At 65.2% G+C, this 57671-nt stretch carries 40 protein-coding genes and 1 tRNA gene (2 of these 41 cut by a window edge); 26 read left to right on the top strand and 15 right to left on the bottom strand.

Annotated features, from left to right (window positions below; all coding sequences use genetic code 11):
• Together K7G81_RS10355 and K7G81_RS10350 are read right to left on the bottom strand one after the other, a co-directional pair.
• Positions 1 to 190, bottom strand: the 5' portion of a protein-coding gene (locus K7G81_RS10355) for a conjugal transfer protein TraD (RefSeq protein ID WP_223030656.1). 29 nt of this gene lie to the left of the window's left edge; only the first 190 of its 219 coding nucleotides appear in the window; it begins with the start codon at positions 188 to 190; its stop codon lies off the left edge, out of view.
• A 16-nt stretch (positions 191 to 206) separates the two neighbouring features.
• Positions 207 to 533 carry a conjugal transfer protein TraD gene (locus K7G81_RS10350; RefSeq protein WP_223030655.1) on the bottom strand — a complete coding sequence of 109 codons (327 nt, stop codon included), beginning with the start codon at positions 531 to 533 and terminating at the stop codon, positions 207 to 209.
• 171 nt (positions 534 to 704) lie between these two features.
• On the opposite strand from K7G81_RS10350, the gene traA reads away from it, so the two are divergent.
• The 3 genes from traA (at position 705) to K7G81_RS10335 (ending at position 6029) form a co-directional block, all read left to right on the top strand.
• Positions 705 to 3602 (top strand): Ti-type conjugative transfer relaxase TraA, encoded by a 2898-nt coding sequence (gene traA / locus K7G81_RS10345; RefSeq protein ID WP_223030654.1) that lies wholly within the window; start codon positions 705 to 707, stop codon positions 3600 to 3602.
• Between the two features lie 403 nt (positions 3603 to 4005).
• On the top strand, positions 4006 to 4689 hold the full coding sequence (locus tag K7G81_RS10340) for a response regulator transcription factor (RefSeq protein WP_223030653.1): 684 nt from the start codon (positions 4006 to 4008) through the stop codon (positions 4687 to 4689).
• A 2-nt stretch (positions 4690 to 4691) separates the two neighbouring features.
• Entirely contained in the window at positions 4692 to 6029 is a 1338-nt protein-coding gene (locus K7G81_RS10335) for a sensor histidine kinase (protein ID WP_369412078.1), read from the top strand.
• Between the two features lie 53 nt (positions 6030 to 6082).
• On the opposite strand, the gene K7G81_RS10330 is transcribed toward K7G81_RS10335, so the two are convergent.
• From K7G81_RS10330 to K7G81_RS10320, 3 genes are all read right to left on the bottom strand, one after another.
• On the bottom strand, positions 6083 to 8494 hold the full coding sequence (locus tag K7G81_RS10330; RefSeq protein WP_223030652.1) for a TonB-dependent receptor: 2412 nt from the start codon (positions 8492 to 8494) through the stop codon (positions 6083 to 6085).
• Positions 8495 to 8936: 442 nt separating this feature from the next.
• Positions 8937 to 10154 carry a tyrosine-type recombinase/integrase gene (locus K7G81_RS10325; protein ID WP_223030651.1) on the bottom strand — a complete coding sequence of 406 codons (1218 nt, stop codon included), beginning with the start codon at positions 10152 to 10154 and terminating at the stop codon, positions 8937 to 8939.
• A gap of 151 nt (positions 10155 to 10305) precedes the next feature.
• A tRNA-Thr gene (locus K7G81_RS10320) sits at positions 10306 to 10381 on the bottom strand.
• A 157-nt stretch (positions 10382 to 10538) separates the two neighbouring features.
• On the opposite strand from K7G81_RS10320, the gene K7G81_RS10315 reads away from it, so the two are divergent.
• The 6 genes from K7G81_RS10315 (at position 10539) to miaB (ending at position 20387) form a co-directional block, all read left to right on the top strand.
• A complete protein-coding gene (locus K7G81_RS10315) occupies positions 10539 to 11825 on the top strand; it encodes a PAS domain-containing protein (protein ID WP_223030650.1) in 1287 nt (428 codons plus the stop codon).
• Between the two features lie 131 nt (positions 11826 to 11956).
• Positions 11957 to 16597 carry an NAD-glutamate dehydrogenase gene (locus tag K7G81_RS10310; RefSeq protein WP_223030649.1) on the top strand — a complete coding sequence of 1547 codons (4641 nt, stop codon included), beginning with the start codon at positions 11957 to 11959 and terminating at the stop codon, positions 16595 to 16597.
• Between the two features lie 103 nt (positions 16598 to 16700).
• Positions 16701 to 17123 (top strand): Fur family transcriptional regulator, encoded by a 423-nt coding sequence (locus K7G81_RS10305; protein WP_223030648.1) that lies wholly within the window; start codon positions 16701 to 16703, stop codon positions 17121 to 17123.
• Positions 17095 to 17871, top strand: coding sequence for a lysophospholipid acyltransferase family protein (locus K7G81_RS10300; RefSeq protein ID WP_223030647.1), 777 nt, complete (start codon positions 17095 to 17097; stop codon positions 17869 to 17871). Before K7G81_RS10305 ends, K7G81_RS10300 begins: the two co-directional genes overlap by 29 nt.
• 96 nt (positions 17872 to 17967) lie before the next feature.
• Positions 17968 to 19029: a helix-turn-helix transcriptional regulator gene (locus tag K7G81_RS10295; RefSeq protein WP_223030646.1), complete on the top strand. Its 1062-nt coding sequence runs from the start codon at positions 17968 to 17970 to the stop codon at positions 19027 to 19029.
• Between the two features lie 47 nt (positions 19030 to 19076).
• Positions 19077 to 20387, top strand: coding sequence for a tRNA (N6-isopentenyl adenosine(37)-C2)-methylthiotransferase MiaB (gene miaB / locus K7G81_RS10290; protein WP_255586836.1), 1311 nt, complete (start codon positions 19077 to 19079; stop codon positions 20385 to 20387).
• A 51-nt stretch (positions 20388 to 20438) separates the two neighbouring features.
• On the opposite strand, the gene K7G81_RS10285 is transcribed toward miaB, so the two are convergent.
• Entirely contained in the window at positions 20439 to 21632 is a 1194-nt protein-coding gene (locus K7G81_RS10285) for an Aq_097 family APC-type transporter (RefSeq protein WP_223030645.1), read from the bottom strand.
• A 135-nt stretch (positions 21633 to 21767) separates the two neighbouring features.
• Complete coding sequence (locus tag K7G81_RS10280; protein ID WP_223030730.1) at positions 21768 to 22202, bottom strand: RcnB family protein; 435 nt, start codon at positions 22200 to 22202, stop codon at positions 21768 to 21770.
• A gap of 120 nt (positions 22203 to 22322) precedes the next feature.
• Between K7G81_RS10280 and K7G81_RS10275 the strand changes: the two genes are divergently transcribed.
• The 9 genes from K7G81_RS10275 to K7G81_RS10235 all read left to right on the top strand — a co-directional run bounded on the left by K7G81_RS10275 (position 22323) and on the right by K7G81_RS10235 (position 34552).
• Complete coding sequence (locus K7G81_RS10275) at positions 22323 to 22658, top strand: hypothetical protein (RefSeq protein ID WP_223030644.1); 336 nt, start codon at positions 22323 to 22325, stop codon at positions 22656 to 22658.
• On the top strand, positions 22655 to 23656 hold the full coding sequence (locus K7G81_RS10270; protein WP_223030643.1) for a PhoH family protein: 1002 nt from the start codon (positions 22655 to 22657) through the stop codon (positions 23654 to 23656). The genes K7G81_RS10275 and K7G81_RS10270 overlap by 4 nt, the downstream gene beginning before the upstream one ends.
• A complete protein-coding gene (gene ybeY, locus K7G81_RS10265) occupies positions 23653 to 24165 on the top strand; it encodes an rRNA maturation RNase YbeY (RefSeq protein ID WP_223030642.1) in 513 nt (170 codons plus the stop codon). Before K7G81_RS10270 ends, ybeY begins: the two co-directional genes overlap by 4 nt.
• A gap of 60 nt (positions 24166 to 24225) precedes the next feature.
• Positions 24226 to 25128: a hemolysin family protein gene (locus K7G81_RS10260; RefSeq protein ID WP_223030641.1), complete on the top strand. Its 903-nt coding sequence runs from the start codon at positions 24226 to 24228 to the stop codon at positions 25126 to 25128.
• A gap of 109 nt (positions 25129 to 25237) precedes the next feature.
• Positions 25238 to 27451, top strand: a complete 2214-nt coding sequence (gene katG / locus K7G81_RS10255) for a catalase/peroxidase HPI (RefSeq protein WP_223030640.1) — start codon at positions 25238 to 25240, stop codon at positions 27449 to 27451.
• Between the two features lie 96 nt (positions 27452 to 27547).
• Positions 27548 to 28879, top strand: a complete 1332-nt coding sequence (locus K7G81_RS10250) for a PQQ-dependent sugar dehydrogenase (protein ID WP_223030639.1) — start codon at positions 27548 to 27550, stop codon at positions 28877 to 28879.
• Between the two features lie 345 nt (positions 28880 to 29224).
• Positions 29225 to 31576, top strand: a complete 2352-nt coding sequence (locus K7G81_RS10245; protein WP_223030638.1) for a GH92 family glycosyl hydrolase — start codon at positions 29225 to 29227, stop codon at positions 31574 to 31576.
• Between the two features lie 130 nt (positions 31577 to 31706).
• Positions 31707 to 33635, top strand: a complete 1929-nt coding sequence (locus K7G81_RS10240; protein ID WP_223030637.1) for a glycoside hydrolase family 2 protein — start codon at positions 31707 to 31709, stop codon at positions 33633 to 33635.
• 56 nt (positions 33636 to 33691) lie between these two features.
• A complete protein-coding gene (locus K7G81_RS10235; RefSeq protein ID WP_223030636.1) occupies positions 33692 to 34552 on the top strand; it encodes a DUF2071 domain-containing protein in 861 nt (286 codons plus the stop codon).
• A gap of 12 nt (positions 34553 to 34564) precedes the next feature.
• Here K7G81_RS10235 and K7G81_RS10230 read toward each other — a convergent pair whose 3' ends face one another.
• Positions 34565 to 36946, bottom strand: a complete 2382-nt coding sequence (locus K7G81_RS10230) for a GH92 family glycosyl hydrolase (protein WP_223030635.1) — start codon at positions 36944 to 36946, stop codon at positions 34565 to 34567.
• Between the two features lie 372 nt (positions 36947 to 37318).
• Between K7G81_RS10230 and K7G81_RS10225 the strand changes: the two genes are divergently transcribed.
• From K7G81_RS10225 to K7G81_RS10215, 3 genes are all read left to right on the top strand, one after another.
• Positions 37319 to 40363, top strand: a complete 3045-nt coding sequence (locus K7G81_RS10225) for a TonB-dependent receptor (RefSeq protein WP_255586835.1) — start codon at positions 37319 to 37321, stop codon at positions 40361 to 40363.
• A 193-nt stretch (positions 40364 to 40556) separates the two neighbouring features.
• Positions 40557 to 41609, top strand: coding sequence for a glycoside hydrolase family 43 protein (locus K7G81_RS10220; RefSeq protein WP_223030634.1), 1053 nt, complete (start codon positions 40557 to 40559; stop codon positions 41607 to 41609).
• A complete protein-coding gene (locus K7G81_RS10215) occupies positions 41606 to 43933 on the top strand; it encodes a GH92 family glycosyl hydrolase (protein ID WP_223030633.1) in 2328 nt (775 codons plus the stop codon). Before K7G81_RS10220 ends, K7G81_RS10215 begins: the two co-directional genes overlap by 4 nt.
• A gap of 202 nt (positions 43934 to 44135) precedes the next feature.
• On the opposite strand, the gene K7G81_RS10210 is transcribed toward K7G81_RS10215, so the two are convergent.
• Positions 44136 to 44858, bottom strand: coding sequence for a copper homeostasis protein CutC (locus K7G81_RS10210; RefSeq protein ID WP_223030632.1), 723 nt, complete (start codon positions 44856 to 44858; stop codon positions 44136 to 44138).
• A 146-nt stretch (positions 44859 to 45004) separates the two neighbouring features.
• Here K7G81_RS10210 and K7G81_RS10205 point away from each other — a divergent pair, with 146 nt between their 5' ends.
• Together K7G81_RS10205 and K7G81_RS10200 are read left to right on the top strand one after the other, a co-directional pair.
• Entirely contained in the window at positions 45005 to 46438 is a 1434-nt protein-coding gene (locus K7G81_RS10205; RefSeq protein WP_223030631.1) for a glycoside hydrolase family 125 protein, read from the top strand.
• 16 nt (positions 46439 to 46454) lie between these two features.
• Positions 46455 to 48773, top strand: a complete 2319-nt coding sequence (locus K7G81_RS10200) for a GH92 family glycosyl hydrolase (protein ID WP_223030630.1) — start codon at positions 46455 to 46457, stop codon at positions 48771 to 48773.
• Between the two features lie 7 nt (positions 48774 to 48780).
• Here K7G81_RS10200 and K7G81_RS10195 read toward each other — a convergent pair whose 3' ends face one another.
• A complete protein-coding gene (locus K7G81_RS10195) occupies positions 48781 to 49995 on the bottom strand; it encodes an ROK family transcriptional regulator (protein ID WP_223030629.1) in 1215 nt (404 codons plus the stop codon).
• A 310-nt stretch (positions 49996 to 50305) separates the two neighbouring features.
• On the opposite strand from K7G81_RS10195, the gene K7G81_RS10190 reads away from it, so the two are divergent.
• Positions 50306 to 53716, top strand: a complete 3411-nt coding sequence (locus tag K7G81_RS10190; RefSeq protein WP_255586834.1) for a glycosyl hydrolase 2 galactose-binding domain-containing protein — start codon at positions 50306 to 50308, stop codon at positions 53714 to 53716.
• Positions 53717 to 53765: 49 nt separating this feature from the next.
• The gene (locus K7G81_RS10185; protein ID WP_223030628.1) at positions 53766 to 54701 is read left to right on the top strand and encodes an ROK family protein; all 936 of its coding nucleotides are present in this window, start codon (positions 53766 to 53768) and stop codon (positions 54699 to 54701) included.
• Between the two features lie 43 nt (positions 54702 to 54744).
• On the opposite strand, the gene K7G81_RS10180 is transcribed toward K7G81_RS10185, so the two are convergent.
• Positions 54745 to 54984: a zinc-finger domain-containing protein gene (locus tag K7G81_RS10180; protein WP_223030627.1), complete on the bottom strand. Its 240-nt coding sequence runs from the start codon at positions 54982 to 54984 to the stop codon at positions 54745 to 54747.
• 99 nt (positions 54985 to 55083) lie between these two features.
• Between K7G81_RS10180 and K7G81_RS10175 the strand changes: the two genes are divergently transcribed.
• A complete protein-coding gene (locus K7G81_RS10175) occupies positions 55084 to 56010 on the top strand; it encodes an ABC transporter ATP-binding protein (protein WP_223030626.1) in 927 nt (308 codons plus the stop codon).
• 9 nt (positions 56011 to 56019) lie between these two features.
• Here the strand turns inward: K7G81_RS10175 and K7G81_RS10170 are convergent, their stop codons facing one another.
• From K7G81_RS10170 to K7G81_RS10155, 4 genes are all read right to left on the bottom strand, one after another.
• Entirely contained in the window at positions 56020 to 56391 is a 372-nt protein-coding gene (locus K7G81_RS10170) for a hypothetical protein (protein ID WP_223030625.1), read from the bottom strand.
• Positions 56388 to 57050, bottom strand: a complete 663-nt coding sequence (msrA, locus tag K7G81_RS10165; RefSeq protein WP_223030624.1) for a peptide-methionine (S)-S-oxide reductase MsrA — start codon at positions 57048 to 57050, stop codon at positions 56388 to 56390. Before msrA ends, K7G81_RS10170 begins: the two co-directional genes overlap by 4 nt.
• An 84-nt stretch (positions 57051 to 57134) precedes the next feature.
• Positions 57135 to 57278, bottom strand: coding sequence for a hypothetical protein (locus tag K7G81_RS10160; protein WP_223030623.1), 144 nt, complete (start codon positions 57276 to 57278; stop codon positions 57135 to 57137).
• Positions 57279 to 57417: 139 nt separating this feature from the next.
• Positions 57418 to 57671, bottom strand: the final stretch of a protein-coding gene (locus K7G81_RS10155) for a pyridoxal phosphate-dependent aminotransferase (protein ID WP_223030622.1). It continues 946 nt past the right edge of the window; the window shows 254 of its 1200 coding nt (coding positions 947-1200); the start codon falls outside the window, past its right edge; its stop codon occupies positions 57418 to 57420.

Genomic DNA, 57671 nt, shown 5'->3' with positions numbered 1-57671 from the left:
ACGCGCGTCGACCGCGTCGCCGCCACAGTGTCAGCAACTGATCCCGTTCGGCGCTGCGCAGCTTCGCCGCCGCTTCGTCGAGCAAGCCGAGGATCACCGCGCGGTCATCGTCCGTCAGCTCGACCAGCCCGGCCTTGGCGACGAGGCCGCCAAGCTGGATCAGCTGTCGGGTTCGTTCGCGGCGCTTCACCTGCCAGTCGCGCCTGTCATGACGCGCCAGCTTTAGCGTCAGTCGATGGCGGCGAACCGCCGCCCGGCGCAACGCCTTTGCCGTCGCGCGGATTTCCGTGAGCAGCGGTCTTCGTATTGCCGCGAAAGAACGCGTCGCCCGCGGACCGCCACGCCGCCCTGGTCGCTGTATCGCGTTGCGCCGCGACCCCGAGAAGCGCACCAGCGAGTTCCTCGACCGACAACGCGTCGGCGCCCGTCGCCATCACCAGCTCGCCGAGCTGCTGAACCTTGCGTTGTTTGAGCTGTCTCGACTTGTCGTCGAGCGCCTTTAGTTCGGCGTCATAGTCGCGGGGTTTTCGCACGAGTCGGTCCTCCATTGTGAAGTGGGGACCGACCAGTTATCGTGGGAGCCGATCACAAACAATGCGCTGAAATCTCTTGGGATATCCTCGTCCCGAGATTGATGAAATCTTTCGAGGGCGCGCTTATACGTCGTGCCGACGTCGCTTGTTTGGTGTAGATGGTTTGCCGCCATGGCGATCTACCATTTCTCCGCCAAAGTCATCTCGCGCGCTGCCGGATCGTCGGCGTTGGCGGCTGCCGCCTATCGCTCCGCCTCGCGGCTGCACGACCAGCGGCTCGATCGCCACCACGACTTCTCCAACAAGGCGGGGGTCGTGCATTCCGAAGTGCTGCTGCCCGATGGCGCGCCCGAGCATCTGCGCGACCGCGAGCGGATGTGGAATGACGTCGAAGCGGCCGAGGTCAGGAAGGACGCGCAGCTCGCGCGTGAGATCGAGTTCGCCATCCCGCGCGAGCTCGACCAGGCAGAAGGTATCCGCCTGGCGCGCGAGTTCGTGAAAGCCGAGTTCGTCGACCGCGGGATGATCGCCGATCTCAATGTGCATTGGGATATCGGCACCGACGGCATGCCCAAGCCACACGCGCACGTGATGCTGACGATGCGCTCGGTCGATGCCGACGGGTTCGGGCCGAAGATGCGCGAGTGGAACCGAACCGACCTCCTCGAGCATTGGCGCGAAGCGTGGGAGCAGCACGTCAACACGCGGCTCGCCGAACTGGACATCGACGCGCGGGTCGATCACCGCAGTCTCGAGGCGCAAGGCATCGATCTCGAGCCGCAGCACAAGATCGGTCCTGCGGCGAACCGGATGGTCGCCGAGGGATTGGTCTCCGAACGGCTCGACGAGCATCACGCGATTGCGCGCGCCAATGGCGACAAGCTGCTGGCGAACCCGGCGCTCGCGCTCGATGCGATCACCCGCACCCAGGCGACGTTCACGACGCGCGATCTCGGCATGTTCGTGCACCGCCATAGCGAGGGGAAGGAACAGTTCGACAAAGTGATGGCGGCGGTGCGCGCATCGCCCGACCTCGTCGCGCTCGGCAAGGACGGCCGCGGGCACGACCGGTTCACCAGCCGCGAGATGATCGCCACCGAGCAGCGGCTCGAGCGGGCCACCGTCCGGTTGGTAGCGGCGCGGCGCCACGGCGTCGGTGAGCAACACCGCAAGCTCGCGCTTGCGCGCGCAGAGATGCGCGGACTGGTGCTGTCGAGCGAGCAGCGCAGCGCGTTCGATCACGTCACCAAGGGGCAAGGGCTGGGCGTTGTCATCGGCTATGCCGGCACTGGCAAGTCGGCGATGCTCGGCGTTGCCCGTGAGGCGTGGGAGAGCGCCGGGTACGAGGTCCGCGGCGTCGCGCTGTCGGGCATCGCCGCCGAGAATCTGGAAGGCGGCTCAGGCATCGCATCGCGGACCATCGCGAGCATGGAGCATCAATGGTCCGAGCGTCGCGACCTGCTGACCAATCGCGACGTGCTGGTGATCGACGAGGCGGGAATGATCGGCACGCGTCAAATGGAGCGGGTGTTATCCGAAGCCGAGAAACGCGGCGCCAAGGTCGTACTGGTCGGCGATCCCGAGCAGCTCCAGGCGATCGAGGCGGGGGCGGCGTTCCGGTCGGTGGCCGAGCGGCATGGCGGTGTCGAGATTACCGACATCCGCCGTCAACGCGAGGACTGGCAGCGCGACGCTACGCGGTATCTTGCTACCGAGCGCACCGGCGAGGCGATCAGCCTGTACGATCGCCATGACCGCATCCACAGTGCCGAGACGCGCGATGAGGCACGCGTCGGACTGATCCAGCGTTGGGATCGCGACCGGCACAGTGCGCCGGAAGCGTCACGCATCATCCTGACGCATACAAACGACGAGGTGCGCGCGCTGAACATTGCTGCGCGCAGTCGGCTGCGCGCGGGCGGCGAACTCGGCGTCGACGTGACGGTCACCACCGAGCGCGGCGAACGCGCGTTCGCCAGCGGCGATCGCGTCATGTTCCTGCGCAACGAGCGCAGCCTGGGTGTGAAGAACGGCACGCTCGGCAAAGTGCAATCCGTCACGCCAGCCCGCATGGCGGTGTTGCTCGATGACGGTCGCGCGGTCGCATTCGACGTGAAGGATTATAACGCCGTCGACCATGGCTATGCCGCGACGATCCACAAGGCGCAGGGGGTGACGGTCGACCGCGTGCATGTGCTGGCGACACCGGGGCTCGATCGACACGCTGCCTATGTCGCACTCTCTCGTCATCGCGACAGCGTCGATCTCCACTATGGTCGTGATGACTTCGCTGACCGGCAGGCGCTGACGCGGGTGCTGTCGCGCGAGCGCGGCAAGGACATGGCGTCGGACTATGCGCGCGCATTCGCCGATTGCCGACGGATCGAGCTGCCCAAACCGGCACGTAGTCGGTTCGCGGGGCTCAAGCTCAGGTCGGTATCCCCGCCACAGCGGCAACCAGCGACAGTCGAACGCATCATTGCGCCAACGCGGGATCCGACCCCAACGGCGACCCGCGAACCACAGCCAGACCTTTCGTCAGCGGTGACCCGGCACGGGCGGGTCGTTCGGGCGATGCTGTTCGCGCAGTCTCTTGGCGACAAACCCACCGCGGAGCAACGCGCCGAGCTTGCCAATAGTCGTGCGCAGCTCAATACAATCCAACCCGATGGCGCGCGAAATCTCGAGGCAGCGTTTGCCAACGATCGCGGCCTGATCACCGAAGCGTCCAAGGGGCAGACGCGGAACACCATCCAGGCGATGCAGCTCGAGGCCGAGATGCGGACCGATCCCAACCTTCGCGCCGACGTGTTCGTTCGGCGCTGGCAAACGCTCGAGCGGCAACGCCGGCTGCTCTTGGACAGGCACGAGACCACACGCGCTAACACGCTGGGCGATCGGATGATCGGCATGGCCAAAGGCCTCGAGCGCGATCCGCAGGTAGAATCGCTGCTGCGCAATCGCCGTGTACAGCTGGGGTTGCCGGCGCACTCGGTCGAGAGCGTCGGCCGGGCGCTCGGCGACATGATTGGTCGTGGGCGAAGCAGGGGGCTTGGGATCGGGATGTGAGAGGAAGGGGCGTGGCGTGCGAGACCTGAAGCAAAATGTCTGGTCTTTCGACGATCCGGAATGTCTCCTGTGAGCAGCGCAGATCGGGATAGCGGACGTTCCAGACGTCAAGCCAGCGCGTCAGCTTCGCGCCCTAATTTCGGTCGTTGGGGACCCTTGGCGCCACTCCCGAAAGCTGCCGCTATTCTAGCCAACGTGACGAACGGCACCAGGCTGGGCGCGCCGCGCACGATAGAACGCGGCGTCCCGGTCGCTTTCCGTCGCGACTGCTACGATCGCTCCCCGACGGCGCGGCCCCCTCGAGCTTGAACTCCCGTCGTTGGATCATCACACTCCGGTCGCAACCGAATCCTGCCCATCAATCTCTATTCCGCCATTGCCATCATCGTGATCGGGTCCCGGCATGAATCTCAATATACTTCTCGTCGAGGACGACGCCGCTCTCGCTGACTTGCTGGCGACGCAACTCTCGGAATTTGGGAACACGGTTACGGTCGCAGGCGATGGCCAGGCGGCAATGGCGATGCTGTCAGCCAATCCATTCGACGCGATCATTCTCGATCGTATGTTGCCGCGGCTTGACGGGATGGTCGTGATCGAGGCGCTGCGTAAGCAGGGCATCACGATGCCGACGCTGATGCTCACCGCCCTGGGCCAGACGATGGACAAGGTGGAGGGGCTGACAGCCGGCGCAGACGATTATGTCGTCAAACCCGCCGATCCCGCCGAGATCGAGGCACGCCTGCAGGCGCTGATCCGGGCACGTCGCTTCCCCGCTGGCGCGTCTGACACCGTGCGGGTCGGGGATATCGTGATCAGTCCGACCAAGTTTCGGGCGTGGCGACATGATCGAGATCTCGATCTGCCGCGCACAGAGTTCAAGCTGTTGCTGGTGCTGGCACGAAATGCGGGGGCCGTGATGACCCGGCCGATGCTGATCGAACAGGTTTGGCAATATGATTTCGAACCGACGACCAACATCGTCGACGCGTATGTCCGTCGGTTGCGGGTGAAGATGACGCAGTTCGGCGACGACGATCTGATCGTGACGGCACGCGGCGTCGGCTACATGCTGAAAGCGGATTGAGGGTGTTCACGCGATCGCTGCAATCGCTGACGATCACGTTCATTTTGCTGTTCCTGGCTGTCACCACTTTGGGTGGCGTCATGCTCTTTCTGACGACACAGCACGCCGTCGTGCGGCTAGCGGAGGAGAGAGCCGTAGACGTAAGTGAATCGATTTCACCTGACGGCGCGACCGCAGACCCGAAGACGATTTCAGCGCGGATCGACGATCTATCCAATAATCGCGACACAGGCGATCTCGGCATGGTGCTGATCGATCGGCACGGGCGCGAGATTGCTGGGAACATCAGCTTCGCCAGACTGCTGCCCGCCGGCTTTTCGCGGTTGTCGGCGGCTGACGACATTCTCGGCCTGACGCACGGACGCGCGTTTACGAGAGTGCTCCCGGGTGGCCTGCGACTGATCGTGATCATCGAGACTGAGCCGATCGACAATTATTCGGCCGCTCGTGCGCGCAGCTACGTCGTTGTGTTCGGCACGATCATCGCTGTGGTCATCGCCGGTCTGCTATTGTTTCGAACGCTGGTCGCGAGACGAATTTTTGCGATGCGCCAGACTGTCGATGCGATCATCGATGGCGATCTGAGCCGTCGCGTGCCGACGATCGGATCACACGATGCCTTCGATCACCAGGCCGCAGCCTTCAACCGGATGCTCGATCGGATCGGCGAGTTGATGGCGGAGATTCGCAACGTCACCAATGATCTGTCGCACGAGCTCCGCACGCCGTTGGCACGATTACGCGGACTGTTAGCCGCCATCGTCAAGAAGCCGTCGGCAGCTGATATTCGCGATGAGATCGAGCTGGCGCTGGCCGAGGCCGACGGGTTGCTCGCGATGTCTGCCGCCATGCTGCGCATCGCGGAAATCGATAGCGGGCAGCGACGAGCAGGGTTTGTCGATCTCGACCTCGGGTCGCTGGTTGGCGAAGTCGTCGAGACGTTGACGCCGATTGCCGAGGACAGCGGGCACGGGTTGGCAATGGCGCGATGCGAACCGGCAGCCATGCGTGGCGATCGGCAACTGCTGGTGCAGATGACCCTCAATCTCGTCGAGAATGCGCTGCGCCATACGCCCCGAGGAACTAGCATCTCGGTCGGCGTGACGACCAGCGCACAAGGCGTTCGGCTGGTCGTCGAGGACGATGGCCCTGGGATCAACAGCGCCGTGCGCGATATCGCGATGCGCCGGTTCGGACGGATCGATCCTCATCAGAATGGCGCCGGCCATGGACTTGGACTCGCGCTTGTCGCGTCGATCGCGCGCCTTCATCAGGCGGTGATGATGCTCGAGGATGCCGACCCGGGTTTACGCGTCGTCATCCAGTCTGCCGCCGCATGAAAAGAAGCGAGCGGCGCGGACCGATGGTCTGCGCCGCTCGCAGGGTGTCAGGTTCAGAAGTTCAGCGTGCCCTCGATACCGAAGGTGCGCGGCGGATTGAAGTTGCCATAATCGCCTAGCACCGCATCGTTGGCCGCAGAACGGCGATAAATGTAGGTGGTGTTGAACAGGTTTCGGCTCCACACATCGACGGTGAGCTTGGTGCCTGACTCGTTGAGCGGGATATCAGCGATTGCCAGGCGACCGTTCACTACGAAGCTGCTGTCGGTCCGCGTGGGTTCGTTCTGGAAGCTGTACTGCGGATCAGCATAATTGGCGTCGATGTGAGCGGTGAGACGCACCCGGTTGGCGGTCAACGGCAAGCTGTAGTCGATGTAGCCCGATGCCGCATTCGTCGGCGTATACACGACGTAGACTTGGTAAAGGACGCCGCCGAGGTTGGGGTTCGGCGTAGGCGGGACATGCGTGTAGGTATAGGCGTAGGACGCGCCGAGCGTTAGATTATCGGTCGGCTTCACCGTCAGATCGGCCTCGACACCACGGATTTTCGACACGCCAGGCGCATTAGCGGTATTTTCGGTGTGGAGGTTGAACGTCGGGTTCGGGATGGTCGTGCCCGGCAGGAAGGGATTGGTATCGACATTGTCGAAGTCCGTCTGCGTCCCCGTCCGGTTCATGATATAGCCGGCAAGGTTCAACCGCACGCGACGATCGAGAAATTCGGTCTTGGCGCCGACTTCATAGGCTTTGACAGCTTCGGGCCCGAACGCGAGGAATGTTGCCGATCGATCGTTCGCGCCGCCGGCACGGTAGCCGGTCGAGTATTTGGCATAGAAATTGAGCGTGTCGGTCGGGGTCCAGGCCAGCGTGACCATCGGGTCGAAGCGGCCGTTATTGTAACGGAAGGTCCAAGGGGTCGCGACGCCAGAAACGGTCGTCAACGAGCCACGACGCTTGTCCTTGGTATAACGACCGCCGGCGGTGATGTGGATTTGCGGCAGTGGCGACCACGTTGCCTGACCGAACACGGCGTAGCTGTGGGCGTTTGCCTGGCTGTCGCGCTGGACGAACCAGGAACCGGGATAATCCCAGCCCTGATTTTTCGATGTAATGGGCGCCGTCGCATATTCCGACAGAATCGTGTAGCTGGTGCCGTCCGCGTTCCACTGGTTAGACGCAGGCGTTGCCGCCAGTTCGCGCGCCTCTTCGGTGAAGTAATATAGCCCGACGACATAATCGAGCTTCGGCAGGCTACCGACCAGCTGGAATTCCTGGCTGAACTGCCGCTGGTGAAGGTTCGACAGGCTGTACCTGCTGAACAGCGCGTTCGGCGCAAAGATCGTGCGCGCGGGACCTCCCGAATTGTCCCACTGCGCGGTGTCGACCCCGCGCCAGGCGGTAATCGACCGGAACTGCAGATTGTGGGTCAGGTCATAGTCGATGTGCGCAGACAGACCGTGGGTGCGATCGACGCTCGGCTGCTGTGGAACGCCTACCTGCGCGCTAGCCAGACGGTTGTCGCCGGTTGGCGTGATCAGCGGCGACAGCGGCGCGATGCAGGTCTTGCAGGCGGTTGTCGTGCCGGCAGGGCTGCCAGGCGCAACGAGCAGGTTCGTCACCGGATCGTATTGACCGACCGTCTTGCCAAGCGGATTGTATGTGATCAGTTGGCTGAAGTTTGGAGTGTTTTCGTCCTTCGCCTGATCGTAGGAAACGGTAGCCGATAGACCGTCGAACGGCGACCATTTGGCCGAGACCCGGCCGCCCACGTCATTGTGATAGTTCCAGCCAGTCTGGCCCGACAGCGGATCCTTCACGGTCGGATTCTGGTGCTCGACCAAGCCATCGAATTTAAATGCGATATTCGCAAATTCGGGCAGGTTGAGATGCAGCTGCGAGGTGTAGCTACCGTAATTGCCGATGCCTCCGCTGAGCCGGCCGCCGAACTTGCCGGTCGGGCCCGCCGTGACGATGCTGAGCGCGCCACCCTCCGTATTGCGGCCGAACAGCGTTCCCTGCGGACCTTTGAGAACTTCGATTCGCTCGACGTCGAACAGCGCGGTGTTCAACCCCTGCGACCGGCCGAGATAAACGCCGTCAATGTAAACCCCGACCGGCGTATCGCGCGCGGTCTGGTTCTGGTCGAACGGCACCATGCCACGGATGCCGACGGTCAGCGCCGACTGCCGGGCCTCGAACGTTGCGATGCGCAAGCTGGGCACTGTGCCATCGGCGAGATCGATCAGGTTCTGGATATGATCGTTCTTGATCATCTGCGGATCGATCACGCTAATTGAAATCGGCGTCTTCTGCAGATCGGTCGCGCGCTTGGTCGCGGTGACTATGATGTCCTTGAGCTGGCCGCTGTCCTGTGTCGTGTCAGCAGTCTGTTGCGCGGCCGCCGACTGGACGGTCGCGGACGTCGTAGCGGTCGACTGGGCGTGCGCGGGAAGCGCGCACACCATCAAAAGAGCCGTGCTGCCGAGCAGACCGGCGCGACCCGAAAAACTTGAATGAGCAGACATTTGAGAAAACCCCTCTGTGCTGGCCGATTGCCGAGCGAGGGGCGCGGTAAGTTACATCCGCGTAATGTTGATGACATTTTGGTGACGAAATAAGCATAACATATTTCATGTTCGTTTCATCTGAAGAACTATTCGCACTTGCCTCGCTAAAATCAAATAAAGACCATCAGGAAAAAAATATCAAATCTGATTAATTGGATTACATATGACACTGTCTCGCGTGATATTAATAATAATTGCTCGAATTTATCGATCTATTTGAGCGGGGCACATTCTTCTAGCTATCTTACAGCAGCTTGCCGGCGCAAGCTGGTCGTAACAACGGCAGGTGTCCGTCGTCCCGCATCAAAACCTGCCGGGCAGGATACGGCCCAATTCCTGCCTATCCACGCCTCCTAAACTTCGCTTTGATCACCGTGCCGCCGACGCGCAGCTGATCGAGGTAATCGGACCACCATTGCGCCATGCGAACGCGCTCGTCCCAGTGAGCACCTCGGTGATAGGCAGCGCGTACGCGATCCTTTTCGCCATGCGCCAAGGCTCGTTCGATCGCATCGGGATGCCACAACCCCGATTCGTTGAGCAGCGTACTCGCCATGGCCCGGAAGCCGTGGCTGGTCATCTCGTCATGTTCGAAGCCCAAGCGCCGTAGCGCAACGTTCAAGGTGTTGTCGGAGATCGGGCGTCGCGTGGTATGCAAGGCCGGAAACAGGAAATCGCTCGACCGTGCCAGCGAGCGCAGATCCTGAAGCAGGTACAGCACCTGCCTGGAGAGCGGCACCGCATGAGGCTGCTTCATTTTCATACGCTCCGCAGGCACTCGCCAGACCTTTTCGGCGAAGTCGATCTCGCTCCACTGCGCTTGCCGCAATTCGCCCGGTCGTAGGAACACATGCGGCGCGATCCGGAGAGCATAGAGCGTTTCAGGCCGGCCCTTGTAGTCCTCGATCGCCCGTAGCAGTTCGCCGACCTTCTTCGGCTCAACGATAGCAGCGTGGTGCTTCACGCGGGGAACGGTCAGCGCGCCTCGAAGAATGTCGGCGGGGTTCTTCTCGGTGCGAAGCGTTGCAAAGCCATAGCGGAAGATCCGTCCCGCGAAGGATCGCAGCCGTACGGCTGTTTCATGGTGCCCGCGACGTTCGACGCGCTTGAGGACGTCCAACAGCTCATGCGGTGTGATCGCCGCTATCGGTCGGTGGGCGATGCCCTCGAGCAGCTCCAGGAACCAGCGGGCCTTCTTGATGGTAGCGGGCGCTTTCCCCTCCCGTTCCATTTTCTCGATGTATTCGGTGGCGACCAGCTCGAAGGTGGTCTTGGCCGCTAGTTCTGCTTGAAGACGCTTCTGTCGCTTCTCTTCGACGGGATCGATGCCGTCATCCAGTTCGGCCTTGGCCAAGTCCCGCGCACGGCGGGCGTCCCGCAGGGATACGTCGGGAAAGCTTCCGAGCGATAATTTGCGCTCAATGCCGCAGCATCGATAGCGAAATCGCCAAAGGAGTGCGCCGCTGGGCTGGACGAGCAGATAAAGCCCATCCGAATCGAAAACCTTGAATGGCCGAGCGGCCGGCTGAAGTGCTCGAATCTGGACCACGGTAAGCATGGGGCCACGCCTCCTGAAGCGTTCGTGGCCCCATGTTTTGTGGCCCCTTTTGAGTGGGCCACGGCGGAACATAATGAGAAAATATGGGACCGCGCAAGGTCCAATATACCGCAGAATTCTGCGGTTTTCCAGCCATGTTCTCGTTGTGTGCTGGTGCCGCTTACAGGATTCGAACCTGTGACCCCCGCATTACGAATGCGATGCTCTACCAGCTGAGCTAAAGCGGCGCTCGGGGCGGTATGGCCCCGCTGGAAGGCCGCGCGGTTATCAGGTCGCGGGCGTGCTGACAAGCGGCAAGCATGGCGGCCAGGCTTTACGCAAAGTTTACCACATCGGGCGCACAACCGGGCAGACACGGATGGTGAAGGACCCTGGGGACAGCGTATGGATACCGCGCGCGGCTTCGACGAGGATGTGGATCGCGACGAAATCGATCCGGCCGACGAGGAGCATCATTCCGACGCCGGCCACGATTCGCCCGCGATCGGCACCGATGAGCGGCGCATGCACGTGCGCGCCTATAATCATTGGGTGTCGCTGCTCGGCGGCCGTGCCTATCCGTCGATCGAGGATCTCGATCCCGATCGCATCGCCGATTTCGGCCCCAACAGCGTGCTGCTCGATTTCACTCGCGGGCTCGATAATCCGCGCATCCAGTTCCTCGGCCGCGCGCTGCGCGAGGAATGCGGCCTCGACGCGACGATCGCCTCGATCGCCGACGTGCCGAGCCGTTCGCTGCTGTCGCGGCTGACCGATCACTATCTGCAGATCATCGCCAACCGCGCCCCGATCGGCTTCGAGGCCGAGTTCGTCGGCGCGCGCGGCAACAACACGCTATATCGCGGCATCCTGATGCCCTTCTCGTCGGACGGCGAGGCGATCGACTTCATCTATGGCGTGATCAACTGGAAGGAACAGGTCGACGCCGAGACCCAGGCGAAGCTCGACGCCGAGATCGACGATGCGGTGCGCGACGCGCCGCCGCGTCCGGTGCCCACCGCGCCGGTCTGGGCCGATGGCCCGGGCTCGACGCTCGATGATACCGATATGGTGATCGAGGAAGAAGCGCTGCCGCCGGCCGCTTCGCTTGCTGATCGGCTGATGCTCGCGCGCCAGACCGCGGCTGCGGCCCGCGCCGCGGATACGCGCAGCCGCGCAGCGCTGTATCGCGCACTCGGCCGCGCCCATGATTTCGCGCTTGCCGCCGAAGGCGATGCCGAGGGCTATGCCGCGTTGCTCGTCGAAGCAGGGATTTCCGCGCAGGCGCGCGCGCCGATGACGCCGGTCGTCAAGCTCGTGTTCGGCGCTGATTACGACAAGACGCGGCTCACCGAATTCGCCACCGTGCTGGCCGAGGCGCGCCGCCAAGGCGTCGATCATGGTGGCCTGGTCGCCTTCCTCGAACGCGCCGAGGGCGGCATCAAGGGCATCGTCAAGGCCGCCCGCGAGGCGCGCCGCCCGGCCAGGGCGCCGGGCAAGGCGGCGCGGGCCCGCGCAATGCTCGACGCGCGGCCGGCGCTGGCCAGCGTCGCGATCGAGACGAAGGTTGCGGCGGGCGATTACGTGACGCTGTTGGCCCGCGCCACCGGGGCCGGCACGCTCGATATCGTCGCCAGCATCGATGGCGAGGCCGGCCTCGTCGAGCGAGCGATTCGCGCCGCCGCGGCCTGAGCGCGCGTTCGTTTCGCGGCAACCGTTTTTCCGCGCAACAAAGCGTCGGCCGACGCCCGTGCCCGCGCAGCTTTCGGGCGTAGTGCGCGCGGCTCTTGAGAAGGATTCGGCACAGGCGCATAGCGGCGCTCATGTCGACCAAAACGCTCAAATCCTTGTCGACCGAGCTGGCTGACCGGCTCGTCGACGGCGCGCTTCCCGGTGAATTGCAAGGCTTCGGCAAGGCCGAACGCGCAGCGGCGGCGGCGTTCATCGCCGGCGTCGCCGAAACCCGCAAGCCGGCCTCTCCCAACGTCGCGATCGAAACGCTGCCCGGCGCCGACGAGGGCCGGCGGCGGATGCGGCTGGCGATCATCAACGACGACATGCCGTTCCTGGTCGATTCGATCGCCGCGACGATCGGCGCGCACGGCATCGCGATCGAACGCATCATCCACCCGGTGATGTGCGTGACGCGCGACGAGGCGGGACGGATCGAGACGGTTGGTGGCGGTCGCGACTCGGCCGAATCGATGATCTATATCGAGCTCGATCGCGTCGATGCCAGGGAACGCCGCGATCTGGCCGAGGCGATCGAACGTAACCTCGCCGATGTCCGCGCCGCGGTGGAGGACTGGCGCAAGCTCGAGCGCGCGATGGAAAGCGACGCGATCCAGCTCGGCAAGACCGAGCAGGGGTTCGAGGGCGCCGCGCTGCTGCACTGGTTCCTCGATCGCAACTTCACCCTGCTCGGCCACGAACTGTGGATGCGCGACGGCAGCATCGGCGATTCGCTGGGCATCGCGCGCAACCAGCGGGAGACGCCGATGCTCGCGGCGGCGTCGCGCGAACGTGCGATCGCCTGGTTCGAAAAGGGCGGTGACGCGCCGCTGCTGCTCAAATCGAACCTGATTTCGACCGTGCATCGCAGCGTGCCGCTCGATCTCGTGCTCGCGCCGGTGCTCGATCAGCGCGGCAAGGTCGCCGGCCTTTCCATCCATGCCGGCCTGTGGACCAGCGCCGCGCTGGCCGCGCCGCCGCAGGACGTGCCGGTGCTGCGCGCGCGGCTCGCCCAGCTCGAGGCGAAGTTTGGCTTCGATCCCAAGGGGCATACCGGCAAGGCGCTGACCCACGCGCTCACCGCGCTGCCGCACGATCTCGTCACCGCGTTCCAGCCCGAACAGCTCGAGGCGCTGGCGCTCACCGCGATGAGCCTCGCCGATCGCCCGCGGCCCAAGCTGGTGATCGTCCGCTCGGTGCTCGGGCGCCATCTCTTCGCGTTCGTCTGGTTGCCGCGTGACGACCTCACCACCGCGCGCCGGATCGCGATTGGCAACATGCTGTCGGATGCGTCGAACGCCGACCTGCTGAGCTGGTCGATCGCGATGGAGGACGGCGTCGTCGCGCTGATCCGCTACACGCTCGATCTGCGTGGCGAGACGCGCATGCCCGATGGCGCGGCGCTCGATCAGCGGCTCGAACGCATGCTGCGCGGCTGGCATCCGGCGGTCGAGGCAGCGCTCGGCGAGCATGTCGAGCCGGCGCGCGCCGCGCGCCTGGCGCTGCGCCACGCCGATCTGTTCCCGACCGGATACCGCACCGCCAACGATGCCGAGGAAGCGGCCTGCGACGTCCTGCGCCTCGCCGCGCTGTCGAGCGCTGATGATCGCCAGGTGCGGCTTTATCGCTGCGACCGCGGCACGCCGCGCCTCAAAATCTATCGCAACGGCGGGCCGATCGCGCTCAGCGACGCGGTGCCGGTGCTGGAGAATTTCGGCTTTCGCGTGATCGAGGAAGTGCCGACCGAGCTCGCTGGCGACGATCACGGCTTCATCCACGATTTCCTGATTTCCGCGAATGACGAATCGCTGTGCGATTCGGATCAGCCGGTGCTCGAAGGCGCGATCGCCGCGGTGCTTGAGAACGCGGCTGAAAACGATGCGTTCAACCGCCTGATCGTCGACGTCGGCCTCAGCCCTCGCGCGGTGGTGCTGCTGCGCGCCTGGTTCCGCTATCTGCGCCAGGCCGGGGTGAGCTACGGCCTCGCCACCGTGGTCGATGCGTTGCGCCGCGCGCCGCAGGTCACCAAGGCGTTGATTGCCCGGTTCGATGCCGCGCACGATCCCGCGCAGAAGAACCGAGAGGCGGCGGTCGAGGCCGCGCGCAAGGCGATCGATCGCGGTCTCGATGCGGTTTCGGCGATCGACGACGATCGCATCCTGCGCGCCTATCGCAATGTCATCGCCGCGATCCTGCGCACCAACGCCTTCGCGCCTGCCGCCAGTGAGGCGCTGGCGTTCAAGATCGACAGCCACAAGATTCCCGGCCTCCCCGCGCCGGTGCCGTGGCGCGAGATCTGGGTCTATTCGCCGCGTGTCGAGGGCATCCACCTACGCGCTGGCCCGGTCGCGCGCGGCGGCCTGCGCTGGTCCGATCGGCGCGACGATTTCCGCACCGAAATCCTCGGGCTGATGAAGGCGCAGCGCGTCAAGAACGCGGTGATCGTGCCGACCGGTGCCAAGGGCGGCTTCTATCCCAAGCAGCTTCCCTCGCCGCTCGATGATCGCGACGCCTGGTTCGCCGAGGGCACCGAAAGCTACCGCGTGTTCATCCGCGCTTTGCTGTCGCTCACCGACAATATCGTCCAAGGCAAGGTCGTCCATCCGGCCAAGGTCGTCATCCACGATGGCGATGACCCCTATTTCGTCGTCGCTGCCGACAAGGGCACCGCGACCTTCTCCGACGTCGCTAATGCACTCGCGATCGAACGCGACTATTGGCTGGGCGATGCTTTCGCCAGCGGCGGCAGCCACGGCTATGACCACAAGGCGATGGGCATCACCGCCAAGGGCGCGTGGGTCTCGGTCCAGCGCCATTTCGCCGAGCGCGGGGTGGACGTGCAGACGCAGTCGATCGACGTGGTCGGCTGTGGCGACATGTCGGGGGACGTGTTCGGCAACGGCATGCTGCTATCGAAGGCGATCCGCCTCAAGGCAGCGTTCGATCATCGTCACATCTTCCTCGATCCCGATCCCGATCCGGCCAAAAGCTGGAAAGAACGCAAGCGGATGTTCGGCCTCGCTCGGTCGAGCTGGGAAGATTATGACAAGAAGCTGATCTCGAAGGGCGGCGGCGTCTTCTCGCGCGCCGACAAGACGATCAAGCTTTCGAAGGAAATCCGCGCCGCGCTCGATATCGAGGCGACCGAGCTCGAGCCCGCCGCGCTGATCTCGGCGATTCTCAAGGCGCCGGTCGATCTGATCTGGTTCGGCGGCATCGGCACTTATGTGAAAGCGGCGTCGGAAAACCACATCGACGTTGGCGATCCGGTCAACGATCGCCTGCGCGTCAATGCCGAGCAGCTTCGCGCGGTGGCGATCGGTGAGGGCGCCAATCTCGGCGTGACGCAGGCGGGCCGCATCGCGTTTGCCGCCGGCGGCGGGCGCATCAACACCGATTTCATCGACAATTCGGCGGGCGTCGATTGCTCGGACAACGAGGTCAATATCAAGATCGCCTTGAACCGCGAGGTGATCGAAGGGCGGCTATCGTTCGACGATCGCAACACGCTGCTCGCGGCGATGACCGACGATGTCTCCAAGCTAGTGCTGGAGGACAATCGCCTGCAGACGCTGGCGCTGTCGATCATGGAGAATGAGGGCGCGCGGTCGCTGCCATCCTATGTCCGCGTGATCGAGATTTTCGAAACTGCCGGCCGCCTCGATCGCGCGGTCGAGGGCCTTGCCACCAACGACGATCTGCTGCGCCGCGACCAGGAGGGCCGGGGCCTCACACGTCCCGAGCTCGCGGTGTTGCTGGCGACTGCCAAGCTCGCGCTGCAGGATGCAATCGAAAATCACGGTCTCGGTCGCGCGGCCGAGCTGGTCGGCGATCTCCATGCTGCTTTCCCGGCGGCGATGCGGGCGCAATTTGCCACCGCGATCGACGAGCATCGCCTGCGCAACGAGATCGTCGCGACCAAGCTCGCCAACCGTATCGTCAATCGCATGGGCGTGCTCCATCCGCTCGAGCTCGCCGAGGAGGAAGGCGCGTCGCTCGCCGACATCGCGGCGATGTTCGTCGTCGCCGAGCGGTTGTTCGATCTGCCGGCGCTGTGGGCCGAGATCGAGAGCGCCGACATGCCGGAAGCCGCGCGCCTCGCCTTGTTCGACGAGGTCGCGGTGGCGACGCGCTCGCAGATCGCCGATCTGCTGCGCGTCTGCGCGCCCGGCACCGGCCCCGGCGCGGCGATCGATCTGCTCAAGCCCGGCATCGATCAACTCGGCCAGCAAGCGAAGGATCTGTTGCTCGACGAGGCACGCGCGCATTCGGCGCGCATCGCCGATCAGCTCATCACCGCCGGCGCTCCCAGGAAGCTGGTGGCCAAGGTCGTTCGCTTGTTCGAGCTCGACGGCGCCGTCGGCCTTGCCGATCTCGGCCAGCGGCTGAAGCTCGACGAAGCAGTGCTGACCCGCGCCTTCACGCGGCTCGGCGCCGCGCTCGGGCTCGATTGGGCGCAATCCAACGCCGCGCGGATCGGCTCGAGCGATCCGTGGGAGCGTCTGTTGATCGCCGGGCTGGCGCGCGATTTCCAGCAGCTCCGGCTCGAATTCCTCGCGCGCAGCGAAGGCGACCCGCAGGCGATGGTCGATCGCTGGATCGAGGCCAACGGGCCGCGCGTGGCACAGTTCAACCGCCTCGTCGCCCGCGCCCGCCAGGCGCCCGCGCCGAGTGCCGCGATGCTCGCCCAGATCGCCGGCCAGGCCCGCGTCCTGCTCGGCCGCAGCGGCTAGGGTTGATCGCCATCTCCGCCTTGCGAGTCGGTTGCCCTTTCCTCGCGCGGCCGCTGCGACTACATTCGCGCGCAACGGGGTAATTTCGACGCAAGCGGAGACGATGGCGCGCAAGATTGATCTGGAAGCATTGTGCCACGAAAAGGGCCTGCGCATCACCGAGCAGCGCCGGGTGATCGCGCGCGTCCTGTCCGATGCCGAGGATCATCCCGATGTCGAGAAGGTCTATGAGCGTGCCTCGGCGATCGATCCGGGTATCTCGATCGCCACCGTCTATCGCACCGTGCGCCTGTTCGAGGAGGCCGGCATCCTCGATCGCCACGATTTCGGCGACGGCCGCTCGCGTTACGAGCCCGCGCCCGAATCGCATCACGATCACCTGATCGACGTCGAGACCGGCAAGGTGCTCGAATTCGTCGATCCCGAGCTCGAGCAGCTCCAGAAGCAGATCGCCGAGAAGCTGGGCTTCCGCCTCGTCGATCATCGCATGGAGCTTTATGGCGTCTCGCTCGATCGCAAGAGCTGATCGGCTCGCCACGCCGCGCGCCCTCGTCCGCGTCGCCGGGCTGATCGGCGCGCTGCTCGTCTGTGTACCGCTGCACGGTTTGTGGCGGCTGTTCCGACTTCCTTCGCCCTGGCCGCGTCTGTTCCTCGGCAGCGCCGCACGAATCTGCGGCGCGCGCGTGCGCACCACCGGCACGCCGCTCAAGCGCAACGTCATCTATCTCTCGAATCACCGGAGCTGGCTCGATATTCTGGTCATTGCCGGGGCCACCGGCAGCGCGTTCGTCGCCAAGGCCGAGCTGCGCGCCGCGCCGGTGGTCGGCTGGCTGGCCACGCTCAACCGCACCATCTTCGTCGCGCGCACCGACCGCATGGGTATCGCGGCGCAGATCGCCGAACTCGGCGCAGCAATCCGGCAGGGCTGGGCGGTGACGATCTTTCCCGAAGGCACGACCAGCGGGCATGACGAGCTGCTGCCGTTCAAGGGCTCGCTGCTCGCCGCGCTCGAGCCGCCGCCGCCCGGCGTGATGGTGCAGCCGATCCTGCTCGATTACGGCGCGGCCGGCCCTCTGGTCGCCTGGGTCGGCGACGAGCCGGGGCAGGAAAACGCGCTCAAGATTCTCGGGCATCGCGGCAGTTTCGAGGTGACGGTCGATTTCCTCGCGCCGTTCGATCCCGCCGATCATCCCGGTCGCAAGGGCATCGCCGCGGCCGCGCATCGCGAAATCCGCGCCCGGCTCGATGAGCGGCTGGCTGATCCAAGTTATTGATCGCCCGATCGAAGCATCCTAGCGTCGGCGCGCTCATACCTTTCGGGGGGAAGGGATGTGGTCGAGTCGCACCTATCCACGTTGGCTCAGGCATTCATGGCAGCGCCGCTCGATCCGGGCGGTTGGGACCGGGCATTGCGTCTGATGGCCGCGCATGCCGGCGCGGCGCATGGCCAGCTGATCGCGGTCGGCGGCCAGCAGCCCGTGCCGTTCAATCACATCACCGATTACGATTTCGATCGTCATCGCGAATTCGACGAACGCCAGGAAAGCTATTCGAGCGACAATTGGCGCATCGGCGCGTCGCGCGGTCCGATGGAGATCGTCAGCGAGCGTGATTATGACGCCGCGCGAACGCTCTGCCGCAGCGATTTCTACGACGATTTCGTCGCGGATGCCGATATTCCGTTCGGCTGCCAGACGGTATTGATCGAACAGCCCGGGCGGTTGCTGGGCCTCGCCGCCTTGCGCAATCGCACAGACGGCCGGAGCAGCGAGGCTGATCGCGACGCCTTCGCCGCGGCGGCCCCGCTGGCGCTGGCCGCGGCGCGGATGCAGATCGCGCTCGAACATCAGGGCGCGCTGCTGCTGGTCGGATCGTTCGAGGCGATGGCCTCGGCCAGCTTCCTGCTCGATGCCTCGGGCCGCATCTGCGCGACGACCGGCCCCGCCGAAGCCCTGGCGCTGGCCGGCGACCGTCTCACGATTCGCGACCGCCGCCTGCGCGCGTGCCGGCGCGGCGTCGATGATCGGCTGCAAGCGACGGTTCGCGCGGGGCTGGCCGCGTCCGCCCCCGGCATGGTCGGCCGCCTCTGGCTCGACGATGATCCGCTCGATCGCGATCTTCGGTGCGAGGTCTATGCGTTGCCGGTTACCGAGTTCAGCTTCGGTTTCGCGCCGCGCTTGCTGGTCGCGGTGCGCGCACCCGCCCCTCTCGGCCCCGCCGCCGAGCGCGAGCTCTCCGCCCTGCTCGGCCTCACCCCGGCCGAAGCCGCGGTGGCCGTCTCGCTGGCCGAGGGGATCGATCGCGAGACGATTGCCAGTGCGCGCGGCAGCACGCTCGGCACGGTCAATGCCCAGATCAAGAGCCTGTTCCGCAAGGCCGATGTGAGCCGCGAGGCTGAGCTCGTCGCCTTGCTCAACCGCCTATTGCGCTAGGCAGCGGCTCGACGCCCGCAGACGATCCCGCTATAGCGCGCGCCATCATGAAATCCGCGCCCAAGACCTTCGCCGTCAAGTCGTTCGGCTGCCAGATGAACGTCTATGATGGTGAGCGCATGGCCGAACTGATGGCCGAGCAGGGCCTCGCGCCCGCCGACGCGGCGGAGGCCGATCTCGTCGTGCTCAACACCTGCCATATCCGCGAAAAGGCGACCGAGAAGGTCTATTCGGATATCGGCCGGCTGCGCAAGCGGGAGGACGGCAGCCAGCCGATGATCGCGATCGCCGGCTGCGTCGCCCAGGCCGAGGGCGAGGAGATCGTGCGCCGCGCCAAGGTCGATGTCGTCGTCGGCCCGCAGGCCTATCACAACCTGCCGCAGCTCGTTGCCGATGCCGCCGCAGGCAAGCCCGCGCTCGATACCGATATGCCGGTCGCTTCGAAATTCGGCGTGCTACCCGCGCGCCGCAAGGTCGGCCCGTCGGCATTCCTCACCGTGCAGGAGGGCTGCGACAAGTTCTGTACCTATTGTGTCGTGCCCTATACCCGTGGTGCCGAGGTCAGCCGGCCGTTTGCCGCGATCGTCGACGAGGCGAAGGCGCTGGTCGATGCCGGCGCGCGCGAGATCACGCTGCTCGGCCAGAACGTCAACGCCTGGGCGGATGAAGACGGCGGGCTCGATCACCTGATCCGCGCGCTCGATCGCATCCCCGGCCTCGCGCGGATCCGCTACACGACCAGCCATCCCAACGACATGACGCAAGGCCTGATCGACGCGCACGCGGATGTCGAATCGCTGATGCCGTTCCTCCACCTGCCGGTGCAATCGGGCAATGATCGCGTGCTCAAGGCGATGAACCGCAGCCATAGCCGCTCGTCGTATCTGCGCATCCTCGATCGCGTCCGCGCCGCGCGGCCCGATATCGCGCTATCGGGCGATTTCATCGTCGGATTTCCGGGCGAAACCGATACCGAGTTCGAAGAGACGCTCAGCCTCGTCGACGAGGTCGGCTACGCCCAGGCGTTCAGTTTCAAATACAGCCCGCGCCCCGGCACGCCCGCCGCGACGATGCCCGGCCAGATCGAGCCGCATGTCATGGACGAGCGCCTCCAGCGCCTGCAGGCCGCGCTCAATCGCGATCAGGCGGCGTTCAACGCGGCCAGCGTCGGCAAGACCTGCGCGGTGCTGATCGAGCGCGCCGGCCGCCATCCCGGCCAGATGCTCGGCAAGTCGCCCTGGCTGCAATCGGTCCATCTCGATAGCGATGCCGCGATCGGCGATCTGATCGCGGTAGAAATCGTCCAGGCCGGCCCCAATTCGCTCGGCGGCGTCGCCCGGCTGCGCACCGCGGCCTAGCGTTCCGGTCCCGCCCCAAGTCGATCAGCCAGAACTGAATGGCGATTCGCCCTATCCGGCGCCCGCCGAAACGCCCAGCACCACAGCGGCGATCGCCAGTGCCACGCCGCCGCTGTAGATCACCGCGCGCCACCGCCACCCATGCTGCCAGCTCAGCCGCGCGGCGGTCAGCGACTGCAGGCCATAATAGATCACGAACGCCTTGGAAGCGAGGACGATGATCTCGAAGATGTCGGCCGTCCAGGTGATCGTGATCGCCACCAGCGCAGTGATCAGATAGCCGATGCGCGGGGCGATGCGGCGGCCGGTGCTTTCCGATGTCAGCCCGCCGGCCCCGCTCATGTCCGCGACGCCGGCGGAAAATTGCGAAGCGAGCGCGGCGACGATGATCAGCGGCGCCACGGCCCAGCCGAGCGGCGCCAGCAGGTCGATCACTTCGGTCGCGCTTTCGGGGCGCAGCTCGGTGGCCCCGAGATATGGCGTCGCCAGCCCGACAAAGGCGAGATAGATCAGGGTGGAGAGGATCTGCGCCATGCGCATCGTCTTGATGCGCAACGCCGCATCGTAATCGTCGCCGAGGTAGCGCGAGGTTTCGAAGCCCTGCACCAGCACGATCAGGCCAAACAGCACCCGCCAATTGCCGAATTCGCGCAGCGCCGCGCCGCTGACCAGGGGCAGCGTGCCGCCGGCCAGCGCGGTGCCGTCGGCCAGGATCAGCGCGCCGGTCAGCCCGGCGATCAGCGCGAGCTTGATGCCGACCGCGGGCAGCTCGAGATCCTCCAGCCAGTGCAGGCCGCGGGTGAAGCCGGTCAGCCCGATCCCGGCGATGATCGCGGTCGCCAGCCACCGGCTGGCATCGGGCAGGCCGACATGGCCGGTGCGCAGCGCGAAATCGGCGAGCAGGTTGAGATAATAGCTCACCGAGACGAAATAGGAGAGCAGCAGCGCGAGATCGGATAGCCGGTCGATCTGCGCCAGCCAGCGCGGCGGCTGTGCCGCGAGCAGCGGCTCGGCGAGGCGGATGTTGGTGCGGATCGCCGAGCCGAACAGCCAGCCCGCGGCGCACAGGGCCGCCATTGCGATTACCGCCAGTCCGCCGGCGGCGTGGCCCAGGATCGGTGCGGCGACGAGAAATCCCGAGCCGATGATCGACGCAAGCGGGGTAACCGTCGCCCGCCACCGTGGCGATCGCAGCAGCCGGGGCCGCAGCGTGACCAGCAAGGTCGCCGCCGCTATGCCTACCATCAAGCCACTCGGTCCCATCGCGCGCCCCAAATCGCCGGCCGTTATCCTTCCCTTAGGACAGGCGGCGAGGGAGCACCACGACGGCGATCAAATCTGCCGCCGATCCGGGCGGCGACCCGGATCGGCGGCGGCCCCTTACCAGAAGAAGCCGTTATAGACGGTGACCACGCGCCCGGTGCGCATGTTCACCAGCACGACGTCGTTGCCGTAGCGGATCCAGCGCTGATGGGCGCCGGGGCGCGGCAGACGATAAGTCGCATAATTGTCGACCCAGAAGCGGCGGCCGTAATAAGCCGGCGCGAAGCGATGGCCGACCGCCACGGGTCGATAGACATAGCCGCGCGGGCCGCGATAGGCGGGGCGGTGGTAAACCTGGCGGTGGGCGCGGCGATAATCGCGCCAGTCCTCGCGCAGCTCCCGGCGATCCTCGCGGGCTTCGCGATAATCGCCGCGGCGGATGTCCTTGCGCACCTCGCGCTGGTCGTGGCGCACCTCGCGCGCACTTTGCGCACTCGCCACGCCGGGTAACGCGATCGCACCGGCAACCGCTGCCAACACCATCATACGCATACGCATGTTTCGTCTCCTTCTCCGCCGTCGCGGGCGAATCGCGCCCCGGCGGCATGGCATCGATACCTGCCCCGGACCGCCTGAACGGCCCGGGAATCCGATCGTCAGCAACCAGCAAGCTTGTTCGCTGCCGCGGCCGGCACGCCGATACGCGCGCCGATGCCTTCCGGTTCCCGTTGGAGTTGGATTGAAACCGGGCTGGTACCGCTTCCACGCAGTGGATCAAACTCTAGGTGCGGCATCTCGGCAACGATTTGCGATGAGCTTTCCAACCCCACGCGAAAAGCGCTGTCCTACACGCGCTTCGTCTGCCACAATCGCCGGCGGATGGGTCTCGTCGCTCCTTTCGCCGCCTTTTGCGGAACGTCCTTCCGCCGCTGCCGTTCGACGACCGACATCGACCCCTTCGATACCGTCAATCTGGTCAACTTCGCGCCCTTCGAAAGGATTGCATGAGCCGTAAACCCGTGCCTGCCCAGACCGGTGACCGCTCCCGCGTCGAGGTCACCTTCGATCGCCCGCAGCTGCTCAGCGCCCTGTTCGGTCACTATGACCAGAATCTGGTGGCGCTCGAAAACCGGCTCGGCGTCTATATCACCGCGCGGGGCAACCGCGTCGGGTTGGAGGGCACCGCCGAGCAGGTCGCGCTCGCCCGCGATGTCCTCAACGATCTCTACAAGCGCATCCAGCGCGGGGAGGAGGTCGATACCGGGCTCGTCGATGCCTCGATCGCGATGGCTTCCGAGCCCACGCTCGACGGCATTGTCCGCGCCGAGGCGGGCGATCGCGCACCGGCGATCATGATCCGCACGCGCAAGAAGACGATCGTCCCGCGCACGCCGATGCAGGCGACCTATATGCGCGATCTCATCAACAACGACATGATCTTCGCGCTCGGTCCCGCCGGCACCGGCAAGACCTATCTCGCGGTGGCCCAAGCCGTCGCCCAGTTGATGACCGGCAGCGTCCAGCGCCTGATCCTGTCGCGTCCCGCGGTCGAGGCGGGCGAGCGGCTCGGCTTCCTGCCCGGCGATATGAAGGAGAAGGTCGATCCCTATCTCCGCCCGCTGTATGATGCGCTGTACGATTGCATGCCGCCCGAACAGGTCGAGCGCCGCATCGCGAGTGGCGAGATCGAAATCGCCCCGATCGCCTTCATGCGCGGCCGCACGCTGGCCGATGCGTTCGTTATTCTCGACGAGGCGCAGAACACCACGCCGGCGCAGATGAAGATGTTCTTGACACGGTTCGGCCAGAACAGCCGCATGGTGGTGTGCGGCGATCCCCGTCAGGTCGATCTGCCCGGCGGGGTGACGGGGTCCGGCCTCGCCGACGCCGTCACGCGGCTCGAAGGCGTCGAGGGGATCGCGATGGTCCGCTTCTCCGCGGCAGACGTCGTCCGCCACCCGATCGTCGGCCGCATCGTCGAAGCCTATGAGGGGAGCGACGCATGATCGCCATCGAACTGACTCGCGAAGACCCGTGGCCGGCGGCGACCGACTGGTCGGCGCTCGCCCGCAGCGCCGCGCTTGCCGCGCTCGCGCGCACCCCGCATGGACCGCTGGCCGATGCGGCCGCAGCGATCGAGATTTCGCTGCGCCTGACCAGCGACGACGAGGTGCGGGTTCTCAATCGCGACTATCGCGACAAGGATAAGCCGACCAACGTGCTTTCGTTCCCGATGGTCCAGCCCGATCTGCTCGAGACGGTGAGCGAGAATTCGGACGATGGCGAGGTGCTGCTCGGCGATATCGTGCTGGCCCATGGCGTCTGCGTTCGCGAGGCCGCGGAAAAGGGCATTTCGGTCGAGGATCATGCCGCGCACCTGATCGTCCACGGCACGCTTCATCTGCTGGGATACGACCATGTCGACGATGTCGAGGCCGATCATATGGAAGCGATCGAGCGTGACGCGATGGCCGATCTCGGCCTGCCCGATCCGTATCTCGTCCGGGAGGATTGAGCAGGACGGGGGACCGCCCCTATATGGCGCTCTTGCACAACAGGGAACAACCGCACCGAGATGCCCGACGATTCGAGTACCACCCCCGCTGGCAACGGCGGGATCTGGCGGGGGCTTCGCGCCCTGCTGTTCGGCGAGGAGGGTGACGAAACGCTGCGCGCCCGGCTCGAAGAGGTCATCGACGAGCATGAGGGCGATCCGGCGCCCGATTCGAAGGGCGATCTGTCGCCGCTCGAGCGCCAGATGGTGCGCAACCTGCTCCATTTCGGCGAACGCGATGCCGGCGACGTCGGCGTGCCGCGCGCCGATGTCATCGCGGTCGAGGAAGGCATCTCCTTCGCCGATCTGGTCAAAGCCTTCGCCGAGGCGGGGCACAGCCGCCTGCCGGTCTATCGCGACAATCTCGATGCGATCGTCGGGATGATCCACATCAAGGACGTGTTCAACATCCTGGCGACCGGGGCGCCGCCGCCGCGGACCATCGCCCGGCTGATCCGCGAGCCGCTCTACGTGCCGATGTCGCGCGGCGCGCTCGATCTGCTCGCCGACATGCGCCAGAAGCGTGTCCATCTGGCGGTGGTCCTCGACGAATATTCGGGCACCGAGGGGCTGGTCACGATCGAGGATCTGATCGAGGAGATCGTCGGCGATATCGAGGACGAGCATGACGAGGCGCCGACCGCGCTGATCGTGCCGATCGAAGGCGGTGGCTGGGAAGCCGATGCCCGTGCCGAGCTGAAGGACGTCGGCGCGACGATCGATCCGCGGCTCGCCGAAACCGAGGACGATATCGATACGATCGGCGGGCTCGCCGCGACGCTGGCCGGCCATGTGCCGCAGGTCGGCGAGTGTATCGATCACGATTCGGGCTGGAAGCTCGAAGTGGTCGAGGCCGATCCCCGCCGCGTCGCGCGCGTCCGCCTGCATCCGCCGGCGCAGCACGATAGCGGCGAGGCGGAATAGGGGTTTGCCGCCAAAGTCACTCACTCGATCAGTATCGGCGAACTAATCTATTTCCGCGATCACATCAGGCGCGTTAGCCTCCGGCCGAACCTTTGAGAGGAGCCGAACGATGGACGCACCGACCACTGATCCGCTGAAGGGCGGATGCCCGATGAAGAAGGCGGCGACGCGCTCGCTGCTCGGCCGCACCAATCGCGACTGGTGGCCCAACCAGCTGTCGATCGACATCCTCCATCAGCATGGCCTCACCGGCAATCCGATGGGCGACGATTTCGATTATGCCGCGGAATTCCAGAAGCTCGATCTCGCTGCGGTGAAGCGCGATCTCACCGCGCTGATGACCGACAGCCAGCCGTGGTGGCCCGCCGATTACGGGCATTACGGCCCGTTCTTCATCCGCATGGCCTGGCATTCCGCCGGCACTTATCGCACTGGTGACGGCCGCGGTGGCGCGTCATCGGGCAACCAGCGTTTCGCGCCGCTCAATTCGTGGCCGGACAACGCCAATCTCGATAAGGCGCGGCGCCTGCTGTGGCCGATCAAGCAGAAATATGGCCGCGCGCTGTCCTGGGCGGATCTGATGATCCTTGCCGGCAATGTCGCGATCGAATCGATGGGCGGGCCGATCTTCGGTTTCGGCGGCGGCCGCGAAGACATTTTCGAGCCCGAAAAGGACGTCTATTGGGGCACCGAGGAGGAATGGGTCGGCGCCGAAGGCAGCCAGACGCGCATCGATCCCGATAAGGAAATGGCGCTCGAAAACCCGCTCGCCGCGATCCAGATGGGCCTCATCTACGTCAATCCCGAAGGTCCGGGCGGCAACCCCGATCCCGCGCAATCGGCCCGCGACATCCGCGAGACCTTCGCGCGCATGGCGATGAACGACGAGGAAACGGTGGCGCTCACCGCGGGCGGCCACACCTTCGGCAAATGCCATGGCGCCGGCGACGCCAGCCTGGTCGGCGCCGAGCCCGAAGGCGCGGATATCGCGCAGCAGGGGCTCGGCTGGATGAGCGGCCATGAATCGGGCGTCGGCGATCACACGATCACCAGCGGCCTGGAGGGCTCATGGACGCCGACGCCGATCAAATGGACGATGAACTATTTCCACATGCTGCTCGATTACGATTACGAGCTCGTCCGCAGCCCGGCGGGGGCGCAGCAATGGCAGCCCAAGAACCAGAAGCCGGAAGATATGGCGCCGGCCGCGCACGATCCGTCGAAGCATGTGCCGACGATGATGACCACCGCCGACATGGCGATGAAGGTCGATCCCGAATATCGCAAGATTTCGGAGCGGTTCAGAAACGATCCCGCGGCTTTCGCCGATGCCTTCGCGCGCGCCTGGTTCAAGCTCACGCATCGCGACATGGGGCCGAAGATCCGGTATCTCGGCCCCGACGTGCCGGCCGAGGATCTGATCTGGCAGGATCCGTTGCCAAAGGCCGAGGGCACACCGATCAGCGATGCTGACGTCGCCGCGCTCAAGCAGCGTATCGCCGATTCGGGGCTGTCGGTGGCGCAACTCGTCAAGACCGCCTGGGCCTCGGCGTCGACCTTCCGCGGCTCAGACAAGCGCGGCGGTGCCAATGGTGCGCGCATCCGGCTTGCCCCGCAGAAGGATTGGGAGGTCAACGAGCCGGCAGAACTCGCCAAGGTTCTCCAGGTCTATGAAGGCATCAAGCGCGATTCAGGGAGCGCGGTCTCGATCGCCGATCTGATCGTGCTCGGCGGCTCGGTCGGCATCGAGCAGGCGGCGAAGGCTGCCGGCCACGATGTCACGGTGCCGTTCGCGCCGGGCCGCGTCGACGCCACGGACGAGCTTACCGATGCCGCCAGCTTCGAGCCGCTAGAGCCCAAGGCGGACGGCTTCCGCAATTATCTCTCGGTGCCGTTCAGCGTGCCGACCGAGGAATTGCTGGTCGATCGCGCGCAGCTCCTCGGCCTCAGCGCACCGGAAATGACCGTGCTGGTCGGCGGCCTGCGTATCCTCGGCGCCAATCATGGCGGGTCGAAGCACGGCGTGTTCACCGATCGGCCGGGCCAGCTGACTAATGATTTCTTCGTCAACCTGCTCGATATGCATACCGCCTGGAAGGAACGCGATCCGGCGGGCGACGAGGAATTCGTCGGCACCGATCGCGCCACCGAAAAGGAAAAGTGGACGGCGACGCGCACCGATCTCGTGTTCGGCTCCAACTCGCAGCTCCGCGCGATTTCCGAAGTCTATGCAGCGAGCGACGCGAGCGCGACGTTCGTCGCCGATTTCATCGCCGCCTGGACCAAGGTGATGAACGCAGACCGTTTCGATCTCCATCGCTGAATCGTTTCGGGTCGCCATTCTGCGCTGCCGGGCGTCGCGCCCGGCAGCGCTTCTTTTTTGACTTGTCGAGCGGCGCCGTCCCCCTAGAATCGCGCCATGCTCAAGCACATCGTCCGCGTCGCCCTGATCGTCGTCATCATCGTCGCGGCGGGAATTTTCTATTTCTCGCGGCCGGACAAGGCGCGGCTGCCGCTCGATCAGGTGGTCGGCGCGCGCCCGGACATCACCAAGCCGCGCAATCAGCTGATCCCGACCGTCGTGGTCGCCGATGCCGAGGGATGGCCCGCAGGCAAGCGGCCGGTCGCGGCCAAGGGGCTGGCCGTCGATGCTTTCGCCAAGGGGCTCGATCATCCGCGCTGGCTCACCGTGCTGCCCAATGGCGACGTGCTGGTCGCGGAGACCAATGCGCCGCCGTCGAAGGGCGGGGGCCTCTACGGCTGGTTCGAACGGCGCATCATGAGCAAGGCCGGCGCCGGCGTGCCGTCCGCCAACCGCATCACCCTCTTGCGCGACAGCAATCACGATGGCGTCGCCGATCAGCGCTCGGTGCTTATCTCCGGGCTCAATTCGCCGTTCGGCATGGCGCTGATAGGCGGCTATCTCTACATCGGCGATACCGATGCGCTGGTCCGCGTGCCCTTCACGCCCGGTCAGACGCATATCGACGCCAAGCCCGAAAAGGTCATCGATCTGCCCGGCGGTGGCGAACATTGGGCGCGCAACGTGCTGGCGGGCCCCGACGGCAAGTCGCTGTTCGTCGCGGTCGGCTCCTCGACCAACATCGCCGACAACGGCATCGAGGCGGAGGATCATCGCGCCAATATCCTGCAGGTCTTCCCCGACACCAAGGCCGGCCGGATCTACGCGACCGGAATGCGCAATCCCAACGGCATGGCTTATGAGCCACAATCGGGCCGGCTGTGGGCAGTGGTCAACGAACGCGACATGATGGGATCGGACCTCGCGCCCGATTACCTCACCGATGTCGAACTCGGCGATAATTTCGGCTGGCCCTGGTATTATTGGGGTGGTTATCCCGACAAGCGCGTCGAGCCCGAAAACCCCGCGCTCCAGCAATATTCGAAACGGCCGGCCTATGCGATGGGCTCGCATGTCGCCGCGCTCGGGCTCGCTTTCGCCAAGGGCGCGCAACTCGGCCCCGATTACGTCAACGGCGCCTTCGTCGGCGAGCATGGTTCGTGGAACCGCAAGCCGCCGTCGGGCTACAAGGTGGTCTACGTGCCGTTCGGCCCGCGCGGCTTCCCGATCAAGGGCGCCAAGCCGGCCGACGTGTTGACGGGCTTCCTCAGCAGCGACGGCAAGAAGGCTTATGGCCGGCCGGTCGGCGTCGCGATCGGCGGCGACGGCAGCCTGCTCGTCGCCGACGATGTCGGCAACACCATCTGGCGAGTCAGCGCCGCGCGCTAGGGTGTGCGGGTATTCAGCCCATGGCGGGCTGCAAAGCGCGGCTTTCTGCGCTTCCGGTGCTCACGTACTGAAAGTACGCTGCGCGCCGGTTCTCGAAATCCACCCTTTTCGCCTCACCCTGAACTGAATCCCCACACACCCCAGGGGTGAGGGACAAACCGATTCAGTCTGGCCCAATCCAAATCCGCTGGCGGCCGATCGCGAAGCCGCGCGCCTCGCCCTCTTTCAATTGACAAAATGTTTTATTTATCCGACCACCTCTTCCGAGAGGATCGGCCGCGATGCGCGCCGTCGGTTCGTCAGCAACCAACCGAGGCCCGAGCCTCATCACCGGAGGGGGTTATCATGCGTCGCGCGCCAATCATTCGTCATCGGACCGCGGCTCTGGTCGCCACCGCCGCGCTGGCTTTGATCGGTGCCGGCGCGGCCTGGGCGCAAACCGCGTCGCCAAGCCCGGTCGATCTCGCCGATCCGCGGATGGGCACCGCGCCGCTCGACGATCAGAAGCTGATCGGCAACGCGCCGCCGCCGGGCGAGCCGGTCTATAACGGCCAGACGACCCCCGCCGCGCGGCTGCCGCATTCCTCGGTCGAGGTCGCGCCGATCAACAACAACATCGCGCTCAGCTATCCCAACGGTGTCGCGGTGCCTTACTATTACACCAACCCGACGATGATCGGCTTTTCCGCGGGCGGCGGCTCGTCCTACGGCGGCCGCACCGAGCCGACCATCTCGCCCGTCGTCGGCGATTGGTCGCCGGCGCCTGCCTATCGCGAATCCTATTACGACAAGTCGAAAGAAGTCGCGTCACCCGGCTATTATTCGGTCGATCTCGCCACCTTCCACACCAAGGTCGAGCTCACCGCGGCGCAATGGACCGGGCTGATGCGTTTCACCTTCCCGGCCAGCGACCGCTCGAACGTCCTCATCAACCTCCCCGAGCATGGCGGCTCGGTCGAGGTGGTCGGCAACAACATGGTGCGCGGCCATTCGACCGATCGTGAGGCGATCGACGGCAATTATTTCGTCGCGATCTTCTCCAAGCCGTTCAGCGAGCTCGGCACCTTCCGCAAGGCGCCGGGCGACGACAAAGGCTGGGGCATCGGCAATTCGGACGTCGTCCCCGGCCAGCGCGAGATGTCCGGAAGCTGGGCTGGCAGCTACGTCACCTTCCATACCAAGGCTGGCGAGCAGGTGCTGATGAAGATCGCGCACGGCACCAGCTATGCGCAGGCCGAGCAACGGCTGAAAGACGAGCTTCCCGGCTGGGATTTCGATCGCGTCCATGCCGCCGCGCGCGCCGATTGGGCCAAGCTTTTGAACCGCGTGCAGGTGACCGGCGGCACCGAGAAGCAGCGCAGGATTTTCTATTCGACGCTGTTCCAGTCCTTCTCCAGCCCGCGGCTGGTGGCGAAGAAGGGGGAGAAATTCACCGACAGCAACGGCCAGGTCCAGACCGCGACCCACGATCGCTACAGCCCGGTGCCGTTCTGGGATACTGGCCGCAACCAGATCGTCCTGCTCGAGCTGATGGAGCCAGAGCTGATGCAGGACGTGATGGCCACCGAATACGATATGGCGCGTGAGACGGGGTTCATGAACACCTCGTTCCACGGCGACAATGCGGTGTTCATGTATCTCGGCGCGTGGGAACGCGGCATCCCGTTCGATTACAAGGGCGTCTACGAATATCTCCGCAAGAACGCGACCGATCCCGCCGGCCCGCGCCATTACCTTGCCGAATATATGAAGCAGGGCTGGATTTCGGACGAGATTCCCGCCGGCAATCCCAGCCCGCCTTATGCCGGCGGCAAGGCGGGCGCAGCGACCACGCTCGAATATGCGTGGGATGATTATGCCATGGCGCAATATGCCAAGCGGCTCGGGAAGATGGACGATTACGCCATGTTCCTGAAACGCGCGCACAATTATGTGAACGTGTTCGATAAATCGATCGGCTTCATTCGCGGCCGCACGGCCGACGGCAAGTGGATTTCGCCGTTCGATCCGGGCGAGCCCTATTACAATTTCATGATGAAGGAAGCCTCGGGCTGGTCGACCCTATGGCTCGAGCCGCACGATGTGCAGGGTCTCATCAACCTGCTCGGCGGCCGCGCGAAGTTCGACGCCAAGCTCGATCAGTTCTTCACCACGCCGTACGACCCGAAGGGCATCTGCCGCGATTGCACTGGCCTGATCGGCCAATATGTCCAGGGCAATCAGCCCGATCAGCAAGCGGCTTATTATTATGATTGGGGCGGCCAGCCGTGGAAGACGCAGGAACGCGTCCGCCAGATCCTCGCCGAAATGTATGGCAGCGATGCCTCGGGCTACGCCTATCCCGGCATGGACGATCAGGGCGCGACCTCGTCGTGGTACGCGCTCTCGGCGATGGGTTTCTATCCAGTCGATCCGTCGAGCCCGAACTACATCATCGGCAGCCCGATCTTCGACGACATCAAGCTCCAGCTCGGCAACGGCAAGACGCTCGAAATCGCCGCGCGCAACAACTCGACCGAGAACAAATACATCCAGTCGGCGACGCTCGACGGCAAACCCTGGACCAAGCCGTGGTTCAGCCATGACGACATCAAGGACGGCGGCAAGTTCGTCTTCGTGATGGGGCCGCGCCCTAACAAGAGCTGGGGTGCCGCGCCCGACGCCGCGCCGCCCTCGATGTCGCAACCGGCGCGCTGAAACGCTGGTCGAAATAGCCTCCGCGCTTCTCCTTCCTCCCCGGCGCGGAGGCCGGAGCCCAGGACAAGAGCCGCCCTGCTCCACGTCCTGGGCTCCAGCTGCTACACCCTCCCTCAGAGAGGAGATTAATATGACGAGAATCACCGGCGCCGCGATGACGCTCGCTCTTTTGCTCAGCGGCACCGCGGCGAGCGCGCAGACCGCCGACGATCACGTCTATACCAGCAACCTCATGACGCGCTGGGGCAAGGCGGTGACACCGGACAATGCCTGGCGCAGCTATCCCCGTCCGCAGATGAAGCGCGACCGCTGGCAGAATCTCAACGGCTTGTGGGATTATGCGATCGCGCCCAGGGCGGCGGCGCAGCCGGCACGGATGGACGGGCAGATCCTCGTGCCCTTCCCGGTCGAATCGAAGTTGTCGCGCGTCGCCCGCAAGGTCGCGCCCGGCGATCGCATCTGGTATCGCCGCAGCTTCACCGTACCCGCCGATTGGCGCGGCCAGCACGTCATGCTCAATTTCGGCGCGGTCGATTATGCGGCGACAGTGCTGGTCAACGGCGCGGTAGTCGGCAGCCACAAGGGCGGGTACGACACGTTCGGCTTCGACATCACCGATTATCTCAAGCCCGGACAGAACGAGCTGACCGTCGAGGTCACCGATCCGACCAGCAAGGGCAACCAGCCCCGCGGCAAGCAGATCGCCGATCCCTCCGGAATCTGGTACACGGCGGTAAGCGGCATCTGGCAAACGGTCTGGCTCGAGCCGGTGCCCGAGAACCACATCGCAGACGTCCGCGCGACGCCCGATATCGATCGTGGCGTGCTCGACGTCGATGTCGCGACCAACGAAGGCACCGACGGCACCACCGCGGTGCGCCTCACCGCGAGTGATCACGGCAAGGTGATCGCGCAGACGATCATCCGCGCCAACCGCCACGCGACGCTCAAGATCCCGAACGCGCATTTGTGGACGCCCGAGCACCCGTATCTTTACGACCTCAAGGCCGAGTTGGTAACGGTGAAGAGCCCTTATGCCGATCAGCACAAGGCCTATGACGCGCGCTTCACCGCCGGCGAACAACGGGATTATGCGCATGCCACCGTGGTCGGCGCGCCCAGCGATACCGTCGACAGCTATTTCGCGATGCGCAAGATCTCGATCGGCCCGGGCAAGCTGGCCGGCCAGCCGGTGATGCTGCTCAACAACAAGCCCTATTTCGAGAACGGCACGCTCGATCAGGGCTGGTGGCCTGACGGGCTCTACACGCCGCCGTCGGAAGAGGCGATGAAGAGCGACATCGTCTTCCTGAAGAAGGCCGGCTTCAACATGCTCAGGAAGCACATCAAGATCGAGCCGGCGCGCTATTATTACGATGCCGATCACCTCGGTATGCTGATCTGGCAGGATCTGCCGTCCGCCGGCAGCGACAGCGAAGACCAGTTCGTCACCGGCACCAGCAAGGGGCAGGCGGTGTTCTCGTCGGACGACATGGACGAGATCCAGAACGAGCTCGCGCACATGATCGGCGATCTCGATGATTTCCCGTCGATCGTGCTGTGGGTGATCAACAACGAGGGCTGGGGCCAGTATAATTCGGCGATGCTCGCGCGCTACGCCAAGGGCATGGACCCGAGCCGGCTGATCGATGCCGACACCGGCTGGCTGGACGTCGCGCCGGGCGTTTCCGACGTGTTCGATATCCACACCTATGAGGATGTGCCGCACACGCCCGCCTACCATTCGAAGCGCGCGCTTGTGCTCGGCGAATATGGCGGCGTCGGCTATCCGATCTCGGGCCATTTGTGGCGCGAGGACCAGACCTGGAGCTATCAGGTCGCCAAGACGCCGCAGGATTATCTCGCCCGCTTGCGCCGCAAGATGGACGAGGTGGTGCGTCAGGCGAAGGAGGACGGCCTCAGTGCCTCGGTCTACACCCAGACCACCGATGTCGAGGGCGAGATCAACGGCCTGCTGACCTACGACCGCGCGCAATCGAAAGCGCCGCCCGAAGACATCGCCAAGATCGCAGCGCCGCTGTGGCAGGGCGGTAACTAGACACATCGCACGGTTGCGGCGCTCGACACGATCTGGCTGGCGAGCCATGCTGCGTTATGTCTAATAATCGCTTCAAATCGCCCATCGGCGGGATGTTCGGACGGCTCGCCGATCGTATCGGCAATTGCGCCACGATGCGTCGAGTTCGCCGCATCATCGCGGCACGGGTGCCGATGCCGGTTCTTGCCAGCGACGTGATTGACGTGATCTACGCGACGTGGACCGTTCCCGCTTCGGCCGTGATACCCCTCGTTCCGCCGGGTGTATCGATCGTCGTTCGTGAAGGCCATACGTTGTTGACCGTCGTCACCTATCGCCACGGCCATTTCGGTCCGGCATTCCTCGGTGGACTACGGCGTGTCTGTCCGTCGCCACTGCAAAGTAACTGGCGGCTCTATCTCACGTCCGTGCCGGCAGGTGCTCCTGCCACCGCACATGCAGTCCTGTTTCTCAGCAACATATTCGACAGTGCGGTCTATGCGCTGGGCACGCGAGTGTTCACCGATATCCTGCCTTCCCATCACGCCGAGCAATTCACCCACGAACGGCATGGAGATAGCTTCCGTACGACAATCGGTGGAGAGGGCAGCGCGCCGGCGATGAAGCTTGTCACGGCCCGCGGCGCCAAGGCGCTGCCAGATGCCCTGCAAGAGTTCTTCAATGATTGGGATCAGGCTGTTGCATTCCTCTCGTTGCAGGAGGCCGCCGTCGCGAAGGTGAGTGACAACAATCGCTTGTGTTTCTCGGAAATCGACCTGCCGATCGACCTTGCAGCGGTGGAACCACTCGATACCGTCGATTATCGACCGGGTGCTCAGTTGCGGGGATGGGGCGCGACGGCAGCGCCTTTCTGTTTCAGTGTGCCAGCGGTACGGTTCCGAGCGTTATCGGAATTCCTCTTACCCGACAGCCATTAAGCATGGGCAGACCTATTCGGATGGCCCGAATGACGGCGGCGCGTCGCTCGCGGCCGCGCCCCAATCCTTGTCCGGCGTGGTGCCGAGCGTGAAGTCGAGCGTGCCGCCCGTCTTGACGAAGCTCTCGGGCAACCACAGCCGTTGGCTGTCCTTGCCGTCGACGCTCAGCTTCTGGACGTAGGGGGCGTCGGCCGCGGCGCCCTTGGCGGTGATCATGATCGTCGCGCCGGGCCGAGTGATCTCCGCCTTCGGGAACAGCGGGCTGCCCAGCACCAGCTCGGCGCGGCCGGGATAGAGCGGATACATGCCCAGCGCCGACCAGACGTACCAGGACGACATCTCGCCGAGATCGTCATTGCCCGAAATCCCGTCGGGCCGGTTGGTCCAGATCTGCTGCATCGCCGCGCGCACGGCGCCTTGCGTCTTCCACGGCTGGCCGGCGAAATCGTATAGCCACGGCGCCGCGACCGAGGGTTCGTTGTCGAGCTCTGAATGCGTCGGCCCGGCCTTGGTCACCGCCCAGCTGCCGTCATCCTTGTGGAAGAAGGCATCGAGCCGCTTCGTCGCCGTGTCGCGCCCGCCCATCTCGGTGAACAGGCCGGCCGGATCGAACGGCACCATCCACAGATAGACCGCGCCGGTCGCTTCGACGAACGAGTCTTCGTCATCCGAGGCCGGATCGAACTTGGCCCAGCTGCCATCGGCATTGCGCGGCTGGATATAGCCGCCCTCCGGCGTCGCCTTGGGATTGTAGAGATTGCGCCACCAGCCGGCGCGATCGACGAACCGCCGTTCGGTGGCGGGATCGCCGGCGAAGCGGGCGAGCTGCGCCACGCCGAAATCGGCCGCGGCGAGCTCCAGCGTATCCGCCGCCGAGCCCCAGCCGGGCGCGCCCACCGGCATGTAATGCAGCTTGAGCCACTGATCGAGCCCGGGCCGCTCGCCGCTGCACAAGACCGGGCAGCCGGTCCGGGCGAGATCGAGCGCGGTCGGCACCGTCGCGGCCTTGAGCAGCGATCGATACGCGCCCTTGAGATCGAAGCCGGTGCCGCCGAACGCGTAGATCGCGGCCAGCGTCTGCGGCGAGGGATCGCCGTTCATCACGCTCGTCGCGCCGGTCAGATGCGTCCAGCGGTCCCACACGCCGTTGTTCTGATTGGCCTGGTTGTAGAGCGACTGCGCGATATCGGCGCCGCGCTTGGGGTCGATCAGCGTGACGAGCTGGACTTGCGAGCGATAGACGTCCCAGCCCGAATAATTGGCATATTGCACCGCCTGGCTGCCCGTCACGCGGTGCACGGCGCCGTCCATTCCGCGATAGCGTCCGTCGACATCGCTGTAGATGCTGGGATGGATCAGCGCGTGATAAAGCGCGGTGTAGAATACCGAGCGATCATCCGCGCTGCCGCCGCTGATCCGGATCTTGCCGAGCTCGTCGTCCCATGCCTGGCGTGCCGCGGTGGCGATGCCGTCCAATGTCGAGCCTTGGGGATCTTCCTTGGCGAGATTCGCGCGCGCGCCGGCTTCGTCGACATAGGAAATGCCGATCCGCATGGTGACGTGGCGCGCCTGCTTGCCGAAACTGATCCAGCCGCCCGATCCCTTGCCCGGCGCCGGGAAGCCGTCCTTTCCATAACCGGTGCCGCCCGACGCATCGGTCGCCCCGGGGTGCAGCACGGCATCGGTCCAGGTGCCGCCGACGGTGAACGGCTGATCGAACTGGGCGACGAAGTGCAGCGTGTAATAGCTCGTCTGCTTGTCGGGGGAGAGGTAGCCGCAGAAATTGCCGCTGGTCACGTTGCCCGAAACGGTGCGGTGCGCGGCATCGATATGGATTGTCGCGGCGCTAGATCCGACTTCGGTGTCGGACGTGCGGAACAGTAGGTTTGCAGCGCCGTCCTCGGGGAAATCGAAGCGCGCGATGCCGGTCCGTTCGGTCGCCGACAGCGCCACCGCGACGCGATTGCCGAGCGTTACCGCATAACGGCCCGCGCTGGCCTGCTCCTTGGCGTGATCGAGATAGGCGGTGAAGCGATTGCCCTCGCCCGCCGCCGATGGCGATAACTCGATATCGCGCGTCACCGGCATCACCGGCACGTCGCCCGCCGCACCGGCGCAGCCGCTGCCGGACAAGTGCGCGATCCCGAAGCCGCGCACGCCGTTCGAGCGATATTCATAGCCGCCGGGTGCGGCGACCAGCCCGCGTCCGCCCGGCAGCGGCACTTCCTCGGGGCTGAACGAAACCATGCCGTAAGGCACCACCGCGCCGGGAAAGACGTTGCCGCCATTGGTCGTGCCGATCATCGGATTGACCGAATCGGCGGGCCCGGCGGCGAGCGCGGGCGTCGCTGCGGCGAGTGCGAGAACCGACACCGTTTTCAACCCGACTGCCATGATTTCCTCTCCCTTTCGCGCCCCGCCGGAACGACGTGGCCTAAATGTCACAAGCCGCTGCCATCTGCTTCACATAGCCGATGACGCGATGGGCCGCAGTGCCTCCGCGGCAGATCACCTTGCTGCCAGGTGCAGAAGCAATCCGCCCTTCATTCAATGTCTTGTCCACCGCACCAACGATGGGCGGACGATACGTCCGGGGTATCGCGCAAGCGCCGCGACAATACAATTGACAAATTGTTTTTTGTATTTTGAAATAAGGCATCGCTGATCGCTTGGCCGCGCATGGTTTGCGGGCCCTGCTCCCGGCAGGTCGGGCAGCGCAAACACAACAGGGCGAAGCTGGGCTTCGCGTCGAGGGAGGGAATACAGATGGCCGTGGGTCACGCATTTCACACCAACAAGCTGCGCACCCGGGCGATGGCGCGTCTGCTGCTCACCGGCAGCATGATCGCCGGTTTCGCCGGCATCGCGCACGCCCAGACGGCGACCGGGCCGTCCGCCGATCCAGCCGCGCAGGCAAGCGCTGCCACCGATGCGACGCAGAGCCAGCCGGGCAGCGACATCGTCGTCACCGGCTACCGCAAGTCGATCGAGGCGAGCCTGACGCAAAAGCGCAATGCGAACGCATTCATCGACGTCATCACTGCCGACGACGTCGGCAAGTTCCCCGACAAGAACGTCGCCGACGCGCTGCAGCGTGTGCCGGGCGTCATCATCGAGCGCGATGGCGGCGAAGGTTCGCGCGTCAGCATCCGCGGCCTGAGCTCCGACCTCACGTTGACCGAACTCAACGGCAACTTTCTCGCTTCGGCGACGCAAGGTGATCCGTCGCGTTCGTTCGACTATCTGCTGTTGCCTGCGAACATGATCGCCAGCGTCGACGTCTACAAGTCGCCGGAGGCGCGTCTCGACGAAGGCGGCGTCGGCGGCGTCATCATCAACCACACGCGCAAGCCGCTCGATCTCAAGCCGTGGTTCGCCACCGCGCAGATCGAGGGTACCTATGCCGACGTCACCAAGAAGGTCGAGCCCGATGCCTCGGGCGTGCTCTCCTGGCACAATGAGGACAAGACCCTCGGCTTCCTGGTCGGCGCGACCTATCAGGAGCGTACCAACCGCACGCTCGGCGCAAATACCGAGAGCTGGCACTGGTGGTCCGACGACGCCACGACCCAGCCCGCGACCGACATTCACGGCAATACCTACGCCAACGACGGCGCGATCGATTATTGGGGCAGCGGCGAGACGGCCCAGGACGGCACGCATTACAGCGGCTATTGGGCGCCGCAGTCGGTCGACGAATCGGTGCTGGTCGAGAAGCGCAAGCGGCTCGGCATCCAGGCGACGGCGCAGATGCGGCCGTTCAACAATCTCGAGATCACCGCCAATTACTTCCGGTTCCAGCTGAGCGAGAACAACGTCAACAACGTCCTCAAGATTCCGGAATGGGGCTATGGCAGCGGCGGCAAGCTGTTCCAGGGCGCGACGTTCGATTCGAGCGGGACGATCATGCAATCGGCGACCTTCCAGGTGCCGGCCGAGGGTACCGGCTGCCGTACTGTCACGGTGAATCCGGACACTGGCGTGCCGTCAGATCCCTGCACGATGGAAACGCCAGCGATGCAGAGCTATTATGCCCGCCAGAAGATCATCTCGAACACCTATGATGTGCACGGCGATTGGCATGTCGGCCGGCTCGACGTCGCCTTCACGCTCGGCAAGACCAAGGCGACCGGCGGCCCGTCCTTCCAATTCTATGCCCAGGCGAAGCCGCGCGTGGTCAACGGCGAGCACGGCGCGGCCGGCAACGTCAACGGCAATTCGCTGAGCGCTTGGTCGTTCACCAATCAGTCGGTCGCGATGCAATTCTCGCCGGACCTGCAAGACAATATCATGAACGGTCTCACCCAGATCGACCTGGGATCGACCGGCTCGGGCTACACCAACAGCTCGATCGCTCAGCGTTATGCGCAGGTCGACCTCACCCGGCATTTCGATTCGTTCATCGATTCGATCCAGGTCGGCGGCAAATGGCGTGACACCAACATTCACCGCGAAACCGGCGAGTTCGATTGGTATGCGGATGCGGATAACACGCTGCGCTACCAGGATGCCCCCGGCGCCGCGGTCACCAGCCCGGACTTCTTCCTGAACAAGCCCATCGGCAATATCGCCGGCGGCTTCTCAGCGAGCACGTTCCCCGCGTTCAACATGCCGAACTACCTGGACTATCTGAACTCGACCTATAACGGGCCGGTTCGGGTGCCGCAGCCTCAGAACCTCTATAATATCGGCGAACGAATCTGGGCGGGCTACGCGCAGGTCAACTACAAGACGGACACGATCCGCGGCAATATCGGTGTGCGCGTCGTCAACACTAAGGAAACCGGCATCTCGACCGATGTCGTCTATTACGAGGACAAATATTGTAAGCACGAGATTGCCAACGATCCGACCTCGCCGGCGCTCATCGGCGACGACGGCAACTGTCTCGTCTATCCGCAATCCGAACGCGAGCGTCGCGTATACAGTCCGCACAAGGAGTCGAAGCAGTACACCAACGTCCTGCCGAGCTTCAACATCGCGTGGAACATCACGCCTCGCCTGCTCGCTCGCGGCGAAGTGTCGAAGGTGATCTCACGACCGGGCTACGGCGATCTCGCCGGCAACCGCAACCTGACGTTCAATTCCGACTGGTTCGTCATCGACCGCGGTCAGTTCGGCGCGCTGCCGGGCTGGTTCGGCAGCGGCGGCAATTTCGATCTCAAGCCGTTCAACGCCTGGCAATATGACGTCGGTCTGGAATGGTATTTCCACCCCGGCTCGGTGATCGGCGCGACCCTGTTCCGCAAGGACGTGCACGATTTCATCGTCCCGATCGTGATGGACACGCCGACCGTGGTCAACGGCGAGACGGTGACCGTCCAGCAATATTCGACGGCGGCGAACGGCTCGTCGGCGGTTTCGGAAGGTATCGAAGCTTATGCCCAGCACACGCTGGACTTCGGCCTCGGCGCGCAGGTGAACTTCACCTATAACCACACCTCGGTCGCCGACGTGTCGCTGAACGGCGAGAAGATCGGCACCTCGCCGCTGGTCGGCAGTGCGAAGACGCAGTTCAACGGTTCGGTGTTCTACGAGCATGGCCCGGTGCTGGTGCGCGCGTCGTACACCCGCCGCGGCGAGGTCGTCGAAGGTCTGCAATCGGGGTTGAACGTCTATGACGACCCGTATGAACAGGTCGATCTCAATGCGTCGCTCAACATCGTCAAGAACGTGCAGCTCACGGCGTCGGTCATCAACCTGACCAAGTCGGAACAGCGCCAGCACCTCGGCAACGACACGAAGGATCGTTTCATCTCGAACGTCTATTCTGGCCGTCGTTATTACATGGGGCTGTCGTACACCTTCTGATGTCGATGTGGTCGGTGCCGTCGGCCGGCGGTCTGCGACACCGATCCACGCCAACGCCTTTCCAGGTCGTCGCCTCCATGTCGGAAGTATCCTTATTTCCCGATCTGGTTGCCTTCCCCCAGTAGCGACCTGATCATTGGGGCGGCATCATCCGGTGCCGCCCCTTTTTTTGCTCGAAGCGCCGAGGAGGATCATGCGCACACTCGCCGCCGCGTTCGCCGCATCACTGCTGGCAATGGTGCCTGCCGCCGTGCTGGCCACGAACCCGATCGTGCCGGGCTGGTATGCCGATCCCGAAATCCGCATCTTCGATCATCAATATTGGATCTACCCGACGCTGTCGGACGTGTCTGGTAAGCCCGATCCGCAGCATTTCACGCCCGCGCAGGCGGCCGCGCGCAAGGCGCATATGGTCCATCCGTCCTATGCGGCGCAGACCTATATGGATGCCTTCTCCTCGCCTGATCTGGTGCATTGGACCAGGCATAGCCACGTCCTGGACATCGCCAACATTTCTTGGGCGGCCTATGCCGTCTGGGCGCCCTCGGCGATCGAGGCTGGTGGCAAATATTACCTGTTCTTCGGCGCCAACGACATCCAGAACGACACGCAGACCGGCGGCATCGGCCTCGCGGTCGCGGACCATCCCGGCGGCCCGTTCAAGGATGCGCTGGGCCATCCGCTGATCCCGGCCTTCCATAATGGCGCACAGCCGATCGATCCGTTCGTCTACCGCGACGACGACGGGCAGGTGTATCTTTACTACGGCGGCTGGGGCCATTGTAACGTCGTGCGCCTGTCGCCCGACCTGCGGCACATCGAAAAATTTCCCGATGGATCAACCTTCAAGGAGATCACGCCGCCAGGCTATGTCGAGGGCTCGTTCATGATCAAGCGGCACGGCACCTATTATCTGATGTGGTCCGAAGGCGACTGGACCGGCCCCAATTATCGCGTCGCCTATGCGATGGGCAAAAGCCCGCTCGGCCCGTTCACGCCGAAGGGCGTGATCCTGGCGCAGGATTTCAAGATCGCGCGCGGCGCGGGCCATCATTCGGTGGTCAACGTGCCGGGCACCGACGATTGGTATATCGTCTATCACCGTCGTCCCTTGGGTGACGATGATGGCGATCACCGCCAGCTCGCGATCGACCGCATGACCTTCAACGCCGACGGCACGATCAACCCCGTCGTCATGACCAATCAGGGCGTCACTACACCGCGCCCGATCAAGGAGCACCCATGATCCGCAAGACCGCCTTGTTGCTCGCCGCGACCGCCTTCGTCTCGACCTCGCTCGCCGCGCCCGTGCTCGCGGCAGAGACGGCGCCGGCCTCGGTCGATCTGGTCAATCCGCTGATGGGGACCGATTCGGATTACACCTTGTCCTACGGCAACACCTATCCGATGGTGTCGGTGCCCTGGGGGATGAACAGCTGGACGCCCGTCACCGGCAAGATGGGCGATGGCTGGGCGTACACTTATGCCGCGCACAAGATCAACGGCATCAAGCAGACCCACCAGCCGAGCCCGTGGATGAACGATTATGCCGCGCTCGCGCTGTTCGCGGAGACCGGCCCGCTCAAATTGAAGCCCGAGGACCGCGCGAGCTGGTACAGCCACAAGGCCGAGGTCGCGCACCCGTACGACTACAAGGTCTATCTCGCCGATTACGACGTGACGGCCGAGATCGCCCCGACAGCGCGCGCTGCGCAGTTCGAGTTCACCTTTCCCAAGAGCGACGATGCGCACATCCTGATCGACGGCCAGGACGGCGGATCGATGGTCAGGATCGAGCCCGCCAAGCGCCGCATCGTCGGCTATGTCCGCAACAACCACGGCGGCGTGCCCGACAATTTCCACAATTACTGGGTCGCGCAGTTCGACCACGATTTCACCGTCAGCCGCACCTGGGACGACAATTGGCAGTTGACCGGCGACCTGTCGCGCGAGGGCGGCCATGTCGGCGCGGTCGTCAGCTTCAAGACCGCCGCCGGCGAGAAGATCCACGTCAAGGTCGCCTCCTCGTTCATCAGCCCCGATCAGGCCGAGCTCAATCTCGACCGTGAAATCGGCAACGACAGCTTCGCGCAGACCGAGGCCAAGGCCAAGCGGGCGTGGCAGACCCAGTTCGATCGCATCAAGGTCAGCGATCCCAGCCTCGACAATCGCCGTACCTTCTATTCGGCGCTCTACCGCATGCTGCAATTCCCGCGCATGTTCTATGAAACCGACGCCAGCGGGAAGACGGTCCATTACAGCCCGTATGACGGCAAGGTCCACGCCGGCTACATGTACACCGACAACGGCTTCTGGGACACGTGGCGCGCGGTCTTCCCCTTCTTCGCGTTGATGTATCCCGAGCGCGACAGCGAGATGATGCAGGGCCTGGTAAACGCTTATAAGGAGGGCGGCTGGCTGCCCGAATGGGCGAGCCCGGGCTATCGCGACGTGATGGTCGGCTCGAACGCCGACAACATCATCGCCGATGCCTATATCAACGGCGTGCGCGGGTTCGACGTCAACACGCTTTACGAAGCGATGGTCAAGGACGCGACCACCGACAAGGATCGCCCGGTCGACAAGCGCGGCAATGTGATCAGCGCGGTCGGCCGCGAGGGCGTCGATTGGTACAACAAGCTCGGCTACGTCCCCTATGACGTCGGCATCAACGAGAATGCCGCGCGCACGCTCGAATATGCCACCGCCGATTTCTCGATCTCGCAGCTCGCCAAGGCGCTCGGCAAGACCGAGGACGCCAAGTTCTATGCCGAGCACGCGCAGAATTACCGCAAGCTCTACGACCCCTCGACCGGCTGGATGCGCGGCCGCAACCGCGACGGATCGTGGGAGACGCCGTTCAATCCGTACAAATGGGGCGATGCCTTCACCGAAGGCAATGCGCTGCACTACAGCTTCTCGGCGATGCAGGACGAACAGGGGCTGATCGACCTGATGGGCGGGCGCGATAAATATGTCGCCAAGCTCGATTCGATCTTCTCCACGCCGCCGATCTTCGACGACAGCTATTACGGCCAGGTGATCCACGAGATCCGCGAAATGCAGATCGTCGACATGGGGCAATATGCGCACGGCAATCAGCCGATCCAGCACATGATCTATCTCTACGATTGGGCCGGCGCGCCGTGGAAGGCGCAATTCCACGCCCGCGACGTGATGAAGAAGCTCTATTCGGCGACCCCCGACGGCTATCCCGGCGACGAGGATAACGGCCAGACCTCGGCCTGGTACGTGTTCTCGGCGCTCGGCTTCTACCCCGTCACCCCGTCGAGCGGGCAATATGCGATCGGCAGCCCGCTGTTCCGCACCGTCACGCTGACCATGCCTACGGGCAAGACGCTGACGATCAACGCCGAGAACAACAGCGCGGAGAATGTCTACATCCAGTCGGTCAAGTTCAACGGAACGCCGCACGACAAGACGTTCTTCACCCACGACGCGCTCGAACAGGGCGGCACGATCACCTTCGTGATGGGCCCGACGCCGAACAAGCAATGGGGCGCCGCGCCCGCCGACGCGCCCTTCTCGATGAGCGCGCCGGCGAAATGATCGCGGTCCCGCAACCGCGGAAGCGCGGTTCGGAGGCCGTGGTCATCTGGAAGTGAATGCCGGCGCATAAGACTCGTCACGCTGAACGTGTTTCAGCATCCATGGCGCGACGTTGACCGATCGTATGCGGTTGCTGTCTTTCCATGGACCCTGAAACAAGTTCGCAGGTGGCGGATTGTTTCGCTAACTTCGATGTCGCGATTTAGCTGTCGATCGCCTCACGCAGGGCGCGGACCCGGCCCGCGTCGGTGATCGGCACGGTCGCCGCGAAGTCCAGCCGGTGGAGCGCCGCATTTTCGCTTGGCCGCGGTGACGAGCAGGACGCGTGGATTTCGTCCACGCCCGCGGCGAGCAGTGCGGCGACGTTGCCCGCGTTGATGCCGCTCCCGGCCATCACCTTCAATCGTCCAGCCGCGCGTTCGTGCATCGCGCGCAACGTCTCGATTCCGGTAAGAGCCGTCGTCGCCCCGCCGGACGAAAGTACGCGATCGAGCCCGAGTCCCACGGCCACCTCGATCGCCGCGACCGGATCGTCGAGCGTATCGATCGCGCGGTGCAGCGTCGTCGAAAGCGGCCGGCCCGCCGTGCGAACGCAGGCCATCAGCCGATCGAGCACCGGGCGGTCCAGCGCGCCGTCGCGCGCCGCTCCGAACACCACGCCCGCCATCCCGGCGCCCGCGGCATAAGCGATGTCGCGTTCCATCTGCGCCACTTCATCGGCGTCATAAGCGAAATCGCCGCCGCGTGGCCGGATCATGACATGGCAGGGCAGCGGCTGCGCCACGGCTGCGGCGATCAGCCCGGCCGAGGGCGTCAATCCGCCCAGCGCCAGCGCGCTACATAATTCGATGCGATCGGCCCCGCCGGCGCGTGCGGCGGCAATGCTCGCCATGGTCTCGACGCAGATTTCGAGGATGATCGCCATGTCGCTTCATCGCCTGCTTGCGCCCGGCGAGCAATCGCCGCGAATTAGAAAAACAAATTTAGCTATTGTTTCGCCCGGTCGCTCGCGCTTAGGATCAGGGCATCGATAATCGGGCGGAACAGCGCGCGGCCCCAAGGGGAGAGGGAATGACTTTTCGCAGACGAGACATCATGGCCGGCGCCGGCGCGCTGGCGCTGGCCGGCTCGCTTCCCGCGGCGGCGCGCGCGGCGGGTTTTGCCAGCAAGCGCCCCGCACCCGCCGACCGCAAGTTCACCAGTTCCGCGATCGAAGCCGAGATCGCGCGGGTGAAGGCCAGGATCGCCGACCCCGAACTCGCCTGGATGTTCGAGAATTGCTATCCGAACACGCTCGACACCACGGTCGATGTCGGCACGGTCGACGGCAAGCCCGATACCTTCGTGCTGACCGGCGACATCCACGCGATGTGGCTGCGCGACAGCTCGGCGCAGGTGCAGCCGTATATCCACCTCGTCGATCGCGATCCCAGGCTGAAGCGCTTGTTCCAGGGGCTGATCCAGCGCCAGGCGCGCTGCATCCTGATCGATCCCTATGCCAACGCCTTCATGAAAGACCCGAGCGCCATGTCGAATCTCGACTGGTCGCAGAAGGACAAGACCGACATGAAGCCCGGCGTTGCCGAGCGGAAGTGGGAAATCGATTCGCTCGCCTATACGATGCGTCTCGCCCACGGATATTGGACGCGCACGCGTGACAAGACGCCGTTCGACGACACCTGGAGTCGCGCCGCGCAACTTGCCGTCGCCACCTTCCGCGTCCAGCAGCGCAAGCAGGGGCCGGGGCCGTATCACTTCCAGCGCGAGGCGCTCAACCCGACCGATACGCTGATGCTCGGCGGCTATGGCCGGCCGACGAAGAAGATCGGGCTGATCCACTCGATGTTCCGCCCGTCGGACGATGCGTGTCTTTATCCGTTCCTGATCCCGTCGAACCTGTTCGCGGTGTCGGTGCTGCGCAAGGTGGCGCAGGTCCACCGCGAGGCGCGAGGCGATACGGCCGCCGCCGCCGATGCCGAGGCGCTGGCGAACGAGGTCGAGGGCGTGCTCAAGCAGTATGCGCTGATCCCCGACGGCAATGGCGGCCAGGTCTGGGCTTATGAGATCGACGGTTTCGGTAATTGGGTGTTCATGGACGACGCCAACGTACCGAGCCTCTCCGGCCTCGCGATCATCGACGCTGCCGATCGCAACGATCCGCTGTTCAAGCGCACCGCCGCGCTCGCCTGGTCGGATCGCAATCCATATTTCTTCAAGGGCAAGGCCGCCGAGGGCATCGGCGGCCCGCATATCGGTCTCGACATGATCTGGCCGATGTCGATCATCACCCACGCGATGAACGCCGAGGATGACGCCACCGTCCGGCAATGTCTCCACTGGCTCAAGACCACGCACGGTGGCACCGGCTTCATGCACGAGAGCTTCAACAAGGACGATCCGTCGAATTTCACGCGTAGCTGGTTCGCCTGGGCCAATGCGCTGTTCGGCCAGTTGATCGTCGAGATCGCCGACAAAAAGCCCGCGCTGCTCGCGCAAACGATCTGATTTCGGGAGAAAGCAAATGATCACCGCCAGCCGCCGCCAGCTTCTCGCCGGAACCGGGCTTGCCGCATTGGGTGGCGCCGCACCCGCGCTCGCCTGGGCCGAGAGCCCGCAAGCCGGCAAGCCCGATCTGTTCGTCGGCACCGGCGGCCACGGTCACACCTATCCCGGGGCGACGCTGCCTGCCGGCATGGTGCAATTGAGCCCCGATACCAACACGCACGGCTGGGACGCCTGCTCGGGCTATCACCAGAAAGATGGCTCGATCATGGGGTTCAGCCACACCCATTTGTCGGGCACCGGGATCGGTGACATGCTCGACGTGCTGGTGGTGCCGACGCGCCAGCCGTTGCTGCTCGAGCCAGGCTCGGTCGAACACCCGGAGCAAGGCTATCGCCAGCGATATTCGGACGAGTTCGCCGAGCCCGGCTATTACCGCGTCCGCCTCGAATCGGGCGTCCAGGCCGAACTCACCGCGACCGAACGGTGCGGCCTTCACCGCTATCGTTTCGCCGACGGCCCCGGCCACATATTGATCGATTTCGCTCATGCCATCGAGGATGATTGGGACAAGGGCGTGGTCGTCGAGGATGCCTCGCTCACGCTCGATCCCGATGGCACGCTGACCGGCGGCCGCCAGGTCAATCGCTGGGCCAAGGGGCGGCATATCTATTTTGCGATGCAGCTCTCGCGTCGGCCGGATCGTGTCCAGTTCTTCGGCGACGATGGCAAACCCGCGCCCGACGGGGCGACCTCGATCAAGGGCAACCGCCTCAAGGTCGCGTTGTTCTTCGATAATGCCGGCGGCGACCCGATCCTGATCAAAACCGGCATCTCGGCGGTCGACCTCGAAGGCGCGCGCGACGCGCTCGCCGCCGAAGCGCCGGGCTGGGATTTCGACGGTGTCCACGCCGCCGCGCGCGCAACCTGGGCCAAGGCGCTCGGCAGCGTCCGCGTATCGGGCGGCACCGCGGCGCAGCGCACGATCATGGCGAGCGCGCTCTACCACGCCCAGCTCGCGCCGACGCTGTTCACCGATCGCGACGGCCGCTATGTCGGGCTCGACCGCCAGGTCCACCAGGCACCCAAGGGGCAGGAGGCGTTCAGCACCTATTCGCTGTGGGACACTTATCGCGCGCTTCACCCGCTGCTCACGCTGATCCGCCCCGATCACACCAAGCTGCTGGTCGGCGATCTGGTTCGCCAGACGGTCGAGAGCCCGGCCGGCCCGCCGGTCTGGCCGCTGCAGGGCGTCGAGACCGCGTGCATGATCGGCTGGCACGCCGTCTCGGTGCTCGCCGAGGCGCACGCCAAGGGGATCGAGGCCGATTACGCCGCCGCCTGGCCGCACATCCGCGCCCGTGCGTTCGACCGCAATTTCCCCGATATCGACAGCACCCAGGGCCGCGGCTTCTATTACGATCTCGGTTATATCCCGGCGGACAAGGTCAACGAATCGGTCAGCCGCACCCAGGAATATGCCTATGACGATTGGGCGATGGCGCACCTTGCCGACGCGGTCGGCGCGCATGACGATGCCGCGGCGTTGCGCAAGCGCTCGCAAAACTATCGCAACGTCATCGACGCCAGGATCGGTTTCGCCCGCCCGCGGTTCGCCGACGGAACGTGGTGGAAGGATTACGATCCGATCCAGATCGGCCACGACGTCGATAAATGGCGCGATTACACCGAGGCGAACGGCTGGCAGGCGACCTTCCTCACCCAGCATGACGCTTATGGCCTGATCGAGCATTTCGGCGGCGACGCCGCGTTCGAGAAGAAATTGGATGGCCTGTTCAACGCGCCCTCGACGCTGCCCAAGGACGCGCCGCCCGACATCTCGGGTCTGGTCGGCCAATATGCCCATGGCAACGAGCCCGAGCATCACGTCGCCTATCTCTACGCTTATTGCGGTGCGCCGCATAAGACGCAGGCGATGGTGCGCCGCCTGCTCACCGAGATGTACAAGGCCGATCCCGACGGCGTGATCGGCAATGACGATTGCGGCCAGATGAGCGCGTGGTTCATCCTCTCCGCGCTCGGCTTCTATCCCGTAGATCCGGTCAGCGCGCTTTACGTGTTCGGCTCGCCCTTGTTCGACGCGGCCGAGGTCGATGTTGGCGGCGGCAAGACGCTCCGCATCCGCGCCGAGAACAATGCGCCCGCCAATCCCTACATCCAGTCGGTCCGCTGGAACGGTAAGCCGTGGAGCAGGAATTGGATCGCCCACGCCGATCTCGTGCAGGGCGGCGAACTGGTCTTCGAGATGGGCCCCGGGCCGTCGCGCTTCGGCACCGCCAAGGCCGATCGCCCGCCGTCGTTCGGCCGGACGGCCTGAGCGATGGTCAGGCGGTCGCCGCGGCGGCGCTGTCGGCGGTCTTCCACAGCGCGCCGGGCTTGGGCAGCAGGAAATGGCTGAACGGCAGGATCGCCGCGCCGACCGCGGGCGCGTCTTCGGAGAGCTCGGCGCGCGCCACCGGCGCGATCGCCGGCAGGTACGAGGCGTGCCGGGTCATGGCGCTGTTGACCGCCTCGGCCAGGCGCTCGACCAGGTGGCGCGGCAATCGCCCGCCGACCAGCACGCTCTGCGGATTGATCAGGCAGTTGACCGCGCTCATCGCGGGCAGCAATTGGCGCGCGGCCTGCTCGACCCATCGCGCGACGCTGGCCTCGACATCCGCCGTCATGTCCTCGCGCATCGCGTCGTCGAGCGCGAAGCCCGCCGCCTCGAGATGCCGCCCCAGCCCCGAGAGCGAGACCAACGTCTGGATCTGCGGCTCGTCATCGCCGCCGCCGGCATGCATGAAGCCGATCTCGCCGCTGCGCCCATCGGCGCCGCGCACGTAATTGCCGTCGATCACCAGCCCGCCGCCGAGGCCGAGCGAGATCAGCAGGTAGAAGAAGCTGTTGTGCCGCTGGCCATGGCCCAATTGCATCTCGCCCATCGCCGCCGCGGCGGCATCGTTCTCGATGAACACCGGCAGGTCGAGCGGCGCGGCGACCAGCGCGGCGATATCGGTCGTTTCCCATTCGGCATAGGCCGCCGGACGGCCCGGCAGGTCGACCGAGCCGAGATCGTCGGGCAGCGCCACGCCGATGCCGACGATCTTGGCCGCGTCGATCCCGGCTTCAGCGATCATCGCCTCCACCGATCGCGCGTAAAGCGCACGGACCTGATCGGGCAGCGCATAAGCGATCTCTTCGGAAACCCGTGCCAGCGTCTGCGCCGAAAAATCGACCAGCACGATCGTCACGTGATCGCGATCGATATTGACGCCGATCGAATAGCAGGCGTCGCGACGGATCTCGAGCTTGGTCGGCGGCTGGCCGCGTCCGCCGCGGCGCTGGCCGGCTTCGACGATCAGCCCGTCCTGCAGCAGGCGGCGGGTGATGTTGGCGATCGCCGGCGCGGTCAGCCCGGTAATGCCGGCGAGCTCGACACGAGTCAGCGACCCGCCGACGCGGATCGCGTGCAGCGTCACTCGCTGGTTGTGGTCGGCGGCGCGTTCGAGATTGGTGCCGGAAAGGCGCGGGCGAGTGCGCCCGCTTTCCGGCGTCATGCCGCGCGTCCCATATGGTGCGGAGCCGGCGGTGCGCCGGCCAGGGTCAGTATCCGGTTCATGCTGTCCATGGCATCCTCTAGCAACCCTCGGCCCTGCTTGCACCTGTCATACGCAACCCCTTGGCTTTCTTTGGCACATTACGCCATCGAGCGCCCGGGCCAAGCGCGTGGTTATGTAACGTCTTGTCGAGCGGGCACTGTCATCGAATTGAATTATGCAATTTGATGTATTAATGCGGCGAGACCATTGCGCAAGGGCGGAGGGCATCAGGTCGGACCGACGAGCCGCATTCGGGCAGGGAGGGGTCATGCGGCGTGGTGCTTCGACAATGCTGGCCTGCGCGATTGCCGTCGCGGCGCCGGCGGCTGCCGAGGCTCCCGCCGGCGCCGGCCCCTTCAACGCTCATTTCCTCGCCGGCGGCATCGGCATCGAAGACAAGAGCCAGAATATCGCGCCGCTCGCGCGCGCCGGCGCGGCGACGACCATGTCGTCATGGGTGCGGCCCGATCTGGCACAGCAGGGCCGCGTCACGCTGATCGCGCTCGGATCCGCCGATGCCGGCCGCGCGCTGCTGCTCGATGATGGGCATCCCGCTTATGCCGCCGGAAGCGCTGCGGTCCGATGCGGCGCGACGCTGGCCCCGGGCCGCTGGACCCACGTCGCGGCCGCGGCGGACGGCGCCGCCGTCACGCTCTATGTCGACGGCAGGAAATGCGGCGCTGGCACGGCGGCTGCGCCGGCAGTAGCCGCGTCGGTCGCGATCGCGCCGGCCATCGGGCACGCGCATTTCGGCGGCACGCTGGTCGACGCCCGGATCGCGCCCGGCGCCGCGCCCGCCCGCGCGATCGCGATGATGGCCGGCGATCGGCCCGATTTCGCGCTCGTGCACATCCGCGAGGTCGGCGTCGGCTGGCCGTTCCAGCGCGAAGCGTGGATCGGCCTTACCGAGACGCAGGACGCCTGGACGCTGCCCCACGCCAGGGGCGCCGCCCGCAAGCCGATCGCCACCCCGCCGCCCGACCTGCCGGTGCTCCAGCCCGATGGCGCCGATCGCTGGCGGATCAACGGCTGGCGCCTCGCCGCCGCGCCCGATGTTGCGGGCGGCGGCGCGGCAATCTCGCGGCCGGGGTTCGACGATCACGCATGGCTGGCCGCGACCGTTCCGGGCACCGTGCTGCAAACGCTGGTGGCGCGCGGCAAATATCCCGATCCCTATTACGGCCTCGACAATCTCGAGATTCCCGAATCGCTCGCGCGGCAGGATTATTGGTATCGCGCCCGCTTCACCGTTCCGCCGGCGGCCGCCGGCAAGCGCCTCACGCTGGTATTCGGCGGCATCAATTACGCGTCGGAAATCTGGCTCAACGGCGCGAAGCTCGGCACCACCAAAGGTGCTTTCATCCGCGGCCAGTTCGCGGTCGATCCCGTCGCCGGGGAGAATGTCGTCGCGGTGCGCGTCTCGCCACCGCCGCATCCCGGCATTCCGCACGAACAGTCGATCGCCGGCGGTCCCGGCCTCAACGGCGGCCAGCTCGCGATCGACGGCCCGACCTTCGTCGCCACCGAAGGGTGGGACTGGATTCCCGGCATTCGCGATCGCGATACCGGCCTGTGGCTTCCCGTCGAGCTTCAGGCGCATGGCGCGGTCAGGATCGGCGATCCGCACGTCGTCACCGATCTGCCGCTGCCCGATACCGACAGCGCCGACATCACCATCGGCGTTCCGATCGACAACCAGGGCGCCGCGCCGCAACAGGTCACCGTTCGCGCCGCGTTCGATGATGTCGCGGTAGAAAAGACCGTCTCCGCCGCGCCGGGCAACAGCGAGGTCACGCTTTCGCCGGGCGAGTTCCGTCAGCTCCACGTCCTCCATCCGAAATTGTGGTGGCCCAACGGCTATGGCGATCCCGCGCTCCACGATCTGACCCTGACCGCCTCGACCGACGGTACGGTGTCGGATGCCCGCCACCTGCGCTTCGGCATTCGCGAAGTGAGCTACGATCTCTCGCTGTTCGACGCGAAGGGCCGCCTGCGCCGCGTCACCGTGCAGCCGACCAACGGCTGGCTTCGCGGCGAAAAGCTGATCGACGTCCGCCACGAAGCGATCAAGCAGACGCCCGATGGCTGGGTCGAATCGCTCACGCCCGCCGGCGAAACCTCGCCCGCCGTCACCGATACGGATGAGACGCTGCCCGAACCGCACCTCGCACTGCGCGTCAACGGCGTACGCATCGCGGTGCGCGGCGGCTCGTGGGGGATGGACGACGCGATGAAGCAGTCGAGCCGCGCCCGCCTCGCTCCTTATTTCCGCCTCCAGCGCGAGGCGCATATGAACGTCATTCGCAACTGGATGGGCAATAACGACGAGGAGCAGTTCTTCGACCTTGCCGACGAGAACGGCATGATGGTGCTCAACGATTTCTGGCAATCGACCCAGGATTCGCAGATCGAGCCCGAAGACCCCCAACTGTTCCTCGCCAACGCCCGCGACGTCATCAGCCGCTATCGCAACCATCCATCGATCGTCCTGTGGTTCGGCCGCAACGAGGGCGTGCCTTATCCGACGCTCAACGAAGGCCTCGACGATCTCGTTGCCAGCCTGGACGGCACGCGCTGGTATACCGGCAGCTCGAACCGCATCGAATTGCAAGGCTCGGGGCCTTACGACTATCGCCCGCCCGCCGATTATTTCACCAAGCTCGCCAGTGGCTTCTCGGTCGAGGTCGGCACGCCCTCGCTCTCCACGCTCGATTCATTGGAGGCGTGGATTCCGTCTGCCGACCGCTGGCCGCTCAGCGACACGATCGCTTATCACGATTGGCATTTCGGCGGTAACGGCGACACCAAGACCTTTATGGCCGCGCTCGATACGATGTTCGGCGCTGGCACCAGCCTCGCCGATTTCGAGCGCAAGGCGCAGATGATGAACCTCGAGACGCACAAGGCGATCTACGAGGGCTTTCTCGCGCATCTGTGGACGAAGAACAGCGGCCGCCTGCTGTGGATGTCGCACCCCGCCTGGCCGTCGAACGCGTGGCAGCTCTACAGCTGGGATTACGACACCTCGGCGGCTTATTATGGCGCCAAGGAAGCCAATCGCCCGCTCCACGTCCAGCTCGATCTCGACGACGATCGGCTGGTGCTGGTCAACACCACGCGCAGCGATCGGGCGGGCCTCACTGTCCACACGCGCGTTACCGGCCTCGATGGCGCGACCTTGTTCGAGCGTACCGACCACGCCGACGCCGCGGCTAATCGCACGACGCCGCTCGCCGTCGTGCCGCTCGACGCGCTGCTCGCCAGATCGGGCATGGCGCTGGTCGAATTGACGCTGACCGGCGCGGACGGTGCTGAGCTCGATCGCAATTTCTATTGGCGCGGCCGCGACACCGCCGCCTATCGCGCGCTCGACGGCCTGGCGACTGTGTCGCTTGGCGTCACGGCCAGCCCGCCGGTGCGCGATGGCGACGACATGCTGGTCCGCGCCACGCTCGCCAATACCAGCGCCACACCGGCGCTCGAAGCCAAGCTCACCCTGTTCGATGGCGACGGCAAGCGCGTCCTGCCCGCTTTCTACAGCGACAATTACGTCTCGTTGCTCCCGGGCGAGCGGCGAACGATCGAGATTCGCTGGCCCGCGGCCAATCCGGTCACCGGCGCGACGCTCGCGCTGCGCGGTTGGAACGTCGCCAAGCAACGCCTTGCGCCCGGCGGGTGATGCCGCCGGTTTCCGCCCGCTTCCTCCACTTTCGGATTCGACACGATCAATGACTTCTTCCGTCCCCCGTACCGCGTCAAAACCCTTCGCCGGCGTCGAGCTCGGCGGCACCAAATGCGTCGCCATCCTCGCCGCCGGGCCGGGCGCGATCCTCGACCAGCGTATTGTGCCGACCACCGTGCCGGACGAGACGCTTCCCGCGCTCGGCGCGATCCTCGGTGAATGGGCCGGCGGCCCCGGCTTCGCCGCGCTCGGCATCGCCTCGTTCGGGCCGCTCGACCTCGATCCGCATTCGCCGCGATACGGCCGGGTTCTGGCGACCAACAAGTCCGGCTGGTCCGATGCCGATGTGCTCGGCCGACTGTCGGCGCCGTTCGACGTGCCGACCGGCTTCGATACCGACGTCAACGGCGCCGCGCTTGCCGAGATGCGCTGGGGGGCGGGCCGCGGCATCGACGATTTCGCTTATGTCACCGTCGGCACCGGCGTCGGCGTCGGTCTTGTCGTCCACGGGCGGCCGACGCGCGGCATCGGCCATAGCGAGATCGGCCACCTGCGCGTGCCGCGCTATCCCGGCGACTCGTTCGAAAGCGTCTGCGGTTTCCACGCCGATTGCATCGAAGGCCTGGCGTCGGGCACCGCGCTCAAGGCGCGCATCGGCGATCGCGCGGTGGCGGACGTGTCGGTCGATGATCCCGTCTGGGCGCCGATCGTCGATGCGCTCGCCGCGATGTGCCACGCGCTGGTCTGCTCGACGGGGCCCATGCGGATCGCGATGGGCGGCGGCGTGATGACCGCGCAGCCGCACCTCATTCCGGCGATCAACGCTGCGCTGAAGCAAAGCCTGGCCGGCTACATGGCCCTGCCGGTCGAGGATTATGTCGTCGCGCCCGAACTCGGTGATCTCGCCGGGCCGCTGGGCGCGATCGCCGTCGCCGCGTCAGCAGCCGAGGGGCATGGCATCACCCGGATGGCGGCGGAATAATCCCGGTTCAGCCGTGCCGAACCGGGGGGCGGCGCCGAACGCTTCAGCTCGTCTCGCCCGATGCGCCCGATGAAATATCGGGCAGCGTCGCCTGGTCGACGCCGTCGGCCGGGCCGCCGGCGAGGATGAACCGCCGGTCGCAATAGCCGCAATCGACATAGCCGTGCTCGTCGATCTCGAGGAACACGCGCGGATGGCCCAGCGCGGCGGGCAGGCCATTGCCGGTGCCGTCGCAGGCGATGCGGCGGTGGGTGACGCGGATCGTTTCGGGCGGCGGTATCATGGCAAGGTCGATAGCAAGCGCGGGCGCGCGGAGCAATTCCCGTTGTGCGCCGCACATCGAGGCTTGGCGCCTGCGCGTGCGGCGCCTAGATGCCTAATCATGACCGACGCCGCGATCGCCATCGACCAGCTCAACAAGATATATGAGGGCGGCAAGCAGGCGCTGTCCGACGTGTCTTTCGAGGTGCCGCGCGGCTCGATCTTCGGGCTGCTCGGCCCCAATGGCGCCGGCAAGTCGACGCTGATCAACATCCTGGCGGGTCTCGTCAACAAGACGAGCGGCCGCGCCTCGATCTGGGGCTTCGACATCGATCAGCATCCCCGCAACGCCAAGGTGTCGATCGGCATCGTCAACCAGGAAATCCTGTTCGATCCGTTCTTCACGCCGTTCGAGACGCTGGAGATCCAGGCCGGCCTGTACGGCGTGCCCAAGGACAAGCGCCGCTCGATGGAATTGCTCCGCGCGGTCCATCTCGAAGACAAGGCGCGCGCTTATTCGCGCACGCTGTCGGGCGGCATGAAGCGCCGGCTGATGGTCGCCAAGGCGATGGTCCATTCGCCGCCGGTGCTGGTTCTCGACGAGCCGACCGCGGGCGTCGATATCGAGCTGCGCCAGCAATTGTGGACCTATGTCCGCGGCCTCAACCAGGCCGGCGTCACCGTCGTTCTCACCACCCATTATCTCGAAGAAGCCGAGGAATTGTGCGATCGCATCGCGATCATCAACCACGGCAAGGTGATCGCCAACGAGCCGACGCGCACGCTGGTCAACATGACGCAGGAAAAGCTCGTCGAGGTGACGGTCGATCGCGATGTCGCCGCAGCTCCCGCCAATCGCTGTTTCGAGAAGATCGAGGTCAAGAGCGATCGCGTGCTGGCGATCACCTACGCCAAGGACAAGGTCAACGCCGGCGAGGTACTCGCGGCGGTGCAGGCCGATGGCTATGGCATCGTCGACGTGACGACGCGCGAGGCCGATCTCGAGGACGTGTTCCTGAACCTCACCCGCGCTGCCAACGCAGCGTGATGTGATCGCTCAGTGGCTCGCCGCGGCCGAGGTCGTCAGGCGATCGTAGAACACCTGGTGGCTGAGAAGATCGGCCCGCGTATCGAGTTCGCCGGCCTCGCCCGCCGAAACGCCGTCGTCGGCATAGCGCGTGGCCATCGCGTCGAGCGCCGCCGCGGCGCGATGCAGCCGCCGCGCCTCGGCATGGCTCAATTGCCCGCTCTTGCGGCCGGCGCGGATCGAGCGGTCGATCTTTTCCACCTGGCGATGCGTGTCTGTGGTCCGCGATACCGATGCAGCGGCATGCGGTTCGTTGATCCCCATCCAGCTCTGCGCCGCCGCTGGACCGGCGACCGTCATCGCGCCCAATGCCGCCAACGCCAGGATGCGGCCGCGCGTCACGTCGCCAGGCTCGGAAACGCCGCCTTGAACGCCGCGACCTTGGGCTTGTCCCAATGGACGATATAGGGGTGCGTCGGGTGGCGGTCGTAGAAATGCTGGTGATAGGCCTCGGCCGGATAAAAGGTGCCGCTCTCCACCCGCGTCACGATCGGCGCCTTGAACGCATGGGCGCGCTGCAATTGCGCGATATAGGCGCTCGCCACCGCTTGTTGCGCGCGATCCTGCGGGAAGATCGCCGAGCGATAGCTCGGGCCGCTGTCGGGGCCCTGCCGGTTGAGCTGGGTGGGATCGTGCGCCACCGAGAAGAACACGCGCAGCAACGTGCCGTAGCTCACCTTTTGCGGATCATAGACGATGCGGATCGCCTCGGCATGGCCGGTGCGCTCGGTCGAGACGGCGGCGTAATCGGCGGTGGTGCGCGTGCCGCCGTCATAGCCGGCGGTCACCGAGGTGACACCTTTCACATGCTCGAACACCGCCTCCATGCCCCAGAAGCAGCCGCCGGCAAGCACCGCCGTGGCCTTGTGGCCGGTGGCGGGAACGTCGTGCGCGGGGGCGGGGATCGCGACCGCGCGTTCGGCATTGGCGGTGCCGGCGAACAGGCTGCCGAACGCGGCAAGCCCGGCCAGGCCGGCGGTGGCGACGATCAGACGCGTCATAGTCAGTCCCGTATCGGCGCGCGCATCACGCGCGGGAAAGCGGGATCTTTACCGATAGATAGATGAACGGGGGCTGAGGGAAGCCTAGCCGGCGACGGTCTGCTCGACCGGCGCGTGCCGCAAATTGTGCGCAACGGCGCCCGGATGCAGCGCGACGACGCCGATCGCGCCGAGCACGAAGCCGCCGAGGAACCGCCGGAAGAAGCTCGATTTGAACACGTCGCGCATAACTCTATTCCACAAAAACCCGATTCGATCGCTGCGGCGCAGCATATAACGGGCCGTCGGCCTGCCACATCGCTGCCCGGAGTCGCGATTTCAAGCGCGTTTTACGAAACGCTGCCTTAACGAATGATGGACCGTGCGTTCATCGCAGCGCAGCACAGGCGCGCTGGATGCGCTCGCATGCCTCGGTCAACAGCGCTTCGGATGTCGCGTAGCTGATGCGCATCGCCGGGGACAGGCCGAAGGCGACGCCCGGCACTGCGGCGACCTTTGCGTCTTCCAGCAGATAGGCGACCAGCGCCGAATCGCCGTCGATCGTCTCGCCGCCCGGGGTCATCTTGCCGATCAGCCCCGACAGGTCTGGATAGACGTAGAACGCGCCTTCGGGCGTCGGGC

This window comes from Hephaestia mangrovi, assembly GCF_019880555.1.
Taxonomy (GTDB): Bacteria; Pseudomonadota; Alphaproteobacteria; order Sphingomonadales; family Sphingomonadaceae; genus Sphingomonas; species Sphingomonas mangrovi.
This window is presented reverse-complemented; position numbering and strand designations above follow the sequence as displayed.

What these genes read in the sequence shown, in the direction of transcription:
- K7G81_RS10195 (WP_223030629.1), bottom strand. Translation starts at nt 49,995, where the DNA reads ATGACGCCGGAAAGCGGGCGCACTCGCCCGCGCCTTTCCGGCACCAAT.
- K7G81_RS10310 (WP_223030649.1), top strand. Translation starts at nt 11,957, where the DNA reads ATGTCGACCAAAACGCTCAAATCCTTGTCGACCGAGCTGGCTGACCGG.
- K7G81_RS10300 (WP_223030647.1), top strand. Translation starts at nt 17,095, where the DNA reads ATGGCGTCTCGCTCGATCGCAAGAGCTGATCGGCTCGCCACGCCGCGC.
- K7G81_RS10220 (WP_223030634.1), top strand. Translation starts at nt 40,557, where the DNA reads ATGCGCACACTCGCCGCCGCGTTCGCCGCATCACTGCTGGCAATGGTG.
- K7G81_RS10245 (WP_223030638.1), top strand. Translation starts at nt 29,225, where the DNA reads ATGCGTCGCGCGCCAATCATTCGTCATCGGACCGCGGCTCTGGTCGCC.
- K7G81_RS10160 (WP_223030623.1), bottom strand. Translation starts at nt 57,278, where the DNA reads ATGCGCGACGTGTTCAAATCGAGCTTCTTCCGGCGGTTCCTCGGCGGC.
- K7G81_RS10200 (WP_223030630.1), top strand. Translation starts at nt 46,455, where the DNA reads ATGATCACCGCCAGCCGCCGCCAGCTTCTCGCCGGAACCGGGCTTGCC.
- K7G81_RS10325 (WP_223030651.1), bottom strand. Translation starts at nt 10,154, where the DNA reads ATGCTTACCGTGGTCCAGATTCGAGCACTTCAGCCGGCCGCTCGGCCA.
- K7G81_RS10295 (WP_223030646.1), top strand. Translation starts at nt 17,968, where the DNA reads ATGGCAGCGCCGCTCGATCCGGGCGGTTGGGACCGGGCATTGCGTCTG.
- msrA (WP_223030624.1), bottom strand. Translation starts at nt 57,050, where the DNA reads ATGACGCGTCTGATCGTCGCCACCGCCGGCCTGGCCGGGCTTGCCGCG.
- K7G81_RS10180 (WP_223030627.1), bottom strand. Translation starts at nt 54,984, where the DNA reads ATGATACCGCCGCCCGAAACGATCCGCGTCACCCACCGCCGCATCGCC.
- K7G81_RS10190 (WP_255586834.1), top strand. Translation starts at nt 50,306, where the DNA reads ATGCGGCGTGGTGCTTCGACAATGCTGGCCTGCGCGATTGCCGTCGCG.
- K7G81_RS10315 (WP_223030650.1), top strand. Translation starts at nt 10,539, where the DNA reads ATGGATACCGCGCGCGGCTTCGACGAGGATGTGGATCGCGACGAAATC.
- K7G81_RS10210 (WP_223030632.1), bottom strand. Translation starts at nt 44,858, where the DNA reads ATGGCGATCATCCTCGAAATCTGCGTCGAGACCATGGCGAGCATTGCC.
- K7G81_RS10250 (WP_223030639.1), top strand. Translation starts at nt 27,548, where the DNA reads ATGCTCAAGCACATCGTCCGCGTCGCCCTGATCGTCGTCATCATCGTC.
- K7G81_RS10270 (WP_223030643.1), top strand. Translation starts at nt 22,655, where the DNA reads ATGAGCCGTAAACCCGTGCCTGCCCAGACCGGTGACCGCTCCCGCGTC.
- K7G81_RS10215 (WP_223030633.1), top strand. Translation starts at nt 41,606, where the DNA reads ATGATCCGCAAGACCGCCTTGTTGCTCGCCGCGACCGCCTTCGTCTCG.
- K7G81_RS10175 (WP_223030626.1), top strand. Translation starts at nt 55,084, where the DNA reads ATGACCGACGCCGCGATCGCCATCGACCAGCTCAACAAGATATATGAG.
- K7G81_RS10340 (WP_223030653.1), top strand. Translation starts at nt 4,006, where the DNA reads ATGAATCTCAATATACTTCTCGTCGAGGACGACGCCGCTCTCGCTGAC.
- K7G81_RS10285 (WP_223030645.1), bottom strand. Translation starts at nt 21,632, where the DNA reads ATGGTAGGCATAGCGGCGGCGACCTTGCTGGTCACGCTGCGGCCCCGG.
- K7G81_RS10225 (WP_255586835.1), top strand. Translation starts at nt 37,319, where the DNA reads ATGGCCGTGGGTCACGCATTTCACACCAACAAGCTGCGCACCCGGGCG.
- K7G81_RS10240 (WP_223030637.1), top strand. Translation starts at nt 31,707, where the DNA reads ATGACGAGAATCACCGGCGCCGCGATGACGCTCGCTCTTTTGCTCAGC.
- miaB (WP_255586836.1), top strand. Translation starts at nt 19,077, where the DNA reads ATGAAATCCGCGCCCAAGACCTTCGCCGTCAAGTCGTTCGGCTGCCAG.
- K7G81_RS10205 (WP_223030631.1), top strand. Translation starts at nt 45,005, where the DNA reads ATGACTTTTCGCAGACGAGACATCATGGCCGGCGCCGGCGCGCTGGCG.
- K7G81_RS10185 (WP_223030628.1), top strand. Translation starts at nt 53,766, where the DNA reads ATGACTTCTTCCGTCCCCCGTACCGCGTCAAAACCCTTCGCCGGCGTC.
- traA (WP_223030654.1), top strand. Translation starts at nt 705, where the DNA reads ATGGCGATCTACCATTTCTCCGCCAAAGTCATCTCGCGCGCTGCCGGA.
- K7G81_RS10260 (WP_223030641.1), top strand. Translation starts at nt 24,226, where the DNA reads ATGCCCGACGATTCGAGTACCACCCCCGCTGGCAACGGCGGGATCTGG.
- K7G81_RS10280 (WP_223030730.1), bottom strand. Translation starts at nt 22,202, where the DNA reads ATGCGTATGATGGTGTTGGCAGCGGTTGCCGGTGCGATCGCGTTACCC.
- ybeY (WP_223030642.1), top strand. Translation starts at nt 23,653, where the DNA reads ATGATCGCCATCGAACTGACTCGCGAAGACCCGTGGCCGGCGGCGACC.
- K7G81_RS10235 (WP_223030636.1), top strand. Translation starts at nt 33,692, where the DNA reads ATGTCTAATAATCGCTTCAAATCGCCCATCGGCGGGATGTTCGGACGG.
- K7G81_RS10330 (WP_223030652.1), bottom strand. Translation starts at nt 8,494, where the DNA reads ATGGTGTGCGCGCTTCCCGCGCACGCCCAGTCGACCGCTACGACGTCC.
- katG (WP_223030640.1), top strand. Translation starts at nt 25,238, where the DNA reads ATGGACGCACCGACCACTGATCCGCTGAAGGGCGGATGCCCGATGAAG.
- K7G81_RS10230 (WP_223030635.1), bottom strand. Translation starts at nt 36,946, where the DNA reads ATGGCAGTCGGGTTGAAAACGGTGTCGGTTCTCGCACTCGCCGCAGCG.
- K7G81_RS10305 (WP_223030648.1), top strand. Translation starts at nt 16,701, where the DNA reads ATGGCGCGCAAGATTGATCTGGAAGCATTGTGCCACGAAAAGGGCCTG.